Annotated in this window: 53 protein-coding genes, 1 pseudogene and 1 riboswitch (1 of these 55 only partly in view); of the genes and pseudogenes, 22 read left to right on the forward strand and 32 right to left on the reverse strand. The window is 73.3% G+C overall.

All coding sequences use genetic code 11. The features are described from left to right. Positions 1-149 precede the first annotated feature (149 nt). The gene (locus tag ABD347_RS27160; protein ID WP_344366132.1) at positions 150-1,418 is read right to left on the reverse strand and encodes a DUF6716 putative glycosyltransferase; all 1,269 of its coding nucleotides are present in this window, start codon (positions 1,416-1,418) and stop codon (positions 150-152) included. Between the two features lie 177 nt (positions 1,419-1,595). Here ABD347_RS27160 and ABD347_RS27165 point away from each other — a divergent pair, with 177 nt between their 5' ends. Together ABD347_RS27165 and ABD347_RS27170 are read left to right on the forward strand one after the other, a co-directional pair. After that, positions 1,596-2,573, forward strand: coding sequence for a glycosyltransferase family 2 protein (locus ABD347_RS27165; protein ID WP_344366133.1), 978 nt, complete (start codon positions 1,596-1,598; stop codon positions 2,571-2,573). Next, positions 2,570-3,913, forward strand: a complete 1,344-nt coding sequence (locus ABD347_RS27170; protein ID WP_344366136.1) for a polysialyltransferase family glycosyltransferase — start codon at positions 2,570-2,572, stop codon at positions 3,911-3,913. Before ABD347_RS27165 ends, ABD347_RS27170 begins: the two co-directional genes overlap by 4 nt. Before the next feature lie 91 nt (positions 3,914-4,004). Here ABD347_RS27170 and ABD347_RS27175 read toward each other — a convergent pair whose 3' ends face one another. Both ABD347_RS27175 and ABD347_RS27180 read right to left on the reverse strand, forming a co-directional pair. Next, entirely contained in the window at positions 4,005-5,585 is a 1,581-nt protein-coding gene (locus ABD347_RS27175) for an acyl-CoA mutase large subunit family protein (protein ID WP_344366138.1), read from the reverse strand. A gap of 180 nt (positions 5,586-5,765) precedes the next feature. Further along, positions 5,766-6,101, reverse strand: a complete 336-nt coding sequence (locus ABD347_RS27180) for a hypothetical protein (RefSeq protein ID WP_344366140.1) — start codon at positions 6,099-6,101, stop codon at positions 5,766-5,768. Between ABD347_RS27180 and ABD347_RS27185 the strand changes: the two genes are divergently transcribed. Beyond that, the gene (locus tag ABD347_RS27185; RefSeq protein ID WP_344366141.1) at positions 6,088-6,708 is read left to right on the forward strand and encodes a L,D-transpeptidase family protein; all 621 of its coding nucleotides are present in this window, start codon (positions 6,088-6,090) and stop codon (positions 6,706-6,708) included. The two genes, ABD347_RS27180 and ABD347_RS27185, sit on opposite strands and share 14 nt — an antisense overlap. 212 nt (positions 6,709-6,920) lie before the next feature. Here ABD347_RS27185 and ABD347_RS27190 read toward each other — a convergent pair whose 3' ends face one another. The 8 genes from ABD347_RS27190 to ABD347_RS27225 all read right to left on the reverse strand — a co-directional run bounded on the left by ABD347_RS27190 (position 6,921) and on the right by ABD347_RS27225 (position 15,277). Then, a complete protein-coding gene (locus tag ABD347_RS27190; protein ID WP_344366142.1) occupies positions 6,921-8,084 on the reverse strand; it encodes a hypothetical protein in 1,164 nt (387 codons plus the stop codon). Then, positions 8,084-8,764, reverse strand: coding sequence for an RNA polymerase sigma factor (locus tag ABD347_RS27195; RefSeq protein ID WP_344366294.1), 681 nt, complete (start codon positions 8,762-8,764; stop codon positions 8,084-8,086). Before ABD347_RS27195 ends, ABD347_RS27190 begins: the two co-directional genes overlap by 1 nt. Before the next feature lie 263 nt (positions 8,765-9,027). Beyond that, positions 9,028-10,059 carry a hypothetical protein gene (locus tag ABD347_RS27200; RefSeq protein ID WP_344366144.1) on the reverse strand — a complete coding sequence of 344 codons (1,032 nt, stop codon included), beginning with the start codon at positions 10,057-10,059 and terminating at the stop codon, positions 9,028-9,030. Next, positions 10,056-10,616: an RNA polymerase sigma factor gene (locus ABD347_RS27205; RefSeq protein ID WP_344366146.1), complete on the reverse strand. Its 561-nt coding sequence runs from the start codon at positions 10,614-10,616 to the stop codon at positions 10,056-10,058. Before ABD347_RS27205 ends, ABD347_RS27200 begins: the two co-directional genes overlap by 4 nt. Positions 10,617-11,103: 487 nt before the next feature. After that, positions 11,104-11,385: a hypothetical protein gene (locus tag ABD347_RS27210; protein ID WP_344366147.1), complete on the reverse strand. Its 282-nt coding sequence runs from the start codon at positions 11,383-11,385 to the stop codon at positions 11,104-11,106. Positions 11,386-11,671: 286 nt separating this feature from the next. Beyond that, positions 11,672-12,697, reverse strand: a complete 1,026-nt coding sequence (locus tag ABD347_RS27215; RefSeq protein WP_344366150.1) for a hypothetical protein — start codon at positions 12,695-12,697, stop codon at positions 11,672-11,674. A gap of 312 nt (positions 12,698-13,009) precedes the next feature. Further along, the gene (locus tag ABD347_RS27220; RefSeq protein WP_344366152.1) at positions 13,010-13,516 is read right to left on the reverse strand and encodes a hypothetical protein; all 507 of its coding nucleotides are present in this window, start codon (positions 13,514-13,516) and stop codon (positions 13,010-13,012) included. A 114-nt stretch (positions 13,517-13,630) separates the two neighbouring features. Then, positions 13,631-15,277, reverse strand: coding sequence for a beta-N-acetylhexosaminidase (locus tag ABD347_RS27225; RefSeq protein WP_344366154.1), 1,647 nt, complete (start codon positions 15,275-15,277; stop codon positions 13,631-13,633). A gap of 172 nt (positions 15,278-15,449) precedes the next feature. Here ABD347_RS27225 and ABD347_RS27230 point away from each other — a divergent pair, with 172 nt between their 5' ends. The 8 genes from ABD347_RS27230 to ABD347_RS27265 all read left to right on the forward strand — a co-directional run bounded on the left by ABD347_RS27230 (position 15,450) and on the right by ABD347_RS27265 (position 22,246). Then, entirely contained in the window at positions 15,450-16,208 is a 759-nt protein-coding gene (locus ABD347_RS27230; RefSeq protein WP_344366157.1) for a 2-oxo-4-hydroxy-4-carboxy-5-ureidoimidazoline decarboxylase, read from the forward strand. 135 nt (positions 16,209-16,343) lie between these two features. Then, a complete protein-coding gene (sdhC, locus tag ABD347_RS27235) occupies positions 16,344-16,724 on the forward strand; it encodes a succinate dehydrogenase, cytochrome b556 subunit (RefSeq protein ID WP_344366159.1) in 381 nt (126 codons plus the stop codon). Between the two features lie 8 nt (positions 16,725-16,732). Then, a complete protein-coding gene (locus ABD347_RS27240; RefSeq protein WP_344366162.1) occupies positions 16,733-17,212 on the forward strand; it encodes a succinate dehydrogenase hydrophobic membrane anchor subunit in 480 nt (159 codons plus the stop codon). Positions 17,213-17,234: 22 nt separating this feature from the next. Beyond that, positions 17,235-18,989, forward strand: a complete 1,755-nt coding sequence (gene sdhA, locus ABD347_RS27245) for a succinate dehydrogenase flavoprotein subunit (protein WP_344366165.1) — start codon at positions 17,235-17,237, stop codon at positions 18,987-18,989. After that, on the forward strand, positions 18,989-19,747 hold the full coding sequence (locus ABD347_RS27250; RefSeq protein WP_344366167.1) for a succinate dehydrogenase iron-sulfur subunit: 759 nt from the start codon (positions 18,989-18,991) through the stop codon (positions 19,745-19,747). The genes sdhA and ABD347_RS27250 overlap by 1 nt, the downstream gene beginning before the upstream one ends. 172 nt (positions 19,748-19,919) lie before the next feature. Beyond that, entirely contained in the window at positions 19,920-21,107 is a 1,188-nt protein-coding gene (locus ABD347_RS27255) for a cytochrome P450 (protein ID WP_344366169.1), read from the forward strand. 11 nt (positions 21,108-21,118) lie between these two features. Then, positions 21,119-21,310, forward strand: coding sequence for a ferredoxin (locus ABD347_RS27260; RefSeq protein ID WP_344366171.1), 192 nt, complete (start codon positions 21,119-21,121; stop codon positions 21,308-21,310). A gap of 162 nt (positions 21,311-21,472) precedes the next feature. Next, positions 21,473-22,246, forward strand: a complete 774-nt coding sequence (locus tag ABD347_RS27265; protein ID WP_425575776.1) for a TetR/AcrR family transcriptional regulator — start codon at positions 21,473-21,475, stop codon at positions 22,244-22,246. Here ABD347_RS27265 and ABD347_RS27270 read toward each other — a convergent pair. Continuing rightward, positions 22,212-23,573, reverse strand: a complete 1,362-nt coding sequence (locus tag ABD347_RS27270) for a metallophosphoesterase (protein WP_344366174.1) — start codon at positions 23,571-23,573, stop codon at positions 22,212-22,214. The genes ABD347_RS27265 and ABD347_RS27270 overlap by 35 nt on opposite strands. A 13-nt stretch (positions 23,574-23,586) precedes the next feature. Continuing rightward, on the reverse strand, positions 23,587-23,838 hold the full coding sequence (locus ABD347_RS27275; RefSeq protein WP_344366176.1) for an SCO4848 family membrane protein: 252 nt from the start codon (positions 23,836-23,838) through the stop codon (positions 23,587-23,589). Between the two features lie 85 nt (positions 23,839-23,923). Here ABD347_RS27275 and ABD347_RS27280 point away from each other — a divergent pair, with 85 nt between their 5' ends. Further along, positions 23,924-25,207, forward strand: coding sequence for a D-alanyl-D-alanine carboxypeptidase family protein (locus tag ABD347_RS27280; protein ID WP_344366178.1), 1,284 nt, complete (start codon positions 23,924-23,926; stop codon positions 25,205-25,207). On the opposite strand, the gene ABD347_RS27285 is transcribed toward ABD347_RS27280, so the two are convergent. The 4 genes from ABD347_RS27285 to ABD347_RS30750 are packed head-to-tail and all read right to left on the reverse strand — an operon-like array spanning position 25,140 to position 28,621. Next, complete coding sequence (locus ABD347_RS27285) at positions 25,140-26,042, reverse strand: YihY/virulence factor BrkB family protein (RefSeq protein WP_344366180.1); 903 nt, start codon at positions 26,040-26,042, stop codon at positions 25,140-25,142. The two genes, ABD347_RS27280 and ABD347_RS27285, sit on opposite strands and share 68 nt — an antisense overlap. Then, on the reverse strand, positions 26,030-26,437 hold the full coding sequence (locus tag ABD347_RS27290) for a GtrA family protein (protein ID WP_344366182.1): 408 nt from the start codon (positions 26,435-26,437) through the stop codon (positions 26,030-26,032). Before ABD347_RS27290 ends, ABD347_RS27285 begins: the two co-directional genes overlap by 13 nt. Continuing rightward, positions 26,434-27,345, reverse strand: coding sequence for a decaprenyl-phosphate phosphoribosyltransferase (locus ABD347_RS27295; protein WP_425575777.1), 912 nt, complete (start codon positions 27,343-27,345; stop codon positions 26,434-26,436). Before ABD347_RS27295 ends, ABD347_RS27290 begins: the two co-directional genes overlap by 4 nt. Beyond that, positions 27,338-28,621 (reverse strand): phosphatase PAP2 family protein, encoded by a 1,284-nt coding sequence (locus ABD347_RS30750; RefSeq protein WP_425575778.1) that lies wholly within the window; start codon positions 28,619-28,621, stop codon positions 27,338-27,340. The genes ABD347_RS27295 and ABD347_RS30750 overlap by 8 nt, the downstream gene beginning before the upstream one ends. A gap of 176 nt (positions 28,622-28,797) precedes the next feature. On the opposite strand from ABD347_RS30750, the gene dprE1 reads away from it, so the two are divergent. Both dprE1 and dprE2 read left to right on the forward strand, forming a co-directional pair. Continuing rightward, a complete protein-coding gene (gene dprE1, locus ABD347_RS27305; protein WP_344366184.1) occupies positions 28,798-30,165 on the forward strand; it encodes a decaprenylphosphoryl-beta-D-ribose oxidase in 1,368 nt (455 codons plus the stop codon). A 95-nt stretch (positions 30,166-30,260) separates the two neighbouring features. Continuing rightward, positions 30,261-31,031: a decaprenylphospho-beta-D-erythro-pentofuranosid-2-ulose 2-reductase gene (gene dprE2, locus ABD347_RS27310; protein ID WP_344366186.1), complete on the forward strand. Its 771-nt coding sequence runs from the start codon at positions 30,261-30,263 to the stop codon at positions 31,029-31,031. A gap of 10 nt (positions 31,032-31,041) precedes the next feature. Here the strand turns inward: dprE2 and ABD347_RS27315 are convergent, their stop codons facing one another. From ABD347_RS27315 to ABD347_RS27325, 3 genes are all read right to left on the reverse strand, one after another. Next, the gene (locus ABD347_RS27315) at positions 31,042-31,629 is read right to left on the reverse strand and encodes a 2'-5' RNA ligase family protein (RefSeq protein ID WP_344366188.1); all 588 of its coding nucleotides are present in this window, start codon (positions 31,627-31,629) and stop codon (positions 31,042-31,044) included. Positions 31,630-31,866: 237 nt separating this feature from the next. Continuing rightward, positions 31,867-32,880, reverse strand: coding sequence for a tryptophan--tRNA ligase (trpS, locus tag ABD347_RS27320; RefSeq protein WP_344366190.1), 1,014 nt, complete (start codon positions 32,878-32,880; stop codon positions 31,867-31,869). A gap of 278 nt (positions 32,881-33,158) precedes the next feature. Further along, a complete protein-coding gene (locus ABD347_RS27325) occupies positions 33,159-34,448 on the reverse strand; it encodes a serine hydroxymethyltransferase (RefSeq protein ID WP_344366191.1) in 1,290 nt (429 codons plus the stop codon). 37 nt (positions 34,449-34,485) lie between these two features. Continuing rightward, positions 34,486-34,577, reverse strand: a riboswitch (ZMP/ZTP riboswitch). Positions 34,578-34,685: 108 nt separating this feature from the next. On the opposite strand from ABD347_RS27325, the gene rocD reads away from it, so the two are divergent. Beyond that, positions 34,686-35,888 (forward strand): ornithine--oxo-acid transaminase, encoded by a 1,203-nt coding sequence (gene rocD, locus ABD347_RS27330; RefSeq protein ID WP_344366192.1) that lies wholly within the window; start codon positions 34,686-34,688, stop codon positions 35,886-35,888. A gap of 220 nt (positions 35,889-36,108) precedes the next feature. Here the strand turns inward: rocD and pdxR are convergent, their stop codons facing one another. Then, the gene (gene pdxR, locus ABD347_RS27335; RefSeq protein WP_344366193.1) at positions 36,109-37,545 is read right to left on the reverse strand and encodes a MocR-like pyridoxine biosynthesis transcription factor PdxR; all 1,437 of its coding nucleotides are present in this window, start codon (positions 37,543-37,545) and stop codon (positions 36,109-36,111) included. 47 nt (positions 37,546-37,592) lie between these two features. On the opposite strand from pdxR, the gene ABD347_RS27340 reads away from it, so the two are divergent. Next, a complete protein-coding gene (locus ABD347_RS27340; RefSeq protein WP_344366196.1) occupies positions 37,593-38,147 on the forward strand; it encodes a carboxymuconolactone decarboxylase family protein in 555 nt (184 codons plus the stop codon). Next, positions 38,144-38,869, forward strand: a complete 726-nt coding sequence (locus ABD347_RS27345) for an isocitrate lyase/PEP mutase family protein (protein WP_344366198.1) — start codon at positions 38,144-38,146, stop codon at positions 38,867-38,869. The genes ABD347_RS27340 and ABD347_RS27345 overlap by 4 nt, the downstream gene beginning before the upstream one ends. 28 nt (positions 38,870-38,897) lie before the next feature. Here the strand turns inward: ABD347_RS27345 and ABD347_RS27350 are convergent, their stop codons facing one another. Further along, positions 38,898-39,962, reverse strand: a complete 1,065-nt coding sequence (locus tag ABD347_RS27350; protein ID WP_344366200.1) for a GNAT family N-acetyltransferase — start codon at positions 39,960-39,962, stop codon at positions 38,898-38,900. A 155-nt stretch (positions 39,963-40,117) separates the two neighbouring features. Here ABD347_RS27350 and ABD347_RS27355 point away from each other — a divergent pair, with 155 nt between their 5' ends. The 3 genes from ABD347_RS27355 (at position 40,118) to ABD347_RS27365 (ending at position 44,227) form a co-directional block, all read left to right on the forward strand. After that, complete coding sequence (locus ABD347_RS27355; RefSeq protein WP_425575780.1) at positions 40,118-40,624, forward strand: DinB family protein; 507 nt, start codon at positions 40,118-40,120, stop codon at positions 40,622-40,624. A gap of 145 nt (positions 40,625-40,769) precedes the next feature. Next, a complete protein-coding gene (locus ABD347_RS27360) occupies positions 40,770-41,267 on the forward strand; it encodes an SgcJ/EcaC family oxidoreductase (protein WP_344366202.1) in 498 nt (165 codons plus the stop codon). Positions 41,268-41,311: 44 nt separating this feature from the next. Then, positions 41,312-44,227, forward strand: a complete 2,916-nt coding sequence (locus tag ABD347_RS27365) for a SpoIIE family protein phosphatase (RefSeq protein ID WP_344366203.1) — start codon at positions 41,312-41,314, stop codon at positions 44,225-44,227. Between the two features lie 13 nt (positions 44,228-44,240). Here ABD347_RS27365 and ABD347_RS27370 read toward each other — a convergent pair whose 3' ends face one another. Beyond that, entirely contained in the window at positions 44,241-44,777 is a 537-nt protein-coding gene (locus tag ABD347_RS27370) for an LIC_13387 family protein (RefSeq protein ID WP_344366204.1), read from the reverse strand. After that, positions 44,767-45,362, reverse strand: a pseudogene (locus ABD347_RS30755) (DUF2867 domain-containing protein). Before ABD347_RS30755 ends, ABD347_RS27370 begins: the two are co-directional and overlap by 11 nt. A gap of 96 nt (positions 45,363-45,458) precedes the next feature. Between ABD347_RS30755 and ABD347_RS27385 the strand changes: the two are divergent. Next, complete coding sequence (locus ABD347_RS27385) at positions 45,459-46,019, forward strand: TetR/AcrR family transcriptional regulator (protein ID WP_344366205.1); 561 nt, start codon at positions 45,459-45,461, stop codon at positions 46,017-46,019. 430 nt (positions 46,020-46,449) lie between these two features. Here the strand turns inward: ABD347_RS27385 and ABD347_RS27390 are convergent, their stop codons facing one another. From ABD347_RS27390 to ABD347_RS27420, 7 genes are all read right to left on the reverse strand, one after another. After that, on the reverse strand, positions 46,450-47,412 hold the full coding sequence (locus tag ABD347_RS27390; protein ID WP_344366206.1) for an ABC transporter substrate-binding protein: 963 nt from the start codon (positions 47,410-47,412) through the stop codon (positions 46,450-46,452). Position 47,413: 1 nt separating this feature from the next. After that, complete coding sequence (locus ABD347_RS27395) at positions 47,414-49,315, reverse strand: ABC transporter permease (RefSeq protein ID WP_344366208.1); 1,902 nt, start codon at positions 49,313-49,315, stop codon at positions 47,414-47,416. Beyond that, positions 49,312-50,430 carry a quaternary amine ABC transporter ATP-binding protein gene (locus tag ABD347_RS27400; protein WP_344366211.1) on the reverse strand — a complete coding sequence of 373 codons (1,119 nt, stop codon included), beginning with the start codon at positions 50,428-50,430 and terminating at the stop codon, positions 49,312-49,314. Before ABD347_RS27400 ends, ABD347_RS27395 begins: the two co-directional genes overlap by 4 nt. Next, on the reverse strand, positions 50,430-51,956 hold the full coding sequence (locus tag ABD347_RS27405; protein ID WP_344366214.1) for a GMC family oxidoreductase: 1,527 nt from the start codon (positions 51,954-51,956) through the stop codon (positions 50,430-50,432). The genes ABD347_RS27400 and ABD347_RS27405 overlap by 1 nt, the downstream gene beginning before the upstream one ends. Before the next feature lie 25 nt (positions 51,957-51,981). After that, positions 51,982-53,478 carry an aldehyde dehydrogenase family protein gene (locus ABD347_RS27410; RefSeq protein WP_344366216.1) on the reverse strand — a complete coding sequence of 499 codons (1,497 nt, stop codon included), beginning with the start codon at positions 53,476-53,478 and terminating at the stop codon, positions 51,982-51,984. 133 nt (positions 53,479-53,611) lie between these two features. After that, entirely contained in the window at positions 53,612-54,139 is a 528-nt protein-coding gene (locus ABD347_RS27415) for a hypothetical protein (protein ID WP_344366218.1), read from the reverse strand. Between the two features lie 2 nt (positions 54,140-54,141). Next, positions 54,142-54,396: a helix-turn-helix transcriptional regulator gene (locus tag ABD347_RS27420; protein WP_344366219.1), complete on the reverse strand. Its 255-nt coding sequence runs from the start codon at positions 54,394-54,396 to the stop codon at positions 54,142-54,144. A gap of 106 nt (positions 54,397-54,502) precedes the next feature. Between ABD347_RS27420 and ABD347_RS27425 the strand changes: the two genes are divergently transcribed. Then, positions 54,503-55,666, forward strand: a complete 1,164-nt coding sequence (locus tag ABD347_RS27425) for an acyltransferase family protein (protein ID WP_344366221.1) — start codon at positions 54,503-54,505, stop codon at positions 55,664-55,666. A gap of 33 nt (positions 55,667-55,699) precedes the next feature. Here ABD347_RS27425 and ABD347_RS27430 read toward each other — a convergent pair whose 3' ends face one another. After that, positions 55,700-56,145 carry the end of a malate dehydrogenase gene (locus tag ABD347_RS27430; protein WP_344366223.1) on the reverse strand. 544 nt of this gene lie beyond the right edge of the window, so 446 of the gene's 990 nt are visible here — the last part of the coding sequence; its start codon lies beyond the right edge, outside the window — the gene reads right to left on this strand; its stop codon occupies positions 55,700-55,702.

A 56,145-nucleotide genomic window follows, 5' to 3' on the forward strand; every position in this document is an offset into this window, starting at 1 on the left:
CCTGGCGCGGGTGGACGTGGCGCGGGTGGAGGCGGCACGGGCGGGCGCCGAGCGGGCCGGGGAGGCGGTCGCCGCGCGGGGCGGCCGGGCCGGGGCGGGGTCGGGTTCCGGGCGAGCCGGGGCGGGGGGCGCGGGGGCCGGGCGGGCGGTCACAGTTCCCCCAGGCGGCGGATGGCCGGGGCGACGCGCTGCACCCCGTGGCGGTAGACGCCACGTGCGGCGTCGCGCAGCAGGCGCCGTACCGGGTTCGCGGCGGGCGCCTCCGTGGCGTCCAGGCGGTGGCGGGCGAGGATCCCGGGCAGGTAGCCGGGGGCCGTCGCCGCCGTGTAGTAGGGCGCGACGGGGGGCAGGGCGGGCGCGGCCAGCAGGTCCAGCACACGGGCCCGCGCCGCGTCGAAGGCCCGCTCGTACGCGCCGTCGGCCGCCACGCCCTGGTCCGCCCGCCACGCGTCGTCCGGCCGGGGGCGGTGGCCGCCGTCGAGGGCGTCCCACGACGTGAGCAGCCCGGAGCCGATGAAGTGGTGGTTGCCGAGCGCCTCGCGTACGCCCAGGTCGGTGAGGACCGCCGTCGGGACGCCCCGGTGCAGGGCCTCCAGGGCGGCCGTGGAGGAGACGGTGACCAGCAGGTCGGTGCCGTCGAGGACCTCGCCCATGTGGCCGTGCACCATCCGGACGTTGGGCGGCAGCGGCCCCTGGACCAGTTTCTGGTACGGGTGTTCCTCCACGTGCGTGGTGTGCTCGCCCGGCCTGGAGCGGAGCTTCAGCAGCACCTCACGGTGCGGGTGCAGCCGGGCGTGCTCGACCAGGCGGCGCAGCAGGTACGCGCGGTCGGCCCGCGACGCCGGCACCGACGGCTGCGCGGCGAACACGACCGTGTCGCGGCCCGGGACCGGCGCGTACCGTGCCCCGCCGAGGAACGGGAGCGCCGCCTCCACCACCGCCGACGCGCCGGCCCCGACGCCCTCGTACACCGCGCGGAACCGCCGGGCGTCGGCCCGCGAGTTGGCGAGCACGACGTCGGCCCCGTGCCGCAGCAGCAACCCGTCGGCGAGCTTCTCGTAGACGACGCCGACGTAGCCGGTGACGATCACCGGGCGGCGCGGCAGCACCATGCCGGCCAGGCCGTGCAGCATCGCCTGGACGGTGCCGCCGACGAGCGCGAGGACGACCACGTCGTACGCCTCGTGCCGGACCGCCGCGAGGAACTCCGCCCCGGTCACCTCACGTGGAGCGGCCACGTCCGCGCCGACCTCGGCGAGCTGACGCGGAGTCGGGGTGGCCCGGCCGCGCAGCACGAAGCCGGTCACCCGGTGGCCGGGCGGGCTGATGCGGCGCGCCGTCAGGGCGCCCCATTTCCATCGGGTGTCGGAGTCCGCGAGTACCGCGACCCGCACCGCTTCACGGTTGCGTGGGGACACGCCGAGGACGTTAGAAAGGTCGCCCGGCCGCCCGGCCCAACTCGGCCGCAACAAACGGTGAACAGCGTCTGGCTGCTGTCCGGTGGAAATCCGGTTAATGAGCGTGCCGCGCAGTGTTCACCGCCCATCCCTTTCCGGTCGTGTTCGATGACGGCTGCCGCGCCTAACGTCTCGCGGGTGGTCAAGCTCTCCGTCGTCGTGCCGTTCCACAACGTGCAGACATACGCCCCGGACACTCTGTCGAGCCTGCGCGCCAACGCTCGTGAGGACTTCGAATTCCTGCTCGTCGACGACTGTTCGACGGACGGGACCGGCGAGATCCTCGCGAGGGCGGCGCGCGAACTGCCGGGGGCGGTGCTGCTCGCCCACCCGCGCAACCGGGGGCTGGCCACCGCGCGCAACACCGGGATCGACGCGGCCCGTGGCGAGTACCTGGCGTTCCTCGACGGCGACGACTGGCTGGCACCGGGTCATCTGGCCCGGGTCCTCGCCACGATCGAGCGGCTGGGCTGCGACTTCGTCCGTACGGACCACGTCCGGTGCACCGCCGGGACCCGCACCGTGCACCGGGTTCCGGTGGGCCGGCGCGGGGTGGTGCTGCGCCCGCGTGACGCGATCCTGCCGGCCGAGCGGTCCACTTCCGTCGACTACCCGTACGCCTGGGCCGGGATGTACCACCGGCGTCTCGCCGACCGGGGGCTGCTGCGTTTCACCGACGGCCTGCGCACCGCCGAGGACCGGCCGTGGATATGGCGGTTGCACCGCGAGGCGGATTCCTTCGCGGCGATCGGGACGCTCGGGATCTTCTACCGGCGCGGTATCTCCTCGTCCCTCACACAGATCGGCGACATTCGACAGCTGGATTTCATCCGGGCTTTCGACCAGATATTGGCGGAAACGGCCGAGGACGCCGACGCGGAAAAGCTCCTCCCGAAAGCCGTACGTACCTACTGCGCGATCATCGCCCACCATCTGGGGTCGCTGGAACGGTTCGAGGCGCCGGTCGCCCGGAAATTGCGCACACTGAGCGCCGCCGCCCTGAAACGGATGCCGCGGCGGATACTCGACGACGCCCTCGACACGATGGACGCCGAGCGGGCGTCCCGGCTGCGCCGGTTGCGCCGCCGCCCCGTCCGGGCGGGGGCCGCCGCATGACCACCCGTATCCTCTGCGCCTCCACCTTGTACGGCGCCGTCACCCTGGCCGCCGCGCTGGACAGTGGCTGCTTCCCGCCCGCCGGCCGCCGGCTGCTGCTGGTCTGCAACAACGCGGCGGTTCCCGAGACGGCCGTCCCGCTGGACCGGATGCCCGGCTTCGAGCGGCTGCGGGGCCGTTTCGACTCCGTACGGTCGTGGAACGACGCCGTCGCGCCCTTCCACCCGAGCACGTGGTCGCCCCGGCCGGACGACGTTCCGCTGTGGGAGCGGTACCTGCGGTTGCTGTGGGGGCTGGGCGAAGACGAACCGGTCGAGCTGGTCGTCGAGTCCCTCCAGGTCGCGCCCGCGCTCACGGTCGCGCGGCTGTTCCCGGAGGCGCCGATCGACGTGTACGCGGACGGCCTGATGAGCTACGGCCCGACGCGCGTCAGGCTGGACCCGCTGGTCGGCGAGCGGGTGCGGCGGGTGCTGCACCTGGACCTGGTGCCGGGGCTGCGGCCGCTGCTGCTGGCGGAGTTCGGCGCGGTGGCGGAGGTGGTGCCGACGGAGGCGTTCACGAAGGTGGTGGACGAACTGGCTGCGGACGAGCCGGCGGTGGACGAGCCGGGCGTGTGCGAGCCGGAGCCCCGGGGCGGGGGTCCGGCCCTGGTCCTGGGCCAGTACCTGGCCGCCCTCGGCATCCTCTCCCCCGCCGAGGAGGAGGCCCTGCACGTGCGGATGGTGCGCGGCGCCGTGGCGCGCGGACACCGGCGGCTCGTCTTCAAGCCGCACCCGCTGGCGCCCGCGTCCTGGTCGCGGGCCCTGGAGCGGGCGGCCGAGGAGCTGGGCGCCGACCTCACCGTGGTGGACCGCCCCGTCCTCGCCGAGGTGCTGTTCCGGCGGCTACGGCCCGCGCTGGTGGTCGCCTGCTTCTCGACCGGCCTGTTCACCGCAGCCCGCTTCCACGGCCTCCCGGTCGCCCGCCTGGGCACCGGGATGCTGCTGGACCGCCTCTCCCCGTACCAGAACAGCAACCGGGTGCCGGTGACGCTCGCGGACGCGCTGCTGCCCGGCCTGGAGACCGGCGGGACCCACGCCGTGGACGACCTCACCGGTCTCGTCCACGCCGTGGGTTTCGCCATGCAGCCCCAGATCCGTCCGGACCTCCGCCCGGCGGCGGAACGGTACCTGTCCGCCCACCTCGACGCCCGGACCCTGCGCTACTTCAAGCGCCGCCGCCTCACCGTCCTCGGCCTGCCCGGCGGCCTCCCGGTCCCCCGCAACGCGCCGGCCCGCCGACTGGCCCGCCGCGCACTCCGAGCTCTCCGCGCACTCCGCGCCCGCCGGGCCTCCGCCTGAAGCGCGCGGTCACACGGCGTCAGGGGGCCGCACCCGCCGGAACGCGTCTGCCGGAACCCGCCCACCGGACCTGCCCGCCGGAACGTGCCCGTCAGAACGCGTCCGTCGGGACGTAGGTCCCCCACACCTCCCGCAGCGCGTTGCAGACCTCGCCGACCGTCGCCCGCGCCTTGAGGGCGTCCTTCATCGGGTAGAGCACGTTGTCGGTGCCCTCGGCGGCCTTCTTCAGCTCCGCGAGCGCCGCGTCGACCGCGGCCTGGTCGCGCTCGGCGCGCAGCTTGGCGAGGCGCTCGGCCTGCTGGGCCTCGATCGCCGGGTCGACGCGCAGCGGCTCGTAGGGCTCCTCCTCCTGGAGGGTGTAGCGGTTGACGCCGACGACGACGCGCTCGCCGGAGTCGGTCTCCTGGGCGATGCGGTAGGCGGACCGCTCGATCTCGTTCTTCTGGAAGCCGCGTTCGATGGCGTTGACGGCGCCTCCGAGGTCCTCGACCTTCGTCATGAGCTCCAGGGCGGCGGCCTCCACCTCGTCCGTCATCTTCTCGACGACGTACGACCCGGCGAACGGGTCGACGGTGGCGGTGACGTCCGTCTCGTACGCGAGGACCTGTTGCGTGCGCAGCGCCAGGCGGGCGCTCTTGTCGGTGGGCAGCGCGATGGCCTCGTCGAAGGAGTTGGTGTGCAGCGACTGCGTACCGCCGAGGACCGCCGCCAGGCCCTGCACGGCGACGCGCACCAGGTTCACCTCGGGCTGCTGGGCGGTCAGCTGCACGCCCGCCGTCTGGGTGTGGAAACGCAGCATCATCGACTTGGGGTTCTTGGCGCCGAACTCGTCCCGCATGACCCGGGCCCAGATCCGGCGGGCGGCCCGGAACTTCGCCACCTCCTCCAGGATGGTGGTGCGGGCGACGAAGAAGAACGACAGGCGGGGCGCGAAGTCGTCGACGTCCATGCCCGCGGCGACGGCGGTACGGACGTACTCGATGCCGTCGGCGAGGGTGAACGCGATCTCCTGCGCGGGCGAGGCCCCGGCCTCCGCCATGTGGTAGCCGGAGATCGAGATGGTGTTCCACTTCGGGATCTCGGCCTTGCAGTACTTGAAGATGTCGGCGATCAGCCGCAGCGACGGCTTCGGCGGGAAGATGTACGTGCCACGGGCGATGTACTCCTTGAGCACGTCGTTCTGGATCGTGCCCGTCAGCTTGTCCGCCGGGACGCCCTGCTCCTCGCCGACCAGTTGGTAGAGGAGGAGAAGGAGGGCGGCGGGGGCGTTGATCGTCATCGACGTGGAGACCTTGTCCAGCGGGATCCCGCCGAAGAGGATCCGCATGTCGTCGATCGAGTCGATCGCCACGCCGACCTTGCCGACCTCGCCGTGCGCGATCGGCGCGTCGCTGTCGTGACCCATCTGGGTCGGCAGGTCGAACGCGACCGACAGGCCCATGGTGCCGTTGGCGATGAGCTGCTTGTAGCGGGCGTTGGACTCGACGGCGGTGCCGAAGCCGGCGTACTGCCGCATCGTCCAGGGCCGGCCGGTGTACATGGTCGGGTAGACACCGCGCGTGAAGGGGTACGAGCCCGGTTCGCCCAGTTTCTCGTCGGCGTCCCACCCGCTCAGGGCGTCCGGCCCGTACACCGGCTCGATGGGCAGACCCGACTCCGACTCGCGCGCCATGTGCTGTGCCTTCCGATTAGACCTACTCGCTGGTACCGACCCTCGCGACGGACTGTAGCGGCGGGCGTGCGGCGGGTGGAGAGCCGCACGCTGGGACCTTGCTCACAGCATGCTCCGTGCCGCGCAACCAAGCACCCCTGGGAAGCATCCATCCAGGTACAGGTCATCAACTCGGGGGGCTCACATGCACCGCACGTCCGTCATACGCAGAACCGTCCTGGCCGCCGCGGCCGTGGCCGTGGCCGCCACCGGCTGCACCGCCCAGGCCGTGGGGGCGGCCGGGGGCTCCGCGCCCGCCTCGCCGGCGTCACCGTCGGCCACCGCCTCGCCGTCCTCCGGTGCCTCGCCGTCCTCCGGTGCCTCGCCGTCCTCCGGTGCCTCGCCGTCCTCCGGTGCCTCGCCGTCCTCCGGTGCCTCGCCGTCCTCCGGTGCCTCCGCCGCCGGTGGCGCCGAGCCGGCGGCCTCCGCACCGGTCTCCTCGACGCCCGAGGACAAGGCGCTGATGGCGGAGGGCACGGAGAACGAGCAGGTCCGTGAGCTCCAGGCACGACTGCGCCAGCTCGGGCACTTCCACCGCAGCCCCACCGCCTTCTACGGCTCCATGACCGCCGAGGCGGTCTCGGCGTTCCAGAAGAAGCAGGGCCTGTCCGCCACCGGCGAGGTCGACGGCGGAACCTGGGAGAAGCTGACGGCCGCGTCGCGCAAGCCCACCGCCGGGGAGCTGCGCCCGGCGACCACCAACGAGCTGGACAAACCCGACGCGCGCTGTATGACGGGCCGGGTGCTCTGCATCAGCAAGGAGAGCCGGACCCTCGCCTGGATGATCGACGGCAAGGTGGTCTCGGCGATGGACGTGCGCTTCGGCTCGGAGAACACGCCGACCCGGGAGGGCACCTTCAAGGCCGACCGCAAGGAGCGGGAGTGGGAGTCGACGCTCTACCACACGTCGATGCCCTACTCGATGTTCTTCAGCGGCGGGCAGGCCGTGCACTACTCGGCGGACTTCAAGGCCCGGGGCTACAACGGCGGCTCGCACGGCTGCGTCAACGTACGGGACAGGGAGCGGCTCTCCGCGGTCTTCGGCCAGGTGAAGGTCGGCGACAAGGTCGTCGTCCACTGGTGACGGCGGGAGGGGGAGAGGGGAGAGGGGAGAGGGCGCGAGCGGGACCGGGGGAACGTGTCCCGCCCGCGCCATGTGCGCTGAGCCGTAGGTACGGGGGGAACCCCGGCTCTCTGCGCTGCCGATGACCAGTCGGCTCACTCATTACTGCGCCGCGGGGCGGAAAAACGTCACACCTTCACCGAAGAAATTTTGAAACCGCAGGTCACAGGGGTTCAGAAGGCCAGTCCGGTGTGTCGCACGGAGAGCGACGGAGCCAGCGGACGCCAGGAGACCGAGGGGCGCGCCGCGTCCGAGCCGCCGCCGTCGCCGCCGTTGTCCTCGCCGCCCCAGCCGCCGCCCGGGCCGGTCCCGGGGCCGGAGCCGCCGCTGCCCGAGCCGCCGGAGGCGGAGCCGCCCGCACCCGGAGCCGAACCGCCCCAACCGGAGCCGCCCGAACCCGAGCCGCCCCAATCTGAGCCGCCCGAACCCGTGCCACCGGAGCCGGCGCCGGCCGGGCCGTTCTGGTGCTGGGCGTCGCCCGCCAGCACCTTGTCGCAGAGGGCCTTGAACTTCGCCGCGCCGTCCGCGGCGGCCTCGAGCTTCTGCCGGCGGTCCCGGTCGAGGCGGCCGTCACGGTAGTCGCGGCAGTCCTGGACGGCCCGCGCGAACCAGGTGCCGTCCGCACCCCGACCGGACACGGATCCGGACTCCGGGCCCGCGACATCGGCCGTGTCGCCGCCGGGCCACCCGCTGGTGCCGTCCTGGTCCCGGGCGCCGTCGCCGCCCTCCGGGTCCGGCCGCCCCGGGGCGCGCTCCCCACCCGTGCCGGGCGTCGCCGACGCCGCCGGGGGTACGCCGCCGGGCTCACCGGCCGTCCCGGGCGTGGCGGAGCCGGACCCGCCGGTCGTCCCCTCGGCCGTCGGCGTACCCGGCGTGGCGGCGGCGGACACCGACGCGGCGGGCAGCGGCTCGCTGTCGCCGCCCAGGACCGGCAGCACGCCCGTACCGGCGCCGACGGCCACACCGCCGACGGCCAGGCCGGCCACCGACGCGGCCAGGCCCCAGCGCACGGGCCGCACCCAGCGCATCCGGCCACGGGGCCCCGGCCGAGCGCGGACCGTGCCGACTTCCGCCGCCTCCGGTACGCGGGAGGCGCCCAGGGCGGCTCGCGCTCCCGCGGCCTTCTCCGCCCGCGCCGCGCGGAACGCCGCCAGCGCGGCCTCCTCGCCCGGCAGCTCACCCACCGCCGGGTCGGCGGAGGCCCGCAGGGCGTCCAGCGCCCGCTCGACCTTCCGTGCCCGCTCCCGCGCGTGATCGTCGACGGGGCCGACCGATTCACCCCGCAGCAGGTTCTCCGCCGCGTCCTGGTCGAGCCACTCGTCCCGCTCGTCGGCCATCACATGTCCTTCTGCGTCCGCGAGCGCCAATGCGTCACACCGGTACGCACCCCTGAACCGACCCGGCGCCCGGGCTGTGGCGGTACGGCGCTCAGCGCGCCGGGCGCCGTCCCGGCCGGCTCGGGCGCGCCGTCCGCGTCCAGCAGTTCGGCCAGCCGCTTCAGTCCGCGGTGGGCGGCGGTACGTACGGCGCCGGGTCGCTTGCCCAGCGTCTCGGCGGCGCTCTTGGCGTCCAGCCCGACGACGACACGCAGGATGACGGCCTCCGCCTGGTCCTGCGGGAGCTGTGCGATCAGGTGCATCGTGCGGCCCGTGGCCAACGCCTCCATAGCCTCGTCCGCGGTGTCGGACTCGGCCGGCTTGTCGTTGAGCTCCGTCTCGTCCCCACCGACGGCGGGCCGCCTGCCGCGCATGCGCAAGTGGTCCAGGGCGCGGTTGCGGGCGATACGGGCCGCCCAGCCCCGGAAACGGTCGGCGTCCCCGCTGAACCGGGCGATGTCGCGGGAGATCTGGAGCCAGGACTCGGACGCGACGTCCTCCGCGTCGGCGTCGCCGACCAGCGTGCGTATGTAGCCGAGCAACCGCGGATGCACGGCGCGGTACACAGCACGGAAGGCTTCCTCGTCCCCGTCCTGTGCCGCGAGCACTGCGGTGGTCAGCTCCGCGTCGTCCCCCAGCACTTCCACTACCTGTTCGTCATCGCGGCTGGTCACCGCCGTCGCTCCGCCCGGCGCGCAGCAGCACGCTACGTGGTCGCACGGCGTCACGTCCATGTCTTGTACAACCTGCAACGTCTCGTTGACCGAGCGCGGTGTGACAGAAAACGCACGCGTGGCGCTGATAGGAGTACGGGGCCGTACCACGGACCCGTGGACGACGGCCGGGGCCTCTCCTGTGGGGGGTGGCGGCCCCGGTCGTCCTCCGCCCCGGACGGGCGTGCAGGTCATTGCCTGCCCTTCGGGCCGTGAGCGCCGCCTGTCGCGCCACCGGCGTCTGCGCCGGTCTCACCGACCGCCTCGGCCCCGGGCTTCCCGCCCCGCCCGCGCCCGGCCTTCTCCTCGCCCTTCGCTCCCGGCTTGGCCTGCGGTTTCGCGTCCGGCTTGTTGCCGGGCTTCCCCTGCGGCTTCGCGTCCGGCTTGTTGCCGGGCTTGCCCTGCGGCTTGTTGCCGGGCTTCCCCTGCGGCTTCGCGTCCGGCTTGTTGCCGGGCTTGCCCTGCGGCTTCGCGTCCGACTTGGAGCCCGGCTTCCCCTGTGGCTTGGCCTCGGGCTTCGCGTCCGGCTTGTGCCCGGCCTTCTCCTCGCCCTTCGCGTCCGGCTCGCGCCCCGCCCTCTCGCTCGGCTTCTGCCCGGGCCTCGTAACCGTCCGCGCCCCCGGGTCCGCCTCGGCCCCGCCCTTGGACGTGGACGTGGACGCGGGCGTGGGAGTGGGCGCGGTCCCGCCCTTCCCGCCGGGGTGACCGTCGATCGCCCGCGACGCGCCCGCCCCCGGGACGGTGCCCGACTCGGGCGTCGACGCCGGACGGTGCCGCCCGCCCTCCGGCTCGGCGAGCGGCGTGGCGGGCACGGCTTCGTCCCGCGTGGACACCGTCGAGGGCCGGGGCTCCGGGGCGGCACCGCCGCCACCCCAGCCGAACGGCGAGCGGATCGCGCCGGTCTGCGCCGCCACCGCGACCCCGCCCACCAGCACGGTCGCCGCCAGGGCCATCGCCGTGGCCCGCAGCGAACGCAGCCGCCGCGCCCGGCCCGGCCGCCAGTCGTCGCGCCTCCGGGTTCTCCGTACCGCGTGCGCGCCCTCGTTGCGAGCCGCCCGGAACGCCGCGACCGCCCGCTCCTCGCCCGCCGGGTCCACCTTGCCGTCCCGCACGACCGCCGCCAGCAGCGCGGCCGACACCGCGCCGTCACCGAACCTGCCGTCACCGAACCCGGTGTCGCCGGTCCCGGCGTCACCGTCCTTCGACATCCTGTTCCTGCTCATCCCCTGGCTCCGCCCTGCGCCAGTCGCCCGGCGAGTTTTCTCAGTCCTCGGTACGCGGCGGTGCGCACCGCTCCCGGCCGCTTGCCCAGCACCCTCGCCGTCGCCGGGCCGTCCAGCCCCACGACCACACGGAGCAGCACCGCCTCGGCCTGCTCGCGCGGCAACCCGCGGATCATCGCGAGCGCCTGCTCCGTCGACAGGCTCTCCAGCGCCGCGGCGGCGGTGTCCTGGCCGCCCGGCAGCTCCAGCACGTCCTGCTCGATCAGCGAGGTACGTGGGCTCCGCCTCTGCTTGCGCAGATGGTCGAGCGCCCGGTGGCGGGCGATGGTCGCCGTCCACCCGCGGAAACCCGCGCCGTCGCCCTGGAACCGCCCGAGGTCCCGGGCGATCTCCAGCCACGCCTCGGCCGCCACGTCCTCCGCGTCGTCGCCGACGAGCCCGCGCACGTATCCCAGCAGCCCGGGGTGGACCAGCCGGTACGCCCGCGCGAACGCGTCCTCGTCTCCCTGCTGGGCGCGCTCGACGGCAGCACCGAGCTCCGTGTCGTACGCCCCCACACTGCCCTCTTCGCGCCGCCCGTCACAGTCCCCCACCTTTCAACTGCGTCGGGGCACCCGAAAATGTCACAGCAGCGCCTTCTGACGCCGACGCCGTGGCCGAGCGCCGGCCGGTTCCGTCCCGTCGCCGTCGTCGCGTCCAGCGGTGTGCTGAAGTCCCATCCATGCCTGACCCAGCGACGTCCACGCCACATCCGTCACACGGAACGGAACGTGTCACTTCTCATACGCCGTCCCCCCGTACGACCATTCAGTTCTCTCCGCCGTCCGCGACGGAGCCGCTCCCGCCCCGGGATGTCGCCGCGGCCGGTGGCCCACAGCAGGGTGGGCCAGGCGGGCGCGCCGGGTCGGCACGCCGGGGAGCAGCCGCAGCAGGCCCCTGTGGCACAGCTTCCGCCGCGCGGAGAGGCCGGAACCCAAGCGGCTCGGCTGCCGGTTCGTACGTGGCGGCCGGACACGCCGTCCGCTTCCGCGCTCGTACAGTCATTCACCGCACGGGCTCGGCCCAGGCGGCGTACGTGAGGACCGTCTCGCCGTCCGGCAGGTCCAGACGGGCCCGCAGGCCGTAATGGACGCGGTAGGCGAGCCCCTCGATCTCCACGCGCCCGCACTCCGTACCGCCGCCCCCCGGCCCCTGGAAGCCGGGGCTCTCGACGACGTCCCACCCGGCCTCGCGGGCCAGGTACACCCACTCCTGGTAGGCCTCTTCGTTTCCGCCCAGGTCCGGGTCGGTGTCGCCGACCCGGATGAGGATCTGCACGGGGTCCACTCGCCGCCCCTGCGTCATCACCGACCGACCTCCCGCCGCCGCACCGGGACTTCTCCGCCCGCGACGACGAGTGCCCCGCTCGGGCCGCATCAGACAGCAGGGCGGAACGTCCCCGGCGCCTACGCCGTCACGCGTACCCGGAGCGGCGGCGGAAGAGGAGCAGGGGCCGCGGCGACCGGGCAGAGGGCACCGATCGCCACCCGCGTGAACTCCAGGCACCACCGGGTGAGGGCGGTGAGCCCGGCGGAGACTCCTGTCCCCCGCACGCCCCCGTCCCGGGGTGTGCTTACGCCGCGTCCTCGGGGAAGCCCTCTTCGGGGAAGTCCTCCTCCGGGAAGCCCTCGTCGCCGAGCTCTTCCTCGCTCATCATCGCGCCGGCCAAGCCGCCCATGATCTCTTCCAGGTCCAGCTCGGTGGCGCCGGCCGGAGCGGTGGGCTTCTCGCCCTCACTCAGCCGCAGCACCAGGCCGAACTTCTTGACCTTCGCGTCCTCGGCCAGCTTGGCGAGGTCGATGTTCACCTCGGTCAGCTCGCCGTTCTTGAGCGTGAAATCCGCGGAGACCTTGGCGTCCGGGGCGTCCTTGAGGTCCTTGTCCGTCGGCAGTTCCATGCCCGGGGGCAGGTCCTTGGCCAGCGGCCGGATCTCGCCGAGCAGCTCCGTGACGAGCGTGCGGAAGGGGGCCGTGGCGGTGATGTGCTCGGTGCCGTCCTTGTCGCCGGAGGTCTTGAAGTCGACCTCGCGGGCAATCGTCTCCCGGAGGGCGTCCAGGAGCTTCTTCTGCGTCTTGGCGTCGAGCGTGGGCTCCGGCGAGGGCTTCGCACCGGGCTCGGCCCCCATCTCGGCGCCGGCCTTCTCCATCTCCTTGGTGTTGAACTTGACCCACTCGCCGTCGAGCACCTTCTTGAACGGCTCCGCCTCCGGGGGCAGGTCGTCGGTGGGCGGCAGGGGCTTGTCCGCCACCTCGGCGATGGCTTCCATGTCGGCGCGGAAGTAGCTGTAGTCGCCGACGACCCGGTACTCGACGAGGTCGCCGTCCGCGGTGCTGACCTTCATGGCCATGCCGACGTAGTCCTTCTCGCCGGACTCGTCGATCGGCTTCTTCGACTCCACGGTGACGCTGATCTTGGCGCCGCTGAGCAGGTCGGCGGCCTCGTCGGGCATCTCGTCGCCGGGCTCCGGGTCCGACGAGGCGTCCAGCGCCTTGAGGGACGCCGCGTCGGTGTCCAGGTCGAGCTCGAAGGAAATCGTCTTCTCCTTGCCGAGCTTCTCGAAGGCCCGGTCGAGCTTCTTCCCGGCGGACAGCTGCTCCACCGTCCCGCAGGCGGCCGAACCGGCCAGAACGGCGCCGACGACTGCGGTGGCGGTCAGGGTCTTGCGTATGGCGGTGATGATGGTCTCCTCGTCAGTGCGATCACGGCGTGATCACTCAGGAGACTCACAACGCCCGCAGAGGGTTGCCCTGCCGCCCTTTTTCCTTTCCCGGCCTGCCCGTGCGGCAGTGGGACGGCTTCCCGTCAGGCCGGCGCGGCCCGATTCGTACACCCGGCGCGCGTCCCGCCGTCGGGCCCGGCCGAGCCGGGCCGCATCGGCCGCCTGCTCGCGCCCTGAGCCGTCGGAGCGCTCTCACGCTCCGCGGTCGCGGCGCGCGAGAACGGCGCGCAGCACCCGCCGGGCCTCGGCCGAGACCTCCAGTACCGGCCGGAGCCCGGCGGGCGGGCCGTCGGACGGGGTGTCGGCGAGGAACTCCAGGACCTGCGCCTGGCGCCGTTCCTCGGCGTCCATCAGCGGCCCGCCGCCGAGCTCTCCGTGCACCTCCAGCGCGGTGAGCGAACACACCGACGCCCATGGGCGCAGCGCCGCCCCGTCCCACGTGGAGGGGGCGGCGCCCAGCATCTTGCGTACGAGTACCGCCAGGTCGCCGCCGTCGGTCTCCTCCGACGCGGCCCGGACCTCCGCCAGCCGTTCGGCCCAGCCCGCCCCGTCCTCGGCCACGCAGCACCACAGGGGCCTGAGGAGGTCGTCGGGTGCGGTGCTCAGCAAGGGAAGGCAGCGGTCGAGGCAGGCCAGCGCGGAGGCTGCCAGCCCCCGTTCGCCGGCCTCGGCGATCAGTTCCTGCGCGCTCTGGCTCATGGACGTCTCCCGTCGCGGACGCGGTACTCCCCTTACTGCGCCGCATGGCCGGAATCCGTCACTACGTGTGGCGGGAAACCATCGCTTCAGCGACGATCGGCTCCGCCCCCGGGCTCAGCCTCCGTCCAGCCGGTCCGCGAGCGCCCGGAAGTCCTCCCAGGTGAGCTGCGGCGTGGCCGGGTCCCAGAGCTTCTGGGCCGTCGCGCGCAGCGGCATGCGGATGCCGTTCGCCACCTGCGCAGCGGTCTGGGAGTTCGCCAGGTCGCACCAGACGGCGAACCGGCCGCCGAGGATCTGGTCCCCGTACCGCTCGGGCACCGCCGAGGAGCCGCGCAGCACCAGCGGCGTCCACTCCTGGTAGATGCGGCGGCCGGTGGGGTACGTGAACTGGTTCGGCTCGCCGAGGACGTAATAGAGGTACTCGTCGTTGAGGTTCACCACCCGGCGGCCCTCGCGCAGGTACTCCACCGGTTCGCGGGCGCCGATCTCCTTGCCCGTCCAGTACTCGACCTCGATGTCCTCGTGGGCGCTCACCGGGCCCCCGGCGAAGAAGCCGTCGTTCCAGGCCTTGGCCTTCTTCCGCTCGGACCTGACCACCGCCGCGCGGTCGTTCAGCCAGCCGGTCGCCAGGTCCTCGACGTCCGCGCCCGCGCCGTACTTCTGCCGCGCCGCCCGGGCGAGCTGCGGGTAGGAGGCGGCCGGGTCGCGGACCGTCAGCGCCTGGTACTCGTCGGCGCCGACGTGGAACCACGGGCCGGGGAACAGCTCGGCGTACTCACGCAGCAGGTCGTCGACGATCCGGGCCGACGCGGGCTTGGAGATGTCGATGGCGCCCTGCCGTGGCGTGCCCTGGACGTTGCGCAGCTGGAGCTGCGGGTGTGCCCGCAGGACGGCGCCGAGGTGTCCGGGCGAGTCGACCTCCGGGACGACGCTGATGTGCAGCCGGTTCGCCAGCGCCACGATGCGGCGGACCTCGGCCTTGGTCAGGTGCGGCTGCGAGACGATCTCGGGGTGCGAGGTGGACTCGATGCGGAAGGCCTGGTCGTCCGAGAAGTGCAGGCCGAGCTGGTTCAGCTTGAGGTCGGCCATGTCACGCAGCCGGTCCTCGATCCACGCGGCGCTGAAGTGCTTGCGGGCGATGTCGAGGTTCAGGCCGCGCTGCGGCTTGGCGGGCCGGTCCCGGATGACGCCCTCCGGGACGGCCCCGCCCGACCGGAGTGCCTGCTTGACGGTCCGCGTGCCGTAGAAGGCCCCCGCCTGGTCGGGCGCGGATATGCGCACCCGGCCGCCCCGGGTGGTGAGGGTGTACGACTCGGGGCCGCCGGCCTGTCCGGTGTTCAGGGCCAGCTCGATGTCGCCCGCGCGGGCGGCCCCCTCGCCCCGGTAGGCGGTCTTCAGCTCGCCGGCCAGGAGCCGGGCCTCGTCCGCGAGGGCGCCGCTGCCCTTGGCCACGACGACCGCGCTGCCGCTGCCGGGGCGCCAGCCGGGCCCCCGGGCGGGTTCGTGCTCCCGTACCGACGGGATGGTGCGGGGCGCGGTGGAGAGCGGATACGTCCGTGTGGGTGACGGGGTGGCCGACGGGGTGGGCGACGCCTCGGGGGTCGGCGTGGTGGCCGGACCGGTCGCCGGAGCGGTCCCCGGAGTGGTCGCGGTGCCGGGCGGGGCGGTCCCCCGGTCTCCGCCGCCGCCTTCCCCGCAGCCCGCGACGGTGAGCGAGAGCACCACGGCCGCGACGAGACCCCCTGTGGAATGCCGGTTCACGCGCTTACCTCCGTCCATGGGGTGTCCATGGGTGTACGGAAACCATCCCTTCCGGGTGAACTTCTCGCATCTCCCGCACAGCGCACGCTCACCCTGGGTAATGTTGTGCCCCTTCCCTCACACCTTCCTCACAGATCTCCGCTGTCCCGCTGTCCTTTTCGAGGAGCCCACGATGGCCGGCGACCCCACCGCAGGCGTCCCGAAGCGACCGCCCACCGCCCCGGCCAGGGCCGCCACGCCCGGAGCGGGCACCGTGGCCGCGGGGGCCACCCGCCCGCGACACGCCCCGCCGGAGGCCGCGCGGACACCGGCCGGAGCCGACCGCGCCGCGGCCGCCCGCCGCCAGGACCCCCGGCCCGACGGCACGCCCCCGGGAGCCCAGCGCCCCGAGGCCGGACGTGCCCGGCCCATACCTGCCCAGGGCCGCGGCGCCCACGCCACCGAAGGCCTGGCCCGGTTCAACGCCGCCCCGGCAGCCGCGGCCGAGGCCGCCCTGCTCGCCTGCTGCGGCAGCCGCGGCTGGGCCCGGCTGGTCGCCGCCCACCGCCCCTACCCGACGCTGGACGCCCTGCTCGCCGCCGCCGACGAGGCCAGCTACGACCTGTCCGGCGCCGACCTGGACGAGGCGCTGGCCGACGAGACGTCGGCGGGCCTGCCCCCGGGCACCCCGTCGGCCGCGCACACCGCGTGGGAGGCCGCGCACGCCGAGTACGAGAGCCGCTTCCACCACGCCTTCGTGATCTGCCTGGACGGCCACCGGCCCGAGGAGCAGCTCAACCAAGCGCTGTCGGCCATCCACACCCGTATGAGCCACCCCCCGGAGAAGGAGCGGGCGATCGCCGCGGACGAGCTGCGCCGCCTGGCTCGTGCCCGTCTGTCCCGTCTGATCGGACGAACCGGGCCCCCGGGTAGCCCGTCCGTGCCTGTTTGATCACACCTGAGGACCCCGCGCGAGGGATCCGACAAGTCGTCGCTACGATGACCGGGGCCGGTGGACCGTACCCGGCCGGGTCAGACCGACATCGAAGCCGGCCGACCCTGATCCCCGCTCCCGGAGGGTTTTTCCGTGCCGGCTGGAACGCTGTACCGCGGCCGGGAAGGCATGTGGTCGTGGGTGGCTCATCGAGTCACCGGCGTCCTCATCTTCTTCTTCCTGTTCGTACACGTGCTGGACACCGCTCTCGTCCGCGTCTCCCCCGAGGCCTACGACGAGGTCGTCGCCACCTACAAGACCCCGCTCGTCGCGTTGCTGGAGTACGGCCTCGTGGCCGCCATCCTCTTCCACGCGCTCAACGGCCTTCGTGTGATCGCCGTGGACTTCTGGTCCAAGGGCCCGCGCTTCCAGAAGCAGATGCTCTGGAGCGTGATGGCCATCTGGTTCGTCCTGATGGTGGGCGCCCTGTACCCCGTCCTCGGCCACGCCGTACGCGAAGTGTTCGGGAGCTGATGTCCGAGATGTCCACTGATTTCACCAAGTCCGCCGTCGGCCCGGTCGAGGGCGAGAGCCTCTACGACGTCGACAACCCGGCTCCGTACATCGAGCCGCCCCGCAAGCGGACGGGGAAGACCCCGAAGTCGGCCCGCGGCAACTTCGAGATGGCCGCGTGGCTCTTCATGCGCCTGTCGGGCATCGTGCTGGTGGTCCTCGTCATCGGCCACCTGCTGATCCAGCTGGTGCTGGACGGCGGCGTCTCCAAGATCGGCTTCGCCTTCGTGGCCGGCCGCTGGGCGTCCCCGTTCTGGCAGGTCTGGGACCTGCTGATGCTGTGGCTGGCGATGCTGCACGGCGCCAATGGCCTGCGTACCGTGATCAACGACTACGCCGAGCGCCCGAACACGCGCCTGTGGCTCAAGGGCCTGCTGTACACCGCCACGGTGTTCACCATCCTTCTGGGCACGCTGGTGATCTTCACCTTCGACCCGAACATCCGCTAGGCACGGGGCTGAGGAAATCCGCATGAAGATCCACAAGTACGACACCGTCATCGTCGGCGCCGGTGGCGCGGGCATGCGCGCCGCCATCGAGGCGACGAAGCGCAGCCGTACCGCCGTGCTGACGAAGCTCTACCCGACCCGCTCCCACACGGGCGCCGCGCAGGGCGGCATGGCCGCCGCGCTGGCGAACGTGGAGGAGGACAACTGGGAGTGGCACACCTTCGACACGGTCAAGGGCGGTGACTACCTGGTCGACCAGGACGCCGCCGAGATCCTGGCGAAGGAGGCCATCGACGCCGTCCTCGACCTGGAGAAGATGGGCCTGCCGTTCAACCGGACCCCGGACGGCACCATCGACCAGCGCCGCTTCGGCGGCCACTCCCGCAACCACGGCGAGGCCCCGGTCCGCCGGTCCTGCTACGCCGCGGACCGCACCGGTCACATGATCCTCCAGACGCTGTACCAGAACTGCGTCAAGGAGGGCGTGGAGTTCTTCAACGAGTTCTACGTCCTCGACCAGCTGATCACCGAGGTCGACGGCGTCAAGAAGTCCGCCGGTGTGGTCGCCTTCGAGCTGGCCACCGGTGAGATCCACGTCTTCCAGGCGAAGGCCGTGATCTACGCGTCCGGCGGCACCGGCAAGTTCTTCAAGGTGACGTCCAACGCGCACACCCTGACCGGTGACGGCCAGGCCGCCTGCTACCGGCGTGGTCTGCCGCTGGAGGACATGGAGTTCTTCCAGTTCCACCCGACGGGCATCTGGCGCATGGGCATCCTGCTGACGGAGGGCGCCCGTGGTGAGGGCGGCATCCTCCGCAACAAGGACGGCGAGCGCTTCATGGAGAAGTACGCGCCCGTCATGAAGGACCTCGCCTCGCGTGACGTCGTCTCGCGCTCCATCTACACGGAGATCCGCGAGGGCCGTGGCTGCGGTCCCGAGGGCGACCACGTCTACCTGGACCTCACCCACCTGCCGCCGGAGCAGCTCGACGCCAAGCTCCCGGACATCACCGAGTTCGCGCGGACGTACCTCGGCATCGAGCCCTACACGGACCCGATCCCGATCCAGCCGACCGCGCACTACGCCATGGGCGGCATCCCGACCAACGTCGAGGGTGAGGTCCTCAGCGACAACACCACCGTCGTGCCGGGTCTGTACGCCGCCGGCGAGGTCGCGTGCGTGTCGGTGCACGGCGCCAACCGCCTGGGCACCAACTCGCTGCTCGACATCAACGTCTTCGGCAAGCGCGCCGGCATCGCCGCCGCCGAGTACTCCGCCAAGGCCGACTACGTCGAGCTGCCGGAGAACCCCGCCTCCTTCGTGCAGGAGCAGGTCGAGCGGCTGCGCAACTCCACCGGCAGCGAGCGGGTCTCGGTGCTGCGCAAGGAGCTGCAGGAGACGATGGACGCCAACGTGATGGTGTTCCGCACCGAGCAGACGATCAAGACGGCGGTCGAGAAGATCGCCGAGCTGCGCGAGCGGTACCGGAACGTGTCCATCCAGGACAAGGGCAAGCGGTTCAACACGGACCTGCTGGAGGCCATCGAGCTGGGCAACCTGCTCGACCTGGCCGAGGTCATGGCCGTCTCGGCGCTGGCCCGCAAGGAGTCCCGCGGCGGCCACTACCGCGAGGACTACCCGAACCGAGACGACGTCAACTTCATGCGCCACACCATGGCGTACCGCGAGGTCGGCGCCGACGGCTCCGAGACCGTGCGTCTCGACTACAAGCCCGTCGTCCAGACCCGCTACCAGCCGATGGAGCGTAAGTACTGATGGCTACCCCGACCCTGGAGAAGCGGGAAGCCGGCTTCGCCGACTCCCCGTACATCACCGCCACCTTCCGGATCCGCCGCTTCAACCCCGAGGTGTCGGAGCACGCGGTCTGGGAGGACTTCCAGATCGAGATCGACCCGAAGGAGCGTGTGCTCGACGCCCTCCACAAGATCAAGTGGGACGTCGACGGCTCGCTGACCTTCCGGCGGTCCTGCGCGCACGGCATCTGCGGCTCCGACGCGATGCGGATCAACGGCAAGAACAGGCTCGCCTGCAAGACGCTGATCAAGGACATCAACCCGGAGAAGCCCATCACGGTCGAGGCCATAAAGGGCCTGACGGTCCTCAAGGACCTGGTCGTGGACATGGAGCCGTTCTTCCAGGCGTACCGCGACGTGATGCCCTTCCTCGTCACCAAGGGCAACGAGCCGACGCGTGAGCGCCTCCAGTCCGCCGAGGACCGCGAGCGGTTCGACGACACCACCAAGTGCATCCTGTGCGCCGCGTGCACGTCGTCCTGCCCGGTGTTCTGGAACGACGGCCAGTACTTCGGCCCGGCCGCGATCGTCAACGCGCACCGCTTCATCTTCGACTCGCGCGACGAGGCCGGCGAGCAGCGGCTGGAGATCCTCAACGACAAGGACGGCGTGTGGCGCTGCCGCACCACGTTCAACTGCACGGACGCCTGCCCGCGCGGTATCGAGGTCACCAAGGCGATCCAGGAAGTGAAGCGCGCGCTGATCACGCGCCGCTACTGACACTCCCCGCTTCCCGGCGCCTCACCGAAGGGCCCGTTTCCTCACGGAAGCGGGCCCTTCGGCCTGCGGATCGCCCGTACCGGTGGTTTGGCCGAACTACGCGTAGACCGGATGGATGCCTGAGGCATGTAGTGGGACCGGCAGTCCGAATCTCGTCACCTGCGAGGCCACCATGACGGAAGCCGTAGCGTTCCCCCAGGACCGCACGTGTCCCTACCACCCGCCCACCGCCTACCGACCGCTGCGCGAGTCGCGGCCGCTCTCCCGCGTCACGCTCTACGACGGCCGGTCGGTGTGGGTCGTCACCGGGCACGCCGCCGCCCGCCAACTCCTGTCGGACCAGCGACTCTCCACCGACTCCACCCACGCGGCCTTCCCGCTGCCCACGGAGCGGTTCGCCGCCGTGCGCAACCGCCGCCGCACCGCCCTGCTGGGCGTGGACGACCCCGAACACAACGTGCAGCGGCGGATGCTCATCCCCGGCTTCACGCTCAAGCGCACGGCCGACCTGCGGCCACGCATCCAGCGGACGGTGGACGAGCTGATCGACGCCATGGTCGAGCAGGGCCCCCCGGCCGAGCTGGTGTCCGCCTTCGCCCTGCCGGTCCCCTCCATCGTCATCTGCGACCTGCTGGGCGTGCCCTACACCGACCACGAGTTCTTCGAGGAGCAGTCGCGCCGGCTACTGCGGGGCCCGTCGGCGGAGGACACCGAGGACGCCCGAGGCCGGCTGGAGGACTACCTCGGCGACCTGGTTGAGCGGAAACGCGACAAACCCGGGACCGGGGTCCTCGACGACCTGGTCCAGCAACTCGCCCACGGCCGGCTCGACAAACAGGAGCTGATCGAGCTGGCCACGATCCTGCTGGTGGCGGGCCACGAGACCACCGCGAACATGATCTCGCTCGGTACGTTCACACTGCTCCGGCACCCGGAACAACTGGCCGAGCTGAAGGCCGACCCGGAGCTGATGCCGGCCGCCGTGGAGGAGCTGCTGCGGTTCCTGTCGATCGCGGACGGCATGCTCCGGGTGGCCAAGGCGGACATCGACATCGGCGGGGTGACCATCCGGGCCGACGAGGGCGTCGTCTTCTCGACCTCGGTCATCAACCGGGACACGTCCGCGTACGCCGAGCCGGACACCCTGGACTGGCATCGGTCGGCCCGCCACCACGTGGCGTTCGGCTTCGGCATCCACCAGTGCCTGGGCCAGAACCTGGCGCGGGCGGAGATGGAGATCGCGCTGCGGACGCTCTTCGAGCGGCTGCCGGGCCTCCGGCTGGCGGCACCGCCCGAGGAGATCCCGTTCAAACCGGGGGACACGATCCAGGGAATGCTGGAACTGCCCGTCACATGGTGAGGATGAGCCCCATGGACATTCTGATCGACAAGCACGTCTGCATCGGTGCGGGACAGTGCGCCCTGACCGCGCCGGACGTGTTCACCCAGGACGACGACGGGTTCAGCGAGCTCCTGCCCGGGCGGGAGGACGGCGCCGGGAGCCCCCTGGTGCGGGAGGCCGCCCGGGCGTGCCCGGTGGGCGCCATCAAGGTGGCGCCCTAAGGGCGGGGCACGGCGGGCCGGCGGGTGGCGGCGGGCGGAAGGGTACGGCGGGCCGCGGGCTCCGGCCGGGCGGGCTCCGGCCGGGCGGCGCATGCGGCTTGAACATGTTCAAAGCGAGGGCTACAGTCAGGCTGCTCAAGCTCTCCGAAGGACGTGAACCACGTGACGGACGCCCAGGCGCCGACGCCCGCCGGACCCGCCGAGGCCCCCAAGGCCCCCAAGGCCCCCAAGGCCCCCAAGAGCGAGCAGACCCGCACCCTCATCCTCGAAACCGCGCTCCGGCTCTTCCAGGAGCGCGGCTACGACGGGACGACGATGCGGGCCGTGGCCCAGGAGGCGGGCGTCTCCGTCGGCAACGCCTACTACTACTTCGCCTCCAAGGAACATCTGGTCCAGAGCTTCTACGACCGGCTCGCCGCCGAACACCGGATCGCCGTCCAGCCCGTCCTGGAGGGCGACCGGGACCTGGCGGTACGGATCCGGGAGTCGCTGCTGACGTGGCTGGACGTGGCCCGGCCCTACCACCCGTTCGCCACCCAGTTCTTCAAGAACGCCGCCGACCCCGACAGCCCGCTGAGTCCCTTCTCGCCCGAGTCGGTCGCCGCCCGCGAGGCGGCCATCTCCATCCAGGAGCGGGTGCTGTCCGGCTCCGACACCAAGACCGCTCCGGAGCTGGCCGAGCTGCTCCCGCGCCTGATGTGGCTGATGCAGATGGGCCTGGTGCTGTTCTGGGTGTACGACCGGTCGGAGGGCACCGAGCGCAGCCGCCGGCTCGTCGTACGCACCGCGCCCCTCGTCGCACGGGCGATCGCGCTGTCCCGGTTCCGGGCGCTGCGGCCGCTGGTGCGGCAGCTGCACGAGGTGCTGGAGGAGTTCATGCCGGGGGCCGTGACCGGGGCGGCTACGCCTGCTTCGACGCCAGCTCGACGACCGTGATGTCGGACGGGGCGCCGACCCGGACCGGCGGCCCCCAGGCGCCCGCGCCACGCGAGACGTACAACTGCGTGTCGCCGTACCGTTCGAGTCCGGCGACGGTGGGGTTGGCCAGCTCCGCGAGGAAGTTGCCGGGCCAGAGCTGACCGCCGTGGGTGTGGCCGGACAGCTGGAGGTCGACCCCGTGCGCCACGGCGTCGTGGATGACGACCGGCTGGTGCGCGAGCAGCACGGCGGCGCGCGCCCGGTCGCGGTCGCCGAGCGCGGCGGCGAAGTCGGGTCCGTCGCCGTAGTTCTCGCCCGCGACGTCGTTGACCCCGGCGAGGTCGAACCCGGCGATCTCCACGCGCTCGTTGCGGAGCGGGCGCATGCCCAGCTCCCGCACGTGGTGCACCCACTCCTCCGCGCCGGAGAAGTACTCGTGGTTGCCGGTCACGAAGAAGGAGCCGTGCCGGGAGCGGAGCCGGGCGAGCGGCTCGGCGGCCCGTCCCAGGTCCTCGACGCTGCCGTCGACCATGTCACCGACGACGGCGACCAGGTCCGGCTGGGTGGCGTTGACGGCGTCGACGATGCGCTGGGTGTGCGCGCGCCCCAGGATGGGGCCGAGGTGGATGTCGCTCACCACCGCTATCCGGTACCCGTGCGCCCCGCGGGCCAGCTTCGCTAGCGGTACGGTGACCCGCTTGACGCGGGGCCCGCGCAGGACGCCGTACGTCCCGTACCCGACGGTCCCCAGCGCGGCGGCCGCGGCGGCGCCACCGACGACGCGCGACACGAACAGCCGCCGGGACGGGCCGGGCGCCCCGGACGCCGGACCTCCCCGCCCGGCGCCCGCACCTGCCTCCGCCTCCGCACCGGCTCCCGCACCGGCGGCGGGCGTCTCGGGCGACGCGGGTGCCCCGGGCGACGCGGAAGCCACGGACGGTGCGGCGACCGGCGCGGGCGCTCCGGCCATGGCCGACACGGGCGTGGCCGGTACCGGCGTGGGCGCCGTGACCGGCACGGCGGCCGCCCGGCGGTCCAGGGCCCGGCGCAGCAGGGGCCGGAGCGCCTCACCCACCACCAGGGCGAGCACCACGTACAACAGCGACGCCAGCCACAGGAAACCCGGCCAGGCCAGGACTTGCTGGAGCCGGAACGGCGCCCCGGCCCGCCCCGCCGTCAGCGCGCCCAGCGACAGCAGCGGCAGCACGACCAGGGCGATCGTGCCCAGCCGCCGCGCCACGCCGCCCGGCGCCGTGACGTCGCGCACCAGGCGCCGCCACACGTACCAGTGCACGGCCCCCAGCAGGCCGATGACCCCGACGAGTACCAGCATGGCCAGCAGCACGGGTCCCTACCCCCTATTCGGCGCGCGCGTCGCGGCGTGAGGCGCGTACACCACGCAACCCGATGGCGCCCACCGCCGTCCCCAGAACAAAGGACGTGATGGCGAGCAGCAGATGAACCCAGAAGTAGGCAGTCGGGTCGCCCGCGTCGTCGAAGGCGAGACCGCTCCCGTCGTTCCAGAGATTCTTGACGAAAGTGATCCAGATGAACCAGCTCCACACCCCGAAGGCGAGCAGGAACCAGGAGGCGGAGCGGCTGAGCTTCATGGGTTCAGTATCGCCGCCTCCGGTCGAGGGTCTCCTGCGGGGTGTGGTGTCGGCTTCCCCCGGGGCTCCCTGTACGTTCTCGACCGTGTCAGCTCTGAAGAAGACCGTTCTGGCGGCCGCCGCCGCCGCGCTGCTGCCCCTCCTCACCGCCGCTCCGGCCCTGGCGGCTCCGCCCGCGGACAAGGAGGACCAGCAGCCGAAGCCGCCCGCCGTCATGTCCACGGTCGGCGGGGCGAAGCTCGGCAAGCCCGGCACGCAGGTGAACCTGGCCCCCGGGGTCCCGGTGCTGCCCAAGGAGGTCACGGGCCGCTCCTGGATCGTGGCGGACGCGGAGAGCGGTGAGGTGCTGGCCTCGCACAACGCCCACTGGCGACTGCCTCCGGCCTCCACCCTGAAGATGCTGTTCGCGGACACGGTGCTGCCCAAGCTGCCCAAGACGCGGTCGCACGTGGTCACGCCCGAGGAGCTGGCGAAGGTCGGCGAGGGCTCCAGCCTCGTCGGGGTCAAGGAGAAGCAGGCCTACACCGTTCACGACCTGTGGCTGGGCGTCTTCCTCCGCTCCGGCAACGACGCCGTGCACGTCCTGTCGTCGATGAACGGCGGCATCGGCAAGACGGTCCAGGACATGAACGCCCGCGCCGCCGAGCTCCAGGCGCTCGACACCCACGTCGTCTCGCCGGACGGGTACGACGCCGTGGGCCAGGTCTCGTCCGCGTACGACCTCACACTCATCGCGCGCAGCGGCATGCAGAACAAGGACTTCCGGGAGTACTGCTCCACGCCGCGCGCGAAGTTCCCCGGGGAGGTCAAGCCCGGGAACAAGAAGCGTTCGTCGTTCGAGATCCAGAACACCAACCGGCTGCTGACGGGTGACTACGGCATCCCCGCCTACCAGGGCATCGCCGGGGTGAAGAACGGCACCACGACGCACGCGGGCGCCACGTTCACCGGTGTCGCCGAGCGGGGCGGGAAGGTGCTGCTGGTCACCGTCATGAACCCGTCCGCGAAGGAGGGCCACGCCGTCTACAAGGAGGCGGCCCGCCTGCTGGACTGGGGCTTCTCGGCCGCCGGCAAGGTGAAGCCGGTCGGCGAGCTGGTGCCGCCGAGGTCGGCGAGGTTCGGGACCGGGACGGGCGAGAGCGGCGGGAACGGGCAGACCGGCCCGGGCGGGGGCGACCAGGCGGCCGGCGAGGGCGACGGCAGGGCGACGGTCGCGGCGACGGGCGGCGCCGGCGGGGCCGGGACGGCGCTGACGGTGGCCGGAGGGGTGCTGGTGCTGCTGGCGGGCGGGTGGTTCGTGGTCAACCGGCGCTGGCCGCTCCCCGATCTCGTACGCCGTCGTCGTCAGCCGGGGTCCGGGAGCGAGTAGCGGTCCAGGCGGCGCAGAACAGCAGCAGCTTGGCGGTGAGGTTGATCCACAGCAGGAGCGCGACGGGCACCCCGAACGCCCCGTACATCGACTTCGCCGCCACGCCCTTCATATAGCCGCCGAGCAGCAGCTTCAGCGCCTCGAAGCCGACCGCGCCGATCAGTGCCGCCACGACGAGGCGGCGGCGCGGCGGCTGGACGCCGGGCAGCAGCGTCAGGACGTAGAGCAGGATCAGGAAGTCGGCGAGGACGGCGACCGCGAGGGCGACGGCCTGGAGGAGTACGCCGCCGGCGCCGCCCCCGGAGATCCCGAGCCGCTCGGCGGTCCAGCCGACGGCGGTGGAGCCCAGGCCGGAGGCGGCGAGCGAGGCCAGGCCGGTCGCCCCGAGGCCGAGCAGGATCACGGCGTCCTTGCCCTTGCGGACGAAGGGGTTGCCCTCGTCGCAGTCGTCGAGCCCCCACACGGCCCGCAGGCAGTCGCGCATGGAGCCCACCCAGCCGATGCCGGTGAACAGGACCAGCGCGCCGGCGACGAGACCCACGGTGCCGGCGTTGGCGACGAGCGCGTCGAGGTCGAGCTGGTCGGAGATGCCGGGGACCTGCTCGGCGAGCTTGTCCTCGATGTCGCGCAGCCGCTGGTCGGTGAGGAGCACGGCGCCGACGGCGGCGGCGACGGTGATCAGCGGGAAGAGCGCCAGGAAGCTGATGAAGGTGATGGCGCCGGCCAGGCGGGTCCAGTGGGCGTGGTCGAGGGTCTCGTACGAGCGCCAGGCGTGCGTACGCATGAGGCGCGCGGCCCACGGGCCGATGAGGGGGAGCTTGGTCAGCCAGTCCATGACGTGCCCCTACCCCGTGCGCCGAAGACGAGTGTGCGGGTCCCCCAGAAGCGCACGCAGGTGGCGAGGGCCATGCCCACACCCAGACCGGAGACGGTGTCGGCCAGCGGGGAGGTGAGCCCGAGCGCGTAGTGCGAAACGCCGAGGCACCCCAGCTGTACGGCGGCGCCTGCGAGGTTGACGCCGAAGAACGCCCCGTACTGACGGAGGTGGAGGCTCCGGCGGCGGTACGTGCCGAGGGCGTTGCCGAGGTAGGCGACGGTGCAGCCGGCGAGGAAGGAGAGCGCCTTGGCGGGCAGCGGGTCGAGGTGTGGCCGGAGCGCCAGGAAGAGGGTGAGGTCGGCGGCGTAAGCGACCCCGCCCACCAGCAGGAACCCCAGCGCCTCGCGCCTCACGGGTCCGCCACCGCCATCGCGTACATCGCCAGCCAGGCGAGACCGATCACCGCGAGGGGGCGGTCGCGCAGGACGACGTCCTCGGGGGCGCCGGCGGTGCCGCGGTCGGCGAAGACGGCGTAGCGCAGTACGGCGAGGATGAAGGCGATGGTGGAGAGCTGGCGCCAGGTGCCGCTGTGCTCCAGCGCCCAGAGGCAGTAGCCGAGCACGGCGACCCCGGCGGCGAGCTGCCAGACGAAGCGGAGGTAGCCGGTGGTGTACTCGGTGAGCAGGACGCGGGTCTCCCCGCCCCGACCCGCCATCTGGACGGCTTCGGAGTAGCGCTTGGCGGCGACCATGAACAGGGCGCCGAAGCCGGTGGTGATGAGGAACCAGCGCGAGAGCGGGATGCCGAGCGCCACGCCGCCGATCATGGCGCGCATAACGAAGCCGGTCGTGACGACGGCGAGGTCGACCACGAGGACGTGTTTGAGGCGGAGGCAGTAGGCGAGCTGCATGACGAGGTACGCGGCGAGCAGCGCGGCCGTCAGGGCGTTGCAGAGCGCGGCGGCGCCGGCGAGCGCCACGAACGCGAGGACGCCGCCGGTGCCGTACGCCACCGGGACGGGTACGTCCCCGGCGGCCACGGGGCGGCGGCATTTGACGGGGTGGGCGCGGTCGGCGGCGGCGTCGCGGGCGTCGTTGACGAGGTAGACGGCGGCGGCCGCGGCGGTGAACAGCAGGAACACGACGCCGAGTTGCACGGCGGTGTGCCGGGAGACGAGCTCTCCGGCGGCGGCGGGCGCGGCGGCCACGAGCACGTTCTTGATCCACTGGCGGGGGCGTGCGGCGCGGACGAGCCCGAGGGGCACCACGACCGCCGGGGGCGCCGGGCGGGTGACGGCCGCCGCGACGGTCGGCTCACCCACGGCGGCGCCCGTCGCGGAACCGGTCCCGCACCGCCGGTGGCGCCCACCGTCCGCCCACCGCGGCCGTCACGGCCCCCAGCAGGGCCCCGGCCACCACGTCGGTCGGGTAGTGGGCGCCCATCACCAGGCGGGACAGGCACATGGCGGCCGCCACGGGAGCACCGGCCCAGCGGGTGCCGGGCCGCACCGCCGCGAACGCCACGGCGGCGGCGGCCGCGGAGGCGGCGTGCGAGCTGGGGAACGAGTAGCGCCCGACGACGAGCCGGAACGGCACCCGTCCGCAGGCGCCCCCGCCGACGGCGCCCGTGGCGCACCGGGCCCGTGCACTGCCGTCGGCGGCGGCGGCGGCGGACGGCGACGGCGTGCCGCCACCGGCAGCCGAGGAGGCTCGCCCGCCGCCGATGGGCACCGCCCCGGCACGGGACGGGGGCGAGGGCGTGCCGCCGCCGGCGGAGGGTCCGGCACCGGTACCGGGCGCCCCCGAGGACGGTCGCCCGCCACCGATGGGCACCGCCCCGGCACGGGGCGCGGACAGGGGCGTACGGCAACAGCCGGTGTCGGGCTCGGCTACGGAGCCAGGCGGCGGTGCGGCCGAAGGCAGGCCGCAGCAGCTGCCGGCGGGCGCGGCCCCGGTGTCCGGCACCGCCAGCGGCGTACCGCCGCCTCCGGTGCCGGGCACGGGCGCGCAGGCGCAGCCGGTGCGAGCCGAGGCCACGGGCGTGCCGCAACCGCCGTCGGCGGACACGACACCGGCCACGGGCGTGCCACCCCCGCCGATGCCCGGCGGGTCGACGAGGTGGCACCCCAGCGGGGCGACGGGGCCGGGCTCCGGCGGGAGCGCTGGGTCGGCGGGGCCGCGCTCCGGCTGGGCAGCGGGACCCGCCGGGTACCGAACCGGCGGAACGGCCGGGTCGGCGGGGCCGCGCTCCGGCGGGAGGGCGAGACCGACCGGGCGCCGATCCAGCTGGGCGGCGGGGCCGGCCGGGTGCCGGTTCGGGGGGAGGGCGGGGCGGGGGCGGCGGGCGAGGTGCTTCAGAGCCGAGGCCGCCCCGTGCGCCGTGGCCGTCAGGACCGTGGCGCGCAGCCAGGGGTCCCGGCGCGGGGGGTCGGCCGCCGCTCCGGCGAGGCCGGCCGCCAGCCAGAGCGCGGCGTGCTCGCCCGTGAGCGACAGCGCCCGCGCGGTCGCCGCCACCACCGGCCGGCGGCGGCCGAAGGCGTGCAGCGCGCCCACCAGCCGACGATCGACGACCTCCCACCGGGCGCCCGCGTATCGCATCCTGCGCCACCCCTTTCGTCGTCCGTGGACGGTGCACCACGGCGACTCTGGCGCGCCGCACCCCGGAGGACGCGGCAATCTTTCATGACACTCCTTTAATCACCCATTTCGGCGAGCCGGGCGACTCAGCCGACAAACCCCTCAAACAACGCAAGTGCGGCGATACGGTCGCGTTCATGTCCGACGCCGAGACCTCCACCGGGCCGGCCGAGCCGGTGACCGGCTGGGGCCGCACCGCCCCTTCCGCCGCCCGCCTCGTGCGGCCCCGCAGCTACGAGGAAGCAGCCGCCGCCGTCCGCGCCTGCGGCACCCGCGGGGGTATCGCCCGCGGGCTCGGCCGGGCCTACGGCGACGCGGCCCAGAACGCCGGCGGCGCCGTACTGGACATGACCGCCCTCACCCGCATCCGCTCCATCGACGCGGACACCGGGCTCGTCGTCTGTGACGCGGGCGTCAGCCTGCACCGGCTGATGGAGGTGCTGCTGCCGCTCGGCTGGTTCGTCCCGGTCACCCCCGGCACCCGGTACGTCACCGTCGGCGGTGCCATCGGCGCCGACATCCACGGCAAGAACCACCACGTCTCGGGCTCGTTCAGCCGCCACGTACGCGCCTTCGACCTCCTCACCGCCGACGGCACGATCCGCACCGTCCTCCCCGGCACCGACCTCTTCGACGCGACCACCGGCGGCATGGGGCTGACGGGGGTGATCCTCTCCGCGGCCGTCCGGCTGCTGCCCGTCGAGACGTCCCTGATGTCGGTCGACACCGAACGCGCCACCGACCTCGACGACCTGATGGCCCGCCTCACCGCCAACGACCACGGTTACCGCTACTCCGTCGCCTGGATCGACCTCCTCGCGCGCGGGGCCGCCACCGGCCGGGCCGTCCTCACCCGCGGCGACCACGCCCCGTACGACGCGCTCCCCCGGCGGGCCCGGCGCGATCCGCTCGCCTTCCGCCCCGGCCGGCTGCCGGCCGCCCCCGCCTTCGTCCCCGAAGGGCTGCTCAGCCGCCCGGCGGTCGGCCTGTTCAACGAGCTCTGGTACCGCAAGGCGCCCCGCCACCGCACCGGCGAACTCCAGCGGCTGTCCACCTTCTTCCACCCCCTGGACGGGGTCCCGCACTGGAACCGGGTGTACGGGCGCGGCGGCTTCGTCCAGTACCAGTTCGTCGTCGGGCACGGGCAGGAGGACACCCTGCGCCGCATCGTGCGCCGGATCGCGCGCCGGGGCTGCCCCTCGTTCCTGGCGGTCCTGAAGCGGTTCGGCGAGGGCGACCCCGGCTGGCTGTCCTTCCCCATGCCCGGCTGGACGCTGGCGCTGGACATCCCCGCCGGGCTCACCGGCCTCGGCGCGTTCCTCGACGAGCTCGACGAGGAGGTGGCGGGCGCGGGCGGCCGCGTCTACCTCGCCAAGGACTCCCGGCTGCGCCCGGACGCGCTGCGCGCCATGTACCCGCGGCTGCCGGACTTCCTCGCCCTGCGCGCCGAGCTGGACCCGCGCTCGGTGTTCACCTCGGACCTCGCCCGCCGCCTCGGTCTCTAGCCCCGGCCCCGCCTCCGGACCCGGACCCCGACCCGGACCCGGACCCCGGACCCCGGACCCCGGACCCCGGACCCCGGACCCTCAAGGAGTACGTCATGAAGGACGCCTTCGGCGCCCCCCAGTCCCTGCTCGTCCTCGGCGGCACGTCCGAGATCGGCCTCGCCACCGCGCGCCGGCTGATCGCGAGGCGTACGCGGACGGTCTGGCTGGCCGGCCGCCCCTCCCCCGCCCTGGACGCCGCCGCGGCCTCGTTGCGCGAGCTGCGCCCGGAGGCGGACGCGGTGACCGTCCGCACGGTCCCCTTCGACGCCCTCGACCCGGCCTCGCACGAGGAGGCCCTGGGGAAGGTCTTCGCCGACGGCGACATCGACATGGTGCTGCTCGCCTTCGGCGTCCTGGGGGACCAGGGGCGTGACGAGGGGGCGCCGCTCGACGCCGTGCGCGTCGCCCAGACCAATTACACCGGCGCCGTCTCCGCCGGTCTCACCTGCGCTAACGCCCTGCGTGCCCAGGGGCACGGCTCGCTGGTCGTGCTGTCCTCGGTGGCCGGCGAACGCGTCCGCCGGGCCAACTTCATCTACGGCTCCAGCAAGGCGGGGCTGGACGCCTTCGCCCAGGGCCTGGGCGACGCCCTGCACGGTACCGGCGTCCACGTCATGGTCGTCAGGCCCGGCTTCGTACGGACCAGGATGACGGCCGGACGGGCGGAGGCGCCCATGGCGACGACCCCGGAGGCGGTGGCGCACGCGATCGAGCAGGGGCTGTGGCGCCGTTCGGAGACGGTGTGGGTGCCGGGCGCGCTGCGCCTGGTGATGTCGGCCCTGCGGCACGTGCCGCGGGGCGTCTTCCGGCGCCTGCCGCTGTGAGACCGCCGCCTCAGCGCGTGGTGGCCGGCTCGTCCACGGGTGAGCCCTGGGCGGGCACGGACCGGGCCGGGCGGCCGCCGCCGAACTCGTACTCGGACAGCTTCCGCCACACGCCGTCGGGGCCCTGTTCGTACAGGGCGAAGGAACCGACGGTCCACGACGCCTCGAAGTCGGCCAGCTCCTCGTACGCCCGGTCCATCGCCTCCTCGGCGATGCCGTGCGCCACGGTCACGTGCGGGTGGTACGGGAACTGCAGCTCCCGCTCCAGCGGGCCCGACGTGTCCCGGACCCGCTGCTGGAGCCAGGAGCAGGCCGCCGCGCCCTCCACGACCTGGACGAAGACGACCGGCGACAGCGGCCGGAAGGTGCCCGTGCCGGACAGCCGCATCGGGAACGACCGGCAGGCCGCCGCCACCTCGGCGAGGTGCGCCCGGACCACGGGCAGCCGCGCCGAGTCGACCTGGGTCGGCGGCAGGAGCGTGACGTGCGTGGGAATGCCGTGCGCGGCGGGATCACCGAAGCCCGCGCGCCGCTCCTGGAGCAGGCTGCCGTAGGGCTCCGGGACCGCGAGCGAAACGCCGAGCGTTACGGTCCCCACGTCGTTCTCCTCAAGTCTCGGTTCGGTCGTCGGTGGTCGATGGTCGGTCGTCGGTGGTCCGGTCGTCCGGTGGTCTGTCGTCCGGTCGTCCCGTGGTCCGGTCGTCCGGTGGTCGGTTCGCCGTGCCGTCAGCCGCCAGTGTGGCGGCTTGACCCGTCGTGTGGCCAGAGTCGTTGGACCGGACACCGGAGCAGCGCCGGTGGGACGCCGGGTCCCGTCCGGCGCTCGCGCCGGTCTTCAGTGCTTGGCGGGCAGGAAGCCCACCTTCTCGTAGGTCTGCGCGAGCGTCTCCCCGGCGACCGCGCGGGCCTTCTCCGCGCCCTTGGCCAGGATGGAGTCCAGCGTCTCGGGGTCGTCCAGATATTCCTGGGTGCGGGTCTTGAAAGGGGTCACGAAGTCGACCATGACCTCGGCGAGGTCGGTCTTCAGCGCGCCGTACATCTTGCCCTCGTAGCTCCGCTCCAGGTCGGGGACGGAGGTGCCGGTGAGGGTTGACATGATCGTCAGCAGGTTGCTGACACCCGGCTTGTTCTCGGGGTCGTAGCGGATCACGGTCTCGGTGTCGGTCACCGCGCTCTTCACCTTCTTCGCCGTCGCCTTCGGCTCGTCCAGGAGGTTGATCAGGCCCTTCGGGGTGGAGGCGGACTTGCTCATCTTGACCGCCGGGTCCTGGAGGTCGTAGATCTTCGCCGTCTCCTTCAGGATGTACGGAGCCGGGACGGTGAACGTCTCACCGAAGCGGGTGTTGAACCGGTCCGCGAGGTCGCGGGTGAGCTCGATGTGCTGGCGCTGGTCCTCACCGACCGGGACCTCGTTCGCCTGGTACAGCAGGATGTCCGCGACCTGGAGGATCGGGTACGTGAACAGCCCGACCGTGGCGCGGTCGGCGCCCTGCCTGGCGGCCTTGTCCTTGAACTGGGTCATGCGGGAGGCCTCGCCGAACCCGGTGAGGCAGTTCATGACCCAGCCGAGCTGGGCGTGCTCGGGGACGTGGCTCTGGACGAAGAGCGTGCAGCGCTCGGGGTCGAGGCCCGCGGCGAGCAGCTGGGCGGCGGCGAGCCGGGTGTTGGCGCGCAGCTCCGCCGGGTCCTGCGGAACGGTGATCGCGTGCAGGTCGACGACCATGTAGAAGGCGTCGTGGGTCTCCTGCAGCGCGACCCACTGACGGACCGCACCGAGGTAGTTGCCGAGGTGGAACGAGCCGGCGGTGGGCTGGATCCCGGAGAGCACGCGAGGACGATCAGAGGCCATGTTCCTCATTCTCTCAGTTGCCGCCGACAGGTCGGGAACCGTCATCCGTGAGACGAGCGACACAGGCGGGCGCGGACGGGACGGCCGGGTCCCCCGACCGGTGCCCCGGCCGTGGCGGCCCGGGCGGGGTCCGTCGCTGCGGGGCGTGCGACGCGGGTGCGCGACGCCGGGTGCGCGACGCGCGTCCGGGCTCGGGAGGCCGGGGCCGGGCCCCGGTCGGGGGGCGGGGCCGGGCCCCGGTCGGGGGGCGGGGCCGGGCCCCGGTCGGGGGGCGGGGGTCAGGCGGGGATGCCGGGGGCCGGGTGGGCGGCCATCAGGTCGGCGACCTCGGCACGGATCACGGCCAGGGCGGCCTCGTCGCCGCTGCGGGCGGCGGTGACGCCCCGGTCGATCCAGCCGGCGACGGCCGCCATGTGCTCCGTACCGAGGCCTCGCGAGGTGAGGGACGGGGTGCCGATGCGGATGCCGGAGGGGTCGAAGGGCTTACGAGGGTCGTAGGGAACGGTGTTGTAGTTCACGACGATCCCCGCCCGGTCCAGGGCTTTCGCGGCGATCTTGCCCGGCACGTCCTTGGGTGTGAGGTCCATCAGGATCAGGTGGTTGTCCGTGCCGCCGGAGACCAGGTCGAAGCCCCGGACCAGGAGTTCCTCCGCGAGGGCCTTGGCGTTGGCGACGACCGCGTGCGCGTAGTCCCGGAAGGCGGGCCGGGACGCCTCGCGGAGGGCGACGGCGATGGCGGCGGTGGTCTGGTTGTGGGGGCCGCCCTGGAGGCCGGGGAAGACCGCCTTGTCGATGGCCTTGGCGTGCTCCTCGCGGCACATGAGCATCGCGCCGCGCGGGCCGCGCAGGGTCTTGTGCGTGGTCGTGGAGATCACGTCGGCGTGCGGCACCGGCGACGGGTGGGCGCCGCCCGCGATCAGGCCCGCGATGTGGGCCACGTCGGCGACCAGGACGGCGCCCGCCTCGCGGGCGATCTCCGCGAAGGCGGTGAAGTCGATGGTCCGGGGCAGGGCGGTGCCGCCGCAGAAGATGACCTTGGGCCGCTCCTTGAGGGCGAGGTCGCGCACCTCGTCGAAGTCGACGAGCCCGGTGTCGTGGCGGACGCCGTACTGGACGCCGCGGAACCAGGTGCCGGTGGCGGAGACGCCCCAGCCGTGGGTGAGGTGGCCGCCCATCGGGAGGGCCATGCCCATCACGGTGTCGCCGGGCTGGGCGAAGGCCAGGTACACGGCGAGGTTGGCCGGGGAGCCCGAGTAGGGCTGGACGTTGGCGTGGTCGACGCCGAAGAGGGCCTTGGCCCGGCCGATGGCGAGCAGCTCGACCTGGTCGATGTTCTGCTGGCCCTCGTAGTAGCGCCGGCCCGCGTAGCCCTCGCTGTACTTGTTCTGCAGGACGGTGCCGGACGCCTCCAGGACCGCCTGCGAGACGTAGTTCTCGCTGGGGATCAGCCGCAGGGTGTCGGCCTGGAGCCGCTCCTCCGCACCGACGAGCGCCGCGAGTTCGGGATCGGTGGCGGCGAGGGCGGGGTGGTGGGCGGGGTGGTCGGCGGGCAGGGGAATGCTGGTCATGGCGTCCTCCAGGGGGCCGGCAGCACGGACGAAGGCCTTCGGGTGCCCAGGCGGGCGGCACCCTCGTGTGATCTGCCGCGCACGGCTCCCCCGGGGTCGCTTCCCCGTACGCCAGTCGCCGCGCGTACCGCCCACCCTAGCCACCACGCCGCCCGCGAGGTTTCCCCGTCCGCATGGCGAGCGACGATAGAAAGGGGCGCCACCACCGCCCCCAGCCGCAGGACGAACGGAGATCCCGTGCCGAGCACACAAGAGGCGATCGCTTCCGCGGAGGCGCACAGCGCGCACAACTACCACCCCTTGCCCGTCGTCGTCGCGGCGGCGGACGGTGCGTGGATGACCGATGTCGAGGGGCGCCGTTACCTCGACATGCTCGCCGGCTATTCGGCGCTCAACTTCGGGCACGGCAACCGGCGGCTGATCGAGGCCGCGAAGGCGCAGTTGGAGCGGGTGACGCTGACGTCCCGGGCGTTCCACCACGACCGGTTCGCGGACTTCTGCGCACAGCTCGCCGAATTCTGCGGCATGGAGATGGTGCTGCCGATGAACACCGGGGCGGAGGCGGTGGAGACCGCCGTGAAGACCGCCCGCAAGTGGGGGTACCGCGTCAAGGGCGTGCCGGACGGCATGGCGAAGATCATCGTCGCGGCGGACAACTTCCACGGCCGTACGACCACGATCGTCAGCTTCTCCACCGACCCCGAGGCGCGTGCCGACTACGGCCCCTACACACCGGGGTTCGAGATCGTGCCGTACGGGGACATCGCGGCGCTGGAACAGGCCATGACGGACAACACGGTGGCCGTACTGCTGGAGCCGATCCAGGGCGAGGCGGGGGTGCTGGTGCCCCCGCCCGGGTACCTGCCGGCGGTCCGCGAACTGACGCGGCAGCGGAACGTGCTGTTCGTCGCGGACGAGATCCAGTCGGGCCTGGGCCGCACGGGCCGGACGTTCGCGTGCGAACACGAGGGCGTGGTCCCGGACATGTACGTGCTGGGCAAGGCGCTGGGCGGCGGCGTCGTCCCGGTGTCGGCGGTCGTGTCGAGCGCGGCGGTGCTGGGCGTGCACCGGCCGGGTGAGCACGGGTCGACGTTCGGCGGCAACCCGCTGGCGTGTGCGGTGGCGTTGGAGGTGCTGGCGATGCTGCGCACCGGCGAGTACCAGCAGCGGGCGGCCGAGCTGGGGGACCACCTCCACCACGAGCTGGGGCTGATGGTCGGCGGCGGCGCCGTGGAGGCGGTGCGCGGCCGCGGTCTGTGGGCGGGCGTGGACATCGTGCCCAGCCTGGGCACGGGCCGGGAGATCTCGGAGAAGCTGATGGACCGCGGGGTCCTGGTCAAGGACACCCACGGTTCCACGATCCGGATCGCCCCGCCCCTGGTGATCAGCAAGGAGGACCTCGACTGGGGCCTCGAACAACTGCGCCAGGTCCTGCGCTGAGCCCGGCGCCCCGGCCGGGCGGGCGCCGCCCGGCACCGGTGGCCTTCGCGGGACGGTGGCCTTCGCGGGACGGTGGCCGGCGGGTGCGTACGGGCGGCGCCTCTCGGGCCGGTGAACGCGGCGGTGGCCCACCGGCCGGTGACCCCGTCTTCCGCGGGTTGCCCACCGGCCCGTCGCCCGGACCGCCGGAGGGGTGGCCGGGCCGCGACCGGGGGCGGCGTCAGGGGAGGGCGCGGCAGAGGGCGTCCAGGGCGCCGGACCAGGCGCTGTCCGTCGGGGTGGCGTAGCCGACCACGAGGGCGTCGCGGCCGGGTGGCACGGCCGGGTGGCGGAAGGCGTCCAGCCCCTGGACGGCCAGGCCCTGCCACGACGCGGCCTGGACGACGGTCCGTTCGGTGCCGGGCGGGAGTTCCAGCACGGCGTGGAGCCCCGCCGCGATACCGCTCACACGGATGTCGGGCGCCCGTTCGGCGAGCGCGGCCACGAGCTGGTCACGCCGCCGGCGGTAGCGCAGCCGCATACCGCGTACGTGCCGGTCGTACGCGCCGGAGCGGATGAACTCCGCGAGCGTCAGCTGGTCCAGCGCGCTCGACACCCAGTCGGTGTGGCCCTTCGCCGCCAGCACGCCCCCCACGAGGGCCTCCGGCAGTACCATCCACGCCAGCCGCAGCCCGGGCGTCAGGGACTTGCTCGCCGTACCGAGGTAGACGACGCGCTCGGGGTCGAGGCCCTGGAGGGCGCCGACCGGCTGGCGGTCGTAGCGGAACTCCCCGTCGTAGTCGTCCTCCAGGATCAGCCCGCCCGTCCGCCGCGCCCAGTCGACGGCGGCGGCGCGCCGGTCCGGCGGCAGCGCGCCACCGAGCGGGAACTGGTGGGCTGCCGTGATCAGCAGGGCGCCCTGCCGGTCCAACGCGCCGGTGCGCGTGCCGCGTTCGTCGTAGGGCAGCGGGGGCGTGCCCAGGCCCGCCTCGGTGAGCAGCTCCCAGTGGATGTCGAGCCCGTACGACTCCACGGCGACGTCCCGCGCCTTCCGGTCGCGCAGCACCTGGGCCATCAGTCGCAGCCCGTGGACGAAGCCGGAGCAGATGACGATGCGGTCGGGGTCCGCGTACACGCCCCGGGACCGCGCCAGGTAGTCGGCGAGGGCGGTACGCAGCTCGACGCGGCCGTGCGGTCCGCCGTAGCCGAGCGCCTCGTGCGGGGCGGACGTCAGCGCGCGGCGGGCCGCCTTGAGCCACTCGCCGCGCGGGAAGGACCCGAGGTCCGGCGTGCCGGGGTGCAGGGTGTGTGTCGCGCCCCGGCGCGCGGGCGGGCGCCGGGGCGATACCGGCCGGGCCGGCGCGCCGTCGCGCGCCGGGGCACGGTGTCCCGCGCCGGGGCCGGGGCGCGGGGCGGCGCGCCGGGCCACCCGGGTGCCGGAACCCTGCCGGGCGGTGAGCCAGCCCTCGGCGACGAGTTCGGCGTAGGCGTCGGCGACCGTGTTGCGGGCGACGCCCAGGTCGGCGGCGAGCGAACGGGAGGACGGCAGCCGCGTCCCGGGTGCCAGCCGACCGGTCCTGACGGCCTCCCGCAGCGCTTCCATCAGGCCGGACCGCACGCCCGGACCCCGTAGCTCCAGATGCAGGTCGGCACCGAAAGTGGCCCAGGAATCCGTCATGGAAATGGACCATACCCTTGCGCCACACCCCCCGTACGGTCGTCACCATGACGACAGAGACGCAGGCCCAGACCCAAGCCCGGACGCAGACCCAGAACCAGAACCAGACGCACGAGTACGCCACCGAGCACGCCCCCCGCCTGTCCTGGGCCGAGCACGCGCCGGAGGTCTACAAGGCCATGGTCCGGCTGGACGCCGCCGCCCGCCGGGGCGTCGACCCGGTCCTCCTCGAACTGGTCAAGATCCGCGCCTCGCAGCTCAACCACTGCGCCTACTGCCTGGACATGCACACCAAGGACGCGCTGGCGGCCGGTGAGTCGGTCGAGCGGATCATCCAGCTCAGCGCCTGGGAGGAGTCGCGTCACTTCTACACCGAGAAGGAGCTGGCGGCGATCGAACTGACCGAGGCGGTCACCGTCCTGACGGACGGTTTCGTCCCCGACGAGGTGTACGCGAAGGCCGCGAAGCAGTTCGACGAGAAGGAACTCGCCCAGCTGATCGCGGCGATCAACGTGATCAACGCCTGGAACCGGTTCGCCGTCACCAGCCGCATGGCGCCGGGCCACTACACCCCCGGGCAGTTCAAGGGAAGCACCACGTGACGGGTGCCGTCGGCGCCTTCCGCTCCCTGCACCACGGCCGGGCACCGGAGGCCCCCCTGGTCCTGCCCGGCCCGTGGGACGCGGCGAGCGCCCGCGCCTTCGAGGAGGCGGGTTTCCCGGCCCTGGCCACGCCGTCCGCGGGGGTGGCGGCATCGCTCGGGTACGAGGACGGGAGGACGCCCGCCGACGAGATGTTCGCCGCCGTCGCCCGGATCACCCGGTCGGTGTCCGTCCCGGTGTCGGCGGACGTGGAGGGCGGTTACGGCCTCGCGCCGAAGGAGCTGGTCGCCCGTGTCCTGGACGCCGGCGCGGTCGGGGTGAACCTGGAGGACTCGCGGGACGGCACGCTGAAGGACCCCGGCGCGCACGCCGCCTGGCTGGCGGAGGTGCGGGCGGCGGCGGGCGACGCGCTGTTCGTCAACGCCCGCGTGGACAGCTTCCTGCGGGGCGTCACCGACCCGGAGGAGGCGATCACCCGGGCGCGGCTGTACGTCGAGGCGGGCGCGGACTGCGTGTACCCCATCGGCGTCCCGCCGGAGCACCTCCCGCTGCTCCGCTCACGGATTGCGGGGCCCATCAACGCGGCGCCCTTCCCCGGCGGTCCGCCGGCCCGTGAGCTGGGGCGCCTGGGTGCCACGCGCATCACGTCCGGCCCCGGGCTGCTGCACCGCGCGATGGCGGCGGTGCGGGAGATCGCCGGTCAGGTGCGGTGCGGCTCGTAGACGGTGCCGCAGCGCGGGACATCGCCGGTCAGGTGCGGCGCAGCTCGTAGACGGCGCCGTCCTCGCCCTCGGCCGCCCTGGTGAAGCCGGCGCGGGTGACGACCCGGTGCGAGGGCGCGTTGCCGTGGTCGACGACGGCGCGCAGCACGGTCGGCCCCGGCCGGGTGAACGCCCAGTCGGTGAGGGCGCGCAGGGCCTCGGTGGCGTAGCCGTTCCCGCGGGCGCCCTCCACCACGTCGTAGCCGATCTCGGCGCGGCCGTCGGCACCGGGGGCGGCGTGGAAGCCGATGGCGCCCACCGCGCGGCGGTCGGCGGCGCGGACGATCGCGTACGGGCCCCAGCCCGGGCGGTACGTCCCCGCCTCGCCGGCCCGCGCGGCCAGCCCGCCGGCGATCCGGGTGCCCTCCGGAGGGCCGCCGTCCGCCCAGGTGAAGCCGCCGCTGCCGCCGGCGCGCAGGTCGGCGCCGACGTTCGGGGACACCTCGCACAGCAGGAGGCGTGCGGACCGGACCGGCTCGTTGTACCAGCGCCAGACCGTGGGCCGCGGCACACCGTCCAGGTCGGTGCGGCCGGTGGCCCACAGCAGGGTCCGCCACGGGTCGCCGGCGGGCGGCACGTGCGGGAAGAGGCGGTCCAGGACGCGGGCGCACAGCTCGCCGGGCGCCCGCCAGCCGGGGGCGTCGAGGGCGCGGAGGATGTCGTGGGTGTGCACCAGCGCCTCGACGACGCCCATCGCCGCGAAGCCGTCCGCCCCGGCCGTGCCGCACGGGTGCCAGGCCCGTACGTCGTCGGGCGTGGTGCGGACGACGGCGGACAGCAGCCCGCCGGCCGCCTCGACGACGCGGACCAGCCCGTCGGGGGTGGTGCCGGGCTCCGCGACGACGTCGAAGGGTACGTAGGTGTCGGTGGCGCGGCCGGTCAACTGGGCGGCGTAGCCGGTGAAGTCGCCCGCCATGTGGACGGCCGTGTCGTGGCAGCTCCACTCCAGCCCGGCCGCCGGCCGGGACCAGTCCCGGTCCGCCACGCCCCTCAGCGCGCGGACGGTCACCGCGACCGCTTCGTCGATGTCCTGTGCCCCCACCATGGTCCCCATGGCACCGACTCTAGGACCGTCCGCCCACCGGAATCGGCGGCTTCGGGCCTTCCGCGGCGGAGTCGGCCGTAATCCGCTGGGCCGCGCGGTCGTGGTGATCCATCCTGGGGTCCCGGAAGACGGGTACGCGCCGAGCACCTCGAAGGGACCCCGCCGTGACCACCGAACGCATCGGTCCGCCCCTGACCGGCGACGAGCGCGAGATGCTGCGCGCCTTCCTGGAGTACCACCGCGCCACCCTCGCCATGAAGTGCGAGGGCCTGTCCGATGAGGACCTGCGGCGCCGTTCCATGCCCCCGTCGGCGCTCTCCCTGCTGGGCCTGGTCCGGCACATGGCGGAGGTGGAACGCGCCTGGTTCCGCCGGACCATCGACGGCGAGGACGTCCCGCTGGTCTGGTCGCCCGACGGTGACTACCAGGCGGCGTACGACCCGACGGGGTCGACGCGGTCGGAGGCGTTCGCCGCCTGGGAGGCGGAGGTCGCCCACTCGCGCCGGATCGAGGAGTCGGCCACGTCGCTCGACGTCACGGGCCGCAACGCCCGCCGGGACGTGGTCGTTTCGCTGCGCCACGTCATGCTGCACCTGATCCACGAGTACGCGCGCCACAACGGTCACGCCGACCTCCTGCGCGAGGGCGTCGACGGCACGGTCGGCGCGTGACGGGTACGGAACGCTCGTTCCGGCCGCGCGGCCGGTCCGGTGGCGGCCCACTCACTCACGCGGCGACGGGTGTTGACCTCGACCGGGGTTGAGGCGGCAGGCTCCGGCGTGTACCGAGGTCCGCGTACTCGTCAGGAGAGACATCATGAGCCCTCAGGTCACCGGCGTCGCCGTACCGCAGGAGGACGTGGACGCCGTCGTCGCGTTCGTCGCGGGCGTCCAGCACGCACAGCAGAACGCACTTCCCGGCGCCTTCATGAGCGGGTTCCGCCAGGACGCGTTCTGGACCACCGCGCACGGGAAGCGGCTCACCGGCTTCGAGGAGATCAGCGTCTTCACGCACAGGGTGCTTCCCGGCACGGCCGGCCATGACCTGACCGCCACCTACGAGGTGGAGCACATCCTGTTCGTGCGCCCCGACGTCGCCGCGGTCAAGGTCCGCCAGCGGCCGGTCACCCGCGGCGGGAAGCGCCTGGACGAGGTGTTCCGGGGGCAGGCCGACCCGGCCGCCCTGGTGGCCGGCAACCCGGACGCCGTGCCGGGTACGCCGCTGTACGTGCTGGCCAAGGACGACGGCGTATGGCGGGTCGCCGCCGCGCAGAACACCAAGGTCATCGACCCGGAGACGCTCGCCGCCGGCTGACTCCCGAGAGCACATGGTGGCATTTGCCCGATTATCCTGGATTCGTGGAAGATCGCGGTGAGCAGAGGCCGCCCGACGGCGGGGTACGCCCGGAGATCCTCGCCTCCTGGCGGCGCTCTCGGTCGCTCGGGATCGACACCGAGGGCGCCACCCTCCCGGTCGAGAGCGACCTCGACCCGGACGCGCGGCTCGTCCGGGCCGCCGCGCCGGTGCTGGAGGACCTGTGCCGGCGCTTCTCCGGTCTGCCCGTCACCGTGGCGCTGGCCGACGCCCGGGCGAACATCGTGGACCGGCGGGGCGACCCGGGCGGGCTGGACCTCATGGACGCCGCCTCGCTGGTGCCGGGCGCCAACGTCGACGAGCGGTTCATGGGCACCAGCAGCGTCAGCATGGTGCTGAGCACCAGGGCGCCGTTCGTGGTCGTGGGTCACGAGCACTTCCTGCACAACCTCAAGGAGCTGACCTGCATGGCCGCCCCGGTGCGCGACCCGGTGGGCGGCACCGTGCAGGGAGCGCTCAACCTCTCCGTGCCCAGGGACCTGGCCGAGCCGGGCATGGCGCTGGCGCTCCAGGACGCGACCGAACGCATCGCGGAACGCCTGCTGGACCTGAGCACCGCCAGGGAACGCAACCTGATGAGCTCCTTCCTCCACGCCCGGCGGCGCGGCGAACACGCCCGGCTGCACCTCGGCTCGGGCGAGCTGGCCCCCCTCGGCCCGGTGGCGCCCCGGCTGGACCCGCAGGAGCGGCTGGCACTGCTGGAGAGCGCCATCGAGCTGATCTCCTCGCCCTCGCCGCCGGAGGACGGCCGGGCGTACGCCGAGGTCACGCTGGCGGGCGGCCGCGTCGCCACGCTGCGCCGCCGGGAGCTGCACCACGGTGACGCGGAGGGCGCGGCCGTCGAGGTCAGCTTCGCGGCCGGTGCCGGTGCCGGTGCCGGTGCCGCGCCGGCCGCACGGGGTGCGGGGGCCGCCGCGACCGCCCCGGACGGACACGGCGTTCCGCTGCTGGACGCCGACGCGCCGCCGCCCCGGCGAACCGTCGGCGGGCCCGCGGGCGGGCCGGTAGCCGAGTCCGAGCCCGACGGCGGCGGGCGGGAGGCCGGGTCCGGGTCCGAGTCCGACGGCGGGTCCGAGTCCGACGGCGGGCCGGGCGAGCGGACCGACGCATGGCTGCTGCTGGTGGGCGAACCGGGCGTCGGCCGCCTGGCCGCCGAGGCGCGCGGACGGCTGTCCCTGCTGAACGAGGCGGGCGTCCGCGTCGGCACCACCCTGGACCTGCGGCGCACCGCCGAGGAGCTGGCGGAGATCGCCGTGCCCCGGCTCGCCGACCTGGTCGTGGTCGACCTCGTGGAGGACGCCCTCACGGGCGACGAACCCCCGGCCGGGCGGCCCGGCCCCGGCGCGGCGCTGCGCCGGGTGGCGGTCTGGGCGGGCGAGGACTCGCGCGACGCGCGGGCGGGCGGCGTGGACGAGCCGGTGACCTACCCGCCCGGCACACCGCAGGCCCGGTGCCTCGCCGCCGGACAGGCGGTCACGGACACGGTGATGACCGCCGCCCTGACCGGCCCCCCTGCCGGGCGCGGGCACCCCGTGGACCTCCTCGGCGAGGGCGTGCACTCCTACCTGGCCGCCCCCCTGTGCGCGCGGGGCGCCGTCCTCGGACTCGCCGGGTTCTACCGCCGCGGCAGGACCAGGCCGTACGAGCAGGACGACCTGACCCTCGCGGGCGAGCTGGCCGCCCGTACCGCGATCAGCCTGGAGAACGCCCGCCGCTACAGCCGCGAGCAGCGGGCCTCGCTCACCCTCCAGCGCAGCCTGCTGCCGCGCGACCTGCCCCGGCTGTCCGCCGTCGACCTGGCGTCCCGCTACCTGCCCGCCGACGCCCGCACGGGTGTGGGCGGGGACTGGTTCGACGCGATCCCGCTGTCCGGGCTGCGGGTGGCCCTGGTCGTCGGGGACGTGGCCGGGCAGGGCCTCCAGGCGGCGGCCACCATGGGCAGGCTGCGTACGGCGGTGCACACGCTGGCCGCCCTGGACCTCCCGCCCGAGGAGGTGCTGACCCACCTCGACGAGCTGGTCAGCCGTGGTCCCGCCGACGAGGAGGACCCGGCCACGGCGGCGACCTGCCTGTACGCGGTGTACGACCCGGTGTCCTGCCGCTGCACGGCCGCCAGGGCAGGTCACCCGCCGCCCGTGGTCCTGCCGCCGGACGGCCCGCCGCGGCTGCTCGACCTGCCGGCCGGCCCGCCGCTGGGGCTCGGCGGGCTCCAGCCGTACGAGTCGGCCGGGATCGACCTGCCGGACGGCAGCCTGCTGGCCCTGTACACCGACGGGCTGCTCAAGGAGAGCCGTGGCTTCGGCCACACCGACGCCCGCACCGCCCAGTTGCTGGCCGCGCTCACCGCGCCGGAGCCGTCACTGGAACGGATCTGTGACCGCGTCACGAGCGCGCTGCTCCCCCACGGCCCGCGCGACGACGTGGCGCTGCTGCTGGCCCGCGTGCACGCGCTGCCCGCCGACCGGGTGGTGTCCTGGGAGCTGCCCTCCGACCCGTCGGTGGTGGCCCACGCGCGCGAACTGGCGCACCGTCAGCTCGTCGAATGGGGGCTGTCGGAGCTGGACTTCAGCACCGGCCTGGTGGTCAGCGAACTGGTCACCAACGCCGTGCGGTACGGCGGCCGGGGCCCGGTGTGCCTGCGGCTGCTGCGCGACGGCTCGCTGATCTGCGAGGTCTCCGACCGCAGCAACACCTCGCCGCGCATCCGCCGCGCGGCCACCACCGAGGAGGGCGGGCGCGGTCTGTTCCTGGTGGCGCAGTTCACCAAGAGCTGGGGTGCCCGTTTCATGCCCCAGGGCAAGACGGTCTGGGCCGAACAGGTCCCCCGTGCCGGCCGGTCCGCCGCCGCCGCCGAGCCGGACGAGCAGACGCTGCTGTCCATGTTCGACGACGGGGCCTGAGCCGCCCGCCCGGTCACCTCTCGGCGGGCGGAGGGACCGGCCGCGCGGTGGCCAGCGCCCCGCCGAACGCGACGGACGCGACCGCGAACAGGACGATGGGCGGGGCCGGCAGCAGGAACAGCGACAGGCCGAGGATCACCAGCGAGGCCGCCAGCCCGAGGCCGCTCAGCGACCGCGACCGCGTGACGAGGGCGGGTGCGGAGCGCGCCACGAGCAGGCACACCACCCCGCCGAAGATCAGCGCCGTGCCCATGGCCCATGACATGCCCAGGTCGATGTCGTACAGGCTGCGGCGGACGCCGGCGATCTCGACCACGTACGCCCGCATCGCCGCGGTGGCGCGGGCTCCCGCGGGATCCTCGGGGCGCAGCGCCATGACCGCCGCGAGGGCCAAGTGTCCGGCGCCGGTGAGGACCCACGCCCAGGCGCCGGTGCGGAACGCGGTCGTCGACCGGTGGGCCGCGGCCCCGGCCCTGGCCTCGGGCCCCCGCCCCGCCCCGGCCCCGGGTCCCGACCCGGCCTCGGCCCCGGTCCGGGTGTCAGCGCGCACCGGCACGCGCCTGCCATTCGCGTCCGATCATCCGGAGCAGGGCCGGATAGACCCCCAGGTACCGGAACGGCTTGATGGCCGCCATGTAGGCGACGCCGAGCAGCCCGTTGGGTTTCACCAGGACGGCCATGCGGCCGTGATGGACGCCGTCGGCGTTCTGGACCCAGCCGATGTGCATCACCGTGTGCACGGTGCTGTTGGCCATCTCGGCCGCCCACTCGTCGTGCGTCTGGTAGACGGAGGTGAACGGGGCGTCCCGCATGTCGGGCCCCGGGGAGCCGTCGCGGAGGTCCGCGGGCAACCGGTCCCGCAGGCTGCGCACCCGGCCGCCGACACCGCCGGCTTGTCCCAGCCGAGCAGGGCGCCCAGCTTCCAGCGGATCGCGAAGAGCGCGCGCGGCACGGGGGACGAGACGGGTGCGCCCCTGCCTCCGCCGTCGCCCTCGGCGAACTGGCGCACCAGTCGCGCGAGGTCGTCCGGGCCGCCCGGTGTCGGCAGCTCCCACACGTCCTCGACCTGGAAGTCACCGGCGATCTCGTGGATCCGCCAAGGGCGGGAGGTGTGCGCGGTCCTGGGGAGTCTCATGAGCGTGCCCCGATCTATACGATGGCGTATAGATCGAGGTTAGCCCCATTTATACGGCACTGTATAGACGGGGTGGGACGTGAGGGGAGACACACCATGGCCGTGGCCCGCACACCGCGCCGCAAATGGATCGAGGAAGGGCTGCGGGCACTCGCCGCGGGCGGCCCGGACGCCGTGCGGATCGAGTCGCTCGCGCAGGCGCTCGGCGTCAGCAAGGGCGGCTTCTACGGGTATTTCGCCAACCGGGACGCCCTCCTCGCGGAGATGCTGGAGACCTGGGAGCGCGAGGTCGCCGAGGCGGTGATCGAGCAGGTGGACAGCGGGGGCGGGGACGGCAGGGTCAAGCTGGAGCGGCTGTTCACCATCGTCACGGCATCCGGTGAGTCGGTGGTGCGGGGCGCGGCGGCCGACCTGGCGATCCGCGACTGGGCCCGCCGCGACGAGGCCGTCGCGCAGCGGCTCCGGCGCGTCGACAACCGGCGGATGGACTATCTCCGCTCGCTCTTCGCGTCGTTCTGCACCGACCCCGACGACGTCGAGGTCCGCTGCATGATCACCTTCTCGGTCCGGATCGGCGCTCATGTGGTCGCCGCCGACCACGGCGGTCACAGCCGCGCGGAGGTCATGGAGATGACCAAGAAGTGGCTCCTGCGGTAGCCACCACGAGTGCACAGCGCGGCCACGCCGTGGTCCCCCCGCGCACGCCCCCTGCCCCGGGCGGCCAGGAGACGAGCCCGTACGCCCCCGATCGCCGGGGCGTGCGCGCCCCGGAACCCGGGACGCGCACCGTGCCGCCACCCACGCCGGGACGCTCACACCTCCGGCCCTCCGGCCCCCACGTCCCGCCGCCCGCAGGCGCCGCCGGTGCCGCCCGGCGAAGGCGCGGGCGCGATGGCGCGGGCCCCCGGCGCGGGCGCGCGACAGCCGGTCTACGCGCAACGTTGGACGAGGCCACCGGGTGACGCGCCGCACGGCCGCCCGCCCGCGCCAGGCCGCCCGCCGCGCGGGTAAGCCCGCCTGCCGCCGCCCGCCCGCGCGAGGCCGCCGGGCTACACCGCGCAGGGCCGCCCGGGCGGGCGGGTGGCTCTCAGGGCAGCCACTTCCGCCACGTCGGCTCATTGGCCCTGACCCACTTCTCGGCCGCCGCCTCCGGCGTGAGCTTCTGCTCGGCGATCATCAGCGCCACGTCGTTCTGCGCCTCGGTCGTCCAGCGGAAGTTCTTCAGGAAGGCGGCCGCCTTCCCGCCCTTCTCCGCGAAGTCGGCGTTGAGGAACTTCTGGAGCGGGGTGTGCGGGTAGGCGCAGGCCACCTTCTTCGGATCGGCGTCGCAACCCTCCTTGTACGCGGGCAGCTCCACCTCCGTCATCGGCACCTTCTCGAACAGCCACTGGGGCTTGTACCAGTACGTCAGGAAGGGCTTCTTCTCCTTGGCGAACTGCTTGATCTGGGTGATCTGCGCCGCCTCCGAACCCGCGAACACGACCTTGTAGTCCAGGCCGAGGTTCTTCACCAGCGCCTTGTCGTTGGTGATGTACGACGGGGAGCCGTCCAGCAGTTGCCCCTTGCCGCCGCTCTCCGCCGTGCGGAACCGGTCGGCGTACTTGTTCAGGTTCTTCCAGTCGGTGACGTCCGGGTGGGCCTCGGCGAAGTACGTCGGGACGAACCAGCCGATGTGGCCGGTGACACCGAGGTCGCCGCCACGCACGATGGTCTTCTTGTCCTCGACGTACCGCTGCTCCTGCTCCGGGTGGCCCCAGTCCTCCAGGAGGGCGTCCACCCGGCCCTGGCTGAGCGCGTCCCAGGCGGGGATCTCGTCGACCTGGACGGTGTCGACGCGGTATCCCAGCTCGTGTTCGAGCAGGTACTGCGCCACGGCGACATTGGCCTGGGCACCCACCCACGACTGGACGGACAGGGTGACCGTCTTGGCACCCTCGGCCGCGGCGTACGGGGACGCCTGCTTGGTCATGTCGGCCGCGCCGCAACCGGTGAGGGTCAGCAGGGCCAGGGTGAGGGCCCCGGCGGCGCGGACCGTCGTACGCGTACGCATGTCAGGCCTTCTTTCCGGTCGGCTGGGTGACCCGGTCGAGCATCAGGCCCAGGCAGACGATCGCGGCACCCGCGACCAGGCCGGTCGCCAGGTCGCCCTGCGCGAGGCCGTACACCACGTCGTAACCGAGCGCGCCACCGCCGACCAGACCGCCGATGATGACGACGGCGAGGACGAGTACGACCGCCTGGTTGACGGCGAGGAGCAGCGCCGGCCGGGCGAGCGGGAACTGCACCTGCCGCAACTGCTGCCAGCCGGTGGCGCCGAGCGAGCGGGCCGACTCCAGCGCGACCGGGTCGACGCCCTTCAGGCCCTGGGTGGTGATGCGGACGACGGCGGGCAGCGCGTACACCACGGCGGCGGCGACCGCCGGGGCTCGGCCCACGCCGAACAGCGCGACCACCGGGATCAGGTACACGAACTGCGGCATGGTCTGGAACACGTCCAGCACCGGGCGCAGCAGTCGCTCCAGGCGCGGGCTGCGCGCCGCCCCCACCGCGATGCCGAAGCCGAGCACGAGCGTGACGGCCACGGCGGCCAGCACCTGGGAGAGGGTGTTGAGCGACGCGTCCCACACGCCCAGGACACCGATGGCGGCCATCGCGGCGACAGCCGTCAACGCCGTGCGCCATGTGCCGACGAGCAGCGCCAGCGCGGCCACGACCAGCAGCAGCGCCCACCAGGGCAGGGCCTGCAGGCCGTCCCGTACGGGGTCGAGCACCCAGCCGGTGAAGTGCGCCGCCCAGTCGGCGGTGCCGCCGATGACGGGGACGCCCGAGTAGAGGTGGGCGGTCATCCAGTCGACGGCCCGGTTGACGGGCTCGGCGATGCCGACGTGCCACGCCTCGGGCCAGGTGAGTCCGCCGACCAGGCGGCCGGTCACGGCGACGGCCACCACGGCGGCGCCACAGGCGATCCACGCGCGGCGCGAACCGTGCCGCGAGCGGGCCTCCGTGGCCGTGCGGTCGAGCACCACGGCCAGCAGCACGATCGGGATGCCGGCCGCGAGCGCGGCGCCGACGTCCACGGAGGCGAGCGCCTGGTAGACGCGGTCGCCGAGGCCGCCCGCGCCGATGACGGACGCGATGACCGCCATCGACAGCGCCATCATGATCGACTGGTTGACGCCGAGGAGCAGTTCCTTGCGGGCCAGCGGGATGCGGGCGGTCAGCAGCCGCTGCCTGCCGGTGGCGCCGAGCGAGGCCGAGGCCTCCAGCACGCCGGGGTCGGCGGCGCGCAGGCCCAGCGCGGTGAGGCGGGCCATGGGCGGGGCGGCGTAGACGACGGTCGCGAGGACGGCGGCGGGGACACCGATGCCGAAGATCAGGACGACGGGCAGCAGGTACGCGAAGGCGGGCAGCACCTGCATCGTGTCGAGGACGGGCCGCAGGGCCCGGTGGGTGCGGTCCGACACTCCGGCGGCCAGGCCGAGCACGGCGCCGAGCGCGACGGACGCGGCGACCGCGACGACCATGAGGGCGAGGGTCTGCATGGTCGGCACCCACATGCCGAGCAGTCCGCACACGGCGAACGCGGCGACGGCGGTGACGGCGAGACGCGGCCCCGCCAGGCGCCAGGCGACGAGCCCGGCGGCGGCGGTGACGCCGGCCCATCCGGCGGCGAGCAGCACCAGGTAGACGCCGCGCACGGAGAGGACGACGGCGTTGCTGATGTGCCCGAAGAAGTACAGGAACAGTGGGTGGCTGTCGCGGTTGTCGACGATCCATTCGCTGGCGGAGCCGAGCGGCCCGGACAGGTCGACGGAGAGGGCGGCGGGCCAGCTGCCGCGCCCGGCGAGGAGGAGGCCGAGCGGGAGGAGGACGAGCGCGGCTGCCAGCGGCCAGTACCGGCGCACGGCGACCGGCGGGCGGGGCCGGGCGGGGGCGGTGACGGCCGTGGTCATGCGGCCGCCTTTCCGACGGGGACGCCCGCGACGACCGCCAGCAGGCCTTCGTGGTCGACGACGCCCACACAGCGGCCGGCGTCCATGACCCGGACGGGGCCGCCGCTGCGGGCGACCGCCTCGATGGCCTCCGACACGGTGGCGCCGGGCGCGACGGCCGGACCGGAGTCGGCCTCCCCGTCGCCCGGCGGCCGCATGGCGGAGCGTACGGTGATCACCTGCTCGCGCGGCACGTCGCGCACGAAGTCGCGTACGTAGTCGTCGGCGGGCGCACCGACGATCTCCTCGGGCGTGCCGAGCTGCACGATGCGTCCGTCGCGCATCAGCGCGATGCGGTCACCGAGGCGCAGGGCCTCGTTGAGGTCGTGGGTGATGAAGACCATCGTGCGGCCCTCCTCGCGGTGGAGCCGGATGACCTCCTCCTGCATGTCGCGCCGGATCAGCGGATCGAGGGCGCTGAACGGCTCGTCGAAGAGGAGCACTTCGGGGTCGACGGCGAGGGCGCGGGCGAGGCCGACGCGCTGCTGCTGGCCACCGGAGAGCTGGCCGGGCTTGCGGTCCTCCATGCCTTCGAGGCCGACCTTGGTGACGACCTCGGCGGCCTTGGCGCGCCGTTCGGCGCGGCCCATGCCCTGGATCTCCAGCCCGTACGCGACGTTGTCGATCACCGTGCGGTGCGGCAGCAGGCCGAAGTGCTGGAAGACCATGGCGGCGCGGTGGCGGCGCAGTTCGCGCAACCGGGACCCGTCCATGGACAGGATGTCCTCGCCGTCGATGGCGATGGTGCCGGAGGTCGGCTCGATGAGCCGGGTGAGGCAGCGTACGAGGGTGGACTTGCCGGAGCCGGACAGGCCCATGACGACGAAGACCTCGCCCTTGCGGACGTCGAAGGAGACGTCACGGACGGCGGCGGTGCAGCCGGTGCGCTCGCGCAGTTCGGCGGCGGGGAGTCCGGCGAGGTCCGAGCCGGGCACGCGGTCGGGCTTGGGTCCGAAGACCTTCCACAGCCCCTCGACGGAGAAGACGGGAGTCGTGGAGGCGAGACTCGTGGAGCCGGGACTGGTTGCGGCGGGGCCGCCGGTGACCGGGCTCTTGCTGACGGGGGTCGTACTCATCACGCACCGCCTCCCAGCAGTTCCGCGGCCTTCTCGCCGACCATCAGCACCCCGATCATCGGGTTGACGGCGGGCATGGTCGGGAAGACGGACGCGTCGGCGATCCGGATGCCGTCGAGTCCGCGGATCCTCAGGTCGGGTCCCACGACGGCCTGTTCGTCGTCGGCGGCGCCCATGCGGCAGGTGCCGGCGGGGTGGTAGACGGTGTGGGCGACCTTGCGGGCGTACTCGCCGAGTTCCTCGTCGCCGGTGACGTCGGGGCCGGGGCACACCTCGCGCTTGAGCCAGCCGGCGAGCGGCTCGGCCTTGGCGATCTCGCGGGCGATGCGGATGCCGTCGACGAGCGTGCGGCCGTCGTAGTCGTCCTCGTCGGTGAAGTACCGGAAGTCGAGGGCGGGCTTGACCTCGGGGTCGGCGCTGGTGAGGTAGAGGCGGCCGCGGCTGCGCGGCTTGGGTATGTTCGGCGTCATCGACACACCGTGCGCGGGACGCTGGTAGCCGAGTCGCTCCGGGTTGTCGGTGAAGGGGATCTGGTAGAAGTGGAACATCAGGTCCGGGCCCTCGGACTCGGGGTCGCGGCGCACGAAGAGGCCCGCGTCGCTGTCCATGGCGGAGTTCTCGGGGATGGGCCCGTTGGTCTCCCAGACGATGACCGACTCGGGGTGGTCGAGCAGGTTCTCGCCGACGCCCGGCAGGTCGTGGACGACGGGGATGCCCAGCTTCTCCAGGTCCGCCCTGGGGCCGATGCCGGAGTGCAGCAGCAGGCGGGGGGTGTCCACGGCGCCCGCGCAGACGAGGACTTCACGGCGGGCCGAGACGAGCCGTTCGGCGCCGTCCTTGGCGCGGACGTGGACGCCGGTCGCCCTCGTGCCGTCGAGCTCCAGCCTGTACGCCCAGGTCTCCAGCATCAGGTGCAGGTTGGGGCGTTCGCCCATGATGGGGTGGAGGTACGCGACCGACGCGGAGGAACGCTTGTTGTCCTCCGGGTGGTAGGCGAGGTCGAAGAACCCGACACCCTCGTGGAAGGGCTTCTTGTTGAAGCCCTCGACGCGCGGGACACCGAGCGCGGCCTGGGCGGCGTCGACGAAGTCGCGGGCGATGGCGTTGCGGTCCTTCTCGTCGACCGAGACGATGTTGTTGAGGAGCTTGTCGAAGAACGGGTCCATGGCGGCGGCGTTCCAGCCCTCGGCCCCGGCCTCCTCCCACTCGTCCCAGTCGGACGGCAGCGGCTTGAAGGAGATGAGCGTGTTGTGCGAGGAGCAGCCGCCCAGCACGCGGGCGCGGCTGTGCCTGATGTGGGAGTTGCCGCGTGGCTGTTCGGTGGTGGGGTAGTCGTAGTCGAGGTCGCCGCCGAGCAGGCCCATCCAGCGGCGGAGGGTGAGGACGTCGGGGCGGTCGACGTCGGAGGGCCCGCCCTCGATGACGGCGACGGTGACGCCGGGGTCGGTGGTGAGCCGGTGGGCGATGACGCTGCCGGCGGTGCCGCCGCCGACGATGACGTAGTCGTACACGGTGGTGTCGGTCATGGTGCGTTTTCCCTCTGTCCCCTGATCAGCCCGCGAACCAGCGCACGGGGCGCGGGGCGAGGTTCTGGTAGACGTGCTTGCTCTCGCGGTACTCGGCGAGCCCGGCCGGGCCCAGTTCGCGGCCGATGCCGCTCTTGCCGAAGCCGCCCCACTCCGCCTGCGGCAGGTAGGGGTGGAAGTCGTTGATCCAGACGGTGCCGTGGCGCAGCCGTCCGGCGACGCGCCGGGCGCGGCCGGGGTCGGCCGACCAGACGCCGCCGGCCAGGCCGTACTCGGTGTCGTTGGCGAGGGCGACGGCCTCGTCCTCGGTGCGGAAGGTCTCGACGGTGAGCACCGGGCCGAAGACCTCTTCGCGCACGACCCGCATCCCACGGTGGCAGCGGTCGAGGACGGTCGGCCGGTAGAAGTAGCCGTCGCCGTACGCGGGGCCGGTGGGGCGTTCGCCGCCGGCGCGCAGGACGGCGCCTTCGGCGAGGGCGGAGGCGACGTACTCCTCGGTGCGGGCGAGCTGCTGCGCGGAGACGAGGGGGCCGCACTCGACGCCCTTGTCGGTGCCGCGGCCGATGCGGATCCGCTCGGCGCGGCGGGCCAGTTCGGCGACGAACCGGTCGCGCAGCGACTCCTCGACGATGAGGCGGGAGCCGGCCGAGCAGACCTGGCCGCTGTGGATGAACGCGGCGTTGAGCGCCTGGTCGACAGCGGTGTCGAAGCCCTCGTCGGTGGCGCAGGCGTCCGCGAAGACGACGTTGGGGTTCTTGCCGCCCAGTTCGAGGGCGACCTTCTTGACGCTGTCGGCGGCGGCGCGCATCACCTTCGTACCGCTGAGGAGTCCGCCGGTGAACGACACCAGGTCGACGTCGGGGTGTTCGGACATCCGGGCGCCGACGGGGTCGCCGGGGCCGGTGACGAGGTTGGCCACGCCGGCCGGGAGTCCCGCCTCGGCGAGGAGCCGGATGAGGGCGACGGTGGTCAGCGGGGTGATCTCACTCGGCTTGATCACGAAGGTGTTGCCCGCCGCCAAGGCCGGGGCGATCTTCCAACTGGCCTGGAGGAGAGGGTAGTTCCAGGGCGTGATCAGCGCGCAGACGCCGACGGGTTCGTGGACGACGACGCTGTGGATGTCGGGCGATCCGGCGTCGACGACCCGGCCGCCGCTCTCGTTCATGACGAGGTCGGCGAAGTAACGGAAGGCGTCGGTGACGCAGTCGACGTCGACGCGGCCCTCTTCCAGGGTCTTTCCGGCGTCGCGGCTCTCCAGCAGACCGATGGTCTCGCGGTCGCGCTGGAGCAGGTCGGCGACGCGGCGCAGCAGCGCGGCCCGCTCGGCGACGGGGGTGCGGGGCCAGGCGCCCTGGTCGAACGCGGTGCGCGCGGCGGCGATCGCGGCGTCGGTGTCCTCGGCCCCGCCCTCGGCGACGACCGCGAGGGTCGTGGCGTCGGCGGGGTCGAGGATCTCGCGTGTGGCGCCGGTGGCGGCTGCTCGCCACTCCCCGCCCACGTGGATGGTCTGTTGGTCCGACACGTCGCGTTTGCCTTCCGTTCCCGGTTCTCGTCGCCGACGGTGGTCGGCGACCGGGGCCCCTGCCCTGGGGAACGGAAAACATGCGTGAAAGTGGGTTTGCTCACTCCCGGCCGGGGTACGCCCGCCGTCGCGCTCAGTGACCGTCGGCGGTTTCGAGAACCTCGTCGGGGGTGTCGTCCGCGACCCGCAGGCAGGCCACCCACGCGGGCAGCATCCAGTGCGTGACCAGCAGCGCGAACAGCACCGGGAACAGCACGCCGCCGTCGAAGCGGACCCCTCCGAGCCACCCGGCCAGCCCCGTGCCGGCCGCGGCGGCGAAGAGCAGACCGAGGCTGATCCGGTGCGCGACGGCCCGGACCCGGTCCCGCTCGACGAGCTGGCGCTCGTCCAGCATGTGGCCGCGCAGCTCCAGCAGCCCGCGCGTGGCGCCGTTGATGACGCCCATGGCGACGCACCAGGGCAGGACCAGGGCCGGCAGGGCGAATGAGAGCCACAGCGGGCCGAGGTGGACACTGCCGAGCCAGCACGCCACCGAGGCGGCGGTGAGCGCGATGTGCGCCGCGACCCACGCGCGGCGGCGCCCCGCCGTGCGCGCCAGGGCCTGCGCGTCCCGCCTGTTCATGATCGCGTACATCCGCCGGTCGTAACGCGTCGCGGTCACCGTCACTGCTTCCTCCCGTTTACCCCGTAGACCTCATCGGTGAGCGGCTGGAACGGCTCCAGGGAGAACAGCGCCTCCACCGGCAGCCCGAAGTACCGGGCGGCCTTCAGCGCCAGGTCGAGGCTCGGGTTGTACTGCCCCCGCTCGATGTAGCCGATGGTCTGGTAGTGGACACCCAGGGCGTCGGCGAGTGTCTGCCGCGACACCTTCCGCTCCGCCCGGACCACGGCCAGCCTGTTGTGCACCTGCTCGCTCATGTATAAGAAGTACTACATCTCATAGTGTTTTCGCAATGATCCGAATGGATGACCGGTGCGGGCGTCGCTCCCCGCCCCGGGCCCGGGGGCGACCTAGGGTGCGAGCATGCGCAGCAGCGACGACCGCGTCTACCTCGCCCCCGTCGACCACCTGCGGGCCGTCGCCGCCGTGCTCGTCGTGCTGTACCACGGGTGCCAGCTGCTGAGCGCGCGCATCGAGGGCCGCCGTTTCGTCCCCGCGACCGACTGGCTGTACTCGTCGAACCCCGCGGCCACCCTCGTCTTCGAGGGCCACACGGGCGTGGCGCTGTTCATGGTCCTGTCCGGCTTCATCTTCACCGTCGGCGCGTACGGCAAGCCGGTCCGCTACGGCCGCTTCCTCACCAACCGGCTGCTGCGCGTCTACCCGCTCTACCTGGTCGTCGCCGTGCTGGGCCTGGCCACCCAGGTCGCCCTGCCCACGTTCCAGGACCTGCTGCGGATCCTGACGTTCGCGACGCCGACGCAGCCGTACGGGGGCGTCTTCTGGACGCTCTGCGTGGAGATGCAGTTCTACCTGGTCTTCCCGCTGCTGTGCCGGCTCCTCGGGGAGCGCGGGCCGGGCACCCTGCTGCGGCTGCTGGCGGCGGTGTCGGTGCTGCGGGCGCTGGTGTGGCTGAGCAGTCCGGCGCCCGCACCGCACACCGCGTCGCTCTACCTGGGGCTGGCGGGGCGGATCGACCAGTTCCTGCTGGGGATGCTGGCCGCCTGGCTGTACGTGCACCACCGCGACCGGCTGCGGGCCCGGTGGCTGCAGCCGGTCGCCCTGGCCCTGGCGGTGGGCATGCTCTGGTCGTTCAACCAGGTCCACGGGTTCGTGTCGGACAGCCCGCTGAAGCTGATGTGGAGCGGCGCGGAGGGCGCGGTGTGGGCGCTGGTGGTGGTGGCGTACGTCGCCGGCCGCCCGGCCGGGGCCGGCGGGTGGCCGTCACGGGCCGCGGCCAGGCTCGGGGAGGTGAGCTTCTCGGTGTACCTGACGCACTTCATGGTGCTGACGGTGACCGGCGAGTACGTGATCGGGTACGGGTGGCACCCGGGTGCCCTGCCGCCGGTCTGGGCCGCCTTCCTGGTCACCCTGCTGGTGGCCCTGCCGGTGACGGTCGCCGTGTCGTTCGTGACGTACCACGCCATCGAACTGCCGTTCCTCCGGCTGCGCCGCCCCTACCTCGGGCCCGCGGCCGCGGCGGGAACACCGCGCCCCCGGCAGCGGGAGGGCTACCGGGGGCGGTGAGTTCCGCGCGTGGTGTTCCGCGCGCGGTACGGATCAGATGAGGCCGAGACCGCGGACCGCGTCGCGCTCCTCCGCCAGCTCCGCGACCGACGCGTCGATGCGGGTGCGGGAGAACTCGTTGATGTCCAGGCCCTGGACGATCCTGTACGTGCCGCCCTCGCAGGTGACCGGGAAGGACGAGATGAGGCCCTCGGGGACGCCGTAGGAGCCGTCGGACGGGATGCCCATGGAGGTCCAGTCACCCTCGGCGGTGCCGTTGACCCAGGTGTGGACGTGGTCGATCGCGGCGTTCGCGGCGGAGGCGGCCGAGGAGGCACCACGGGCCTCGATGATCGCGGCACCGCGCTTGGCGACGGTCGGGATGAACTCGTCGGCCAGCCACTGCTGGTCGTTCACGACCTCGGCGGCGTTCTTGCCGGCGATCTCCGCGTGGAAGATGTCCGGGTACTGGGTGGCCGAGTGGTTGCCCCAGATGGTCA

Origin of the sequence: Streptomyces gobitricini (assembly GCF_039532985.1) — a bacterium.
GTDB lineage: Bacteria > Actinomycetota > Actinomycetes > Streptomycetales > Streptomycetaceae > Streptomyces > Streptomyces gobitricini.

What these genes read in the sequence shown, in the direction of transcription:
- ABD347_RS27190 (WP_344366142.1), bottom strand. Translation starts at nt 8,084, where the DNA reads ATGGCCGACGAGCGGGACGAGTGGCTCGACCAGGACGCGGCGGAGAAC.
- ABD347_RS27275 (WP_344366176.1), bottom strand. Translation starts at nt 23,838, where the DNA reads ATGAAGCTCAGCCGCTCCGCCTCCTGGTTCCTGCTCGCCTTCGGGGTG.
- ABD347_RS27420 (WP_344366219.1), bottom strand. Translation starts at nt 54,396, where the DNA reads ATGAGCGAGCAGGTGCACAACAGGCTGGCCGTGGTCCGGGCGGAGCGG.
- ABD347_RS27400 (WP_344366211.1), bottom strand. Translation starts at nt 50,430, where the DNA reads ATGAGTACGACCCCCGTCAGCAAGAGCCCGGTCACCGGCGGCCCCGCC.
- ABD347_RS27175 (WP_344366138.1), bottom strand. Translation starts at nt 5,585, where the DNA reads ATGGCGCGCGAGTCGGAGTCGGGTCTGCCCATCGAGCCGGTGTACGGG.
- ABD347_RS30750 (WP_425575778.1), bottom strand. Translation starts at nt 28,621, where the DNA reads ATGCGATACGCGGGCGCCCGGTGGGAGGTCGTCGATCGTCGGCTGGTG.
- ABD347_RS27385 (WP_344366205.1), top strand. Translation starts at nt 45,459, where the DNA reads ATGGCCGTGGCCCGCACACCGCGCCGCAAATGGATCGAGGAAGGGCTG.
- ABD347_RS27395 (WP_344366208.1), bottom strand. Translation starts at nt 49,315, where the DNA reads ATGACCACGGCCGTCACCGCCCCCGCCCGGCCCCGCCCGCCGGTCGCC.
- ABD347_RS27250 (WP_344366167.1), top strand. Translation starts at nt 18,989, where the DNA reads ATGGCTACCCCGACCCTGGAGAAGCGGGAAGCCGGCTTCGCCGACTCC.
- sdhA (WP_344366165.1), top strand. Translation starts at nt 17,235, where the DNA reads ATGAAGATCCACAAGTACGACACCGTCATCGTCGGCGCCGGTGGCGCG.
- ABD347_RS27340 (WP_344366196.1), top strand. Translation starts at nt 37,593, where the DNA reads ATGACGACAGAGACGCAGGCCCAGACCCAAGCCCGGACGCAGACCCAG.
- ABD347_RS27220 (WP_344366152.1), bottom strand. Translation starts at nt 13,516, where the DNA reads ATGAGCCAGAGCGCGCAGGAACTGATCGCCGAGGCCGGCGAACGGGGG.
- ABD347_RS27240 (WP_344366162.1), top strand. Translation starts at nt 16,733, where the DNA reads ATGTCCACTGATTTCACCAAGTCCGCCGTCGGCCCGGTCGAGGGCGAG.
- ABD347_RS27405 (WP_344366214.1), bottom strand. Translation starts at nt 51,956, where the DNA reads ATGACCGACACCACCGTGTACGACTACGTCATCGTCGGCGGCGGCACC.
- dprE1 (WP_344366184.1), top strand. Translation starts at nt 28,798, where the DNA reads ATGTCCGACGCCGAGACCTCCACCGGGCCGGCCGAGCCGGTGACCGGC.
- ABD347_RS27285 (WP_344366180.1), bottom strand. Translation starts at nt 26,042, where the DNA reads ATGGACTGGCTGACCAAGCTCCCCCTCATCGGCCCGTGGGCCGCGCGC.
- ABD347_RS27200 (WP_344366144.1), bottom strand. Translation starts at nt 10,059, where the DNA reads ATGAGCAGGAACAGGATGTCGAAGGACGGTGACGCCGGGACCGGCGAC.
- ABD347_RS27390 (WP_344366206.1), bottom strand. Translation starts at nt 47,412, where the DNA reads ATGCGTACGCGTACGACGGTCCGCGCCGCCGGGGCCCTCACCCTGGCC.
- ABD347_RS27325 (WP_344366191.1), bottom strand. Translation starts at nt 34,448, where the DNA reads ATGACCAGCATTCCCCTGCCCGCCGACCACCCCGCCCACCACCCCGCC.
- ABD347_RS27185 (WP_344366141.1), top strand. Translation starts at nt 6,088, where the DNA reads ATGGCGGAGGGCACGGAGAACGAGCAGGTCCGTGAGCTCCAGGCACGA.
- ABD347_RS27230 (WP_344366157.1), top strand. Translation starts at nt 15,450, where the DNA reads ATGGCCGGCGACCCCACCGCAGGCGTCCCGAAGCGACCGCCCACCGCC.
- ABD347_RS27255 (WP_344366169.1), top strand. Translation starts at nt 19,920, where the DNA reads ATGACGGAAGCCGTAGCGTTCCCCCAGGACCGCACGTGTCCCTACCAC.
- trpS (WP_344366190.1), bottom strand. Translation starts at nt 32,880, where the DNA reads ATGGCCTCTGATCGTCCTCGCGTGCTCTCCGGGATCCAGCCCACCGCC.
- ABD347_RS27350 (WP_344366200.1), bottom strand. Translation starts at nt 39,962, where the DNA reads ATGGGGACCATGGTGGGGGCACAGGACATCGACGAAGCGGTCGCGGTG.
- ABD347_RS27170 (WP_344366136.1), top strand. Translation starts at nt 2,570, where the DNA reads ATGACCACCCGTATCCTCTGCGCCTCCACCTTGTACGGCGCCGTCACC.
- pdxR (WP_344366193.1), bottom strand. Translation starts at nt 37,545, where the DNA reads ATGACGGATTCCTGGGCCACTTTCGGTGCCGACCTGCATCTGGAGCTA.
- ABD347_RS27260 (WP_344366171.1), top strand. Translation starts at nt 21,119, where the DNA reads ATGGACATTCTGATCGACAAGCACGTCTGCATCGGTGCGGGACAGTGC.
- ABD347_RS27425 (WP_344366221.1), top strand. Translation starts at nt 54,503, where the DNA reads ATGCGCAGCAGCGACGACCGCGTCTACCTCGCCCCCGTCGACCACCTG.
- dprE2 (WP_344366186.1), top strand. Translation starts at nt 30,261, where the DNA reads ATGAAGGACGCCTTCGGCGCCCCCCAGTCCCTGCTCGTCCTCGGCGGC.
- ABD347_RS27360 (WP_344366202.1), top strand. Translation starts at nt 40,770, where the DNA reads ATGAGCCCTCAGGTCACCGGCGTCGCCGTACCGCAGGAGGACGTGGAC.